The following is a 56,824-nucleotide window of genomic DNA, read 5'->3' as shown; positions in this document are numbered from 1 at the left end:
AGCGCCTACGCCTGGGTGATCACCGCGATCACCCTCCTGATCTCGGTCGGCTACATCGGCCTGCTCTACCGGAAGGGGAACTTCGAGGTATGAGCACCATGGTGAAGGTGCCCCTGCGCTACCGAATCCCCTGGAAGAAGATCGTCCTGTACGTGCTGGCGGTCGCGTTCGCGCTGTATCTGGTGTTGCCGTTCTACTGGATCGTCGCGATGAGCTTCATGCACGAGGTGGATGCGATCTCCGTTCCGCCGCACTGGATTCCGGTCCACCCGACATTGGAGAACTATCTCGGTTTCCTGCATCCGAGTGAGGCCCAGCAACTCGTCGGCGGCCGGGCGATCGACGAGACGCCGTACTCCTTGCGGAACAGTCTGATCGTCTCCACCTCGACGGCGATCCTGAATCTCGTGCTGGCCACGTTCGCGGCGTACTCGTTCTCGCGGCTGAAGTTCCGCGGCAGTCAGGTGCTGCTGGTGCTCTACCTGCTCACCCGGATGGTGCCGGGGATCGCGATCATCATCCCGTTCTACCTGCTGATGCGGACGTTCGGGCTGCTGGACACCTACCTGGCGCTGATCCTTTCGTACACGACGTTCGCGCTGCCGATCACGATCTGGATCCTGAAGGACTTCTTCCGCTCGGTGCCGCGCGAGCTCGAGGAGGCGGCCCGGGTGGATCGGTGCGGCTGGTTCCGGACCATGTGGTCGGTGTTCCTGCCGGTCGCGGCGCCGGGGCTGGTCGCGGCCGCGGTGTTCGCGTTCATGACCGCGTGGAACGAGTTCATGTTCGCGTTGTTCCTGACCAGCACGAAGGCGGCCAAGACGATCCCGGTGGTGGCGGCGAACTTCGCCACCGACTTCAACACCCAGTTCACCGTGATGGCCTCGGCCGGCGTGCTCGCGGTCGTCCCACCCCTGGTACTGGCCCTGCTCTTCCAGCGCAAGCTGGTCCAGGGCATGGCCGCCGGATCCGTGAAGGGCTGACAGATGGCAGAGGTTCGGCTCGAAGGCATCACCAAGTCGTTCGGCGGCAAGACCGTGGTGAACGACCTGAATCTGACCATCGAGGATCAGGAGTTCCTCACCCTGGTCGGCCCGTCCGGTTGTGGAAAGTCGACGACCCTGCGAATGATCTGCGGCCTGGAACGGGCCTCCGAGGGCGACATCTTTTTCGACGGCAAGCCGGTCAGCTGGCTGCCGGCCAACAAGCGCGACGTCGCGATGGTGTTCCAGAGCTACGCGCTCTACCCGCACAAGACGGTCCGGCAGAACATCGGGTTCGCGCTGAAGATGATGCGGGTGCCCAAGGCGACGATCGCCGAGCAGGTGCTGCAGGCGGCCCGGACGCTGGACATCGAGGACCTGCTGGATCGCAAGCCGCGCGAGCTGTCCGGTGGCCAACGGCAACGAGTCGCGCTCGGTCGCGCGATCGTGCGGGACGCCGGTGCGTATCTGCTCGACGAGCCGTTGTCCAACCTGGACGCGCAGCTCCGGGTGCTGATGCGTGCGGAGATCAAGCGGCTGCACGTGGATGTCGCCCGGACGTTCATCTACGTCACCCACGACCAGGTCGAGGCGATGACGATGTCGGACCGGATCGCGGTGATGCGCGACGGCGTGGTCCAGCAGTGCGCGACGCCGGAGGAGATCTACGAACGCCCGGCGAACCGTTTCGTCGCGTCGTTCATGGGCTCGCCGCCGATGAACTTCGTCACCGGTGAGCTGGCCGACGTCGACGGCGTCCGGACCTTCCGCAGCGGCGCGTTGAGCCAGGAGCTGGGCCGGTACGACGTTTCGCCCGACGACCCGGCCGTCGTCCTGGGCGTCCGGCCGGAGGACGTGACGTTGTCGCCGACCCCGGTCGCGGGCTACCAGCCCGGGAAGGTGTTCGTGTCCGAGCCGCTCGGTCCGGATGTGCTGGTCACGGTCCGGATCGACGGCGAGCTACTGAAGGCCCGCGTCCCCGTGCCGTTCCGGCTGGGTCATGACAGCACGGTGTACGTCGGCTTCAACCAGAACCGCCTGCATGTGTTCAAGGCCTCCGACGGCACCGCGCTGCACGCACCGCAGCGGGTATAGGCGCCGCCCCCCGAGCCCCCCATCGAGAGGAACGCTTTTGAGAGACCCCGAGAACGCGATCGTCGAGGTCGAGCTGCCGGACGACTTCGACGAGTTCTGGGCGGCCGGCCTGGCGGACTGCGCGTCGTACCCGCTGGACCCGGTCCTCACCGAAATGCCGTCGCTGTCCACGGACAAGGTGATTGTCTACGATCTGCGCTACACCAGCTATGGCGGTCTGCGGATCGCAGGCTGGTACACCGTCCCGCGCGATCGGCCGGCTCCGTACCCGGCGTTGGTGACGATCCCCGGCTACATGTCCGAGCCGACGATCCCGAAGGAATGGTCCGAGCTCGGGTACGCCGCGCTCGCGGTGGCGCCGCGCGGAAAGCTGCGGTCGAACGACGTGTTCAACCCGGGCTACCCGGGATTGCTGACGCACAACATCGTCGACCACAACACGTACGGGTATCGCGGGTTCTACCTCGACGTGGTGCGGGCGGTCGAGGTATTGCTCGATCGTCCGGAGGTCGACGATCTGCGGATCGGGCTGCAGGGGTCGAGTCAGGGCGGTGGCCTCGGGATCTCGACGGCCGCGCTCATGCCGGATGTGATCAGGTGCGTCGCGGCGGGAGCGCCGTACCTGTGCGGGATCATGACCGCGCCGGCACTGACCCGGTCGTATCCGTACGAGGAGATCAACGAGTACTTGCGGATGCACCCGAAGGACGTCGACCGGGTGCGGGAGACGGTCGCGTACTACGACGGGCTCAACTTCGCACCGAAGGTGCGGGCGCCGACGCTGCTGTATCTCGGGCTCGAGGACGACGTGTGCCCGCCGGAGACCGGGTTCGCGCTGCGGCGGGTGCTGACGTGTGAGACCACCCTGCACGCCTACCCGCACTGCGCGCACCACGCCGGGCTGCCGGGCGTGATGCGGATCGTGGAGGACTTCCTTGCCGAACACCTCACCCCGGGACGGTGAACCGATGACCTTCGACAGCTACTGGTCCGCCGTCGACGAAGAGTTGGCCGCGATCCCCGCTCGGCCCGTGCTCGACCTGGTGCCGGCGCGGACGACGGACGAGGCGACCAGCTACACCGTGCGGCTCACCAGCACCGGGCCGTACCGCGTCTTCGGTCATCTCAGCATCCCGGCCGGTGACGGGCCGTTCCCCGCGCTCCTGCAGACGCCGCGCCACGGGAGCGTCAACGACATGCCGCACCCGAACGATCGGAGCCGGTACGTCGTGTTCGGCCTGATGCACCGTGGTCAGCGGCTGGCCGACGAAGGGTTCTCGGCGGCGTACCCGGGATTGTTGACGATGGGCATCGACGACCCGGCGTCGTACATCTATCGCGGGATCGCGGCGGACTGCCTGCGGGCCGCGGAGTTCCTGATGAGCCTGGACGAGGTCGATCCGGCGCGGGTGGCCGTGCGGGGGAACGACCTGGCGGTGCTGACGGCCGCACGGCGGCCCGGGTTCAGCGCGGTCCGGGTCTCGGAGTTGCTGTTCTACCGGGCGGCAGAGGCACGGCCGAAGTCGAGCCGCTATCCGCTCGAGGAGCTCAACGATCACCTCCGGGCCGGCTCGTCGGCGGAGATTGTTGCCCATGCTCTCGCCTACTTCGATCCGGTCCGGCATGCGTCCGCGGTGACCGCTCGGACGTTGCTCGCCGTCGACGATCCCGACTGGTGTGCGGCACTGATCGAGGCCTTGCCTGCCGCGAGTGTCTACAAGCTGACCCACCTCGATGGCACCGACAACGACTTCCTGGATGCCTGGCTGGCCGAACTCTCCGGCGTACCGCCGATGTCGAAGTTCCTCGTATGACCAATCCCTTCGGGGTCCGGCCCGTCATCAACGCCTCCGCGACACTCACCGCGCTGGGCGGCTCGCTGATGCCGCCTTCGGTGCTGAAGGCGATGACGGAGGGGGCGGCCCACTTCGTCGACCTGCCCGAACTCCACGACCACGTCGGTGAGCGCCTGGCCGCGCTCACTCGCAACGAGGCGGCCTGCGTGACGTCCGGTGCCGCGGCGGCGATCACCCTCACGGTCGCGTCGTGTGTCGGTGAGCCCGCGCAGGCGTTCCCGGCCGATGCCGAGGTCGTCATGTTCGCCGGCCAACGCAACGGCTATGACTACGCGGCCCGCCTGACCGGCGCCCGCATCGTAGAAGTCGGCCCGTCGATCGAGGAGCTCCGAGCCGTCCTGGTACGACGCCCCGCCTGCGTACTGTGGTTCGCCGGCGCCCGCTACGCGGCGGATGCTCTGCCGATCGAGGACGTGATCCGAGTCGCCCGGGAGCTCGCCTCGGCCGGCACCCCGGGCCGCATCGGAGCCCCTGGCCCCGCCGGTCCACCGGCTGTGCCGGTGATCGTGGATGCGGCGGCCCAGATTCCACCCCTCTCCTCGCTGTGGCGATTCACCACGGAGCTCGGTGCGGATGCCGTGATCTTCAGCGGTGGGAAAGGGTTGCGCGGACCGCAGTCCAGTGGGCTGGTGCTGGGAAAGCGGTGGATCGTCGACAGGTGCCGGGCGCATGCGTCGCCGAATCAGCAGATCGGGCGTGGGATGAAGGTCGGGAAGGAAGAGCTGCTCGGGCTGTACGCCGCGGTCGAGTGGACGCTGGAGCAGGACGAGGAGGCGCTGCTCGCGAGCTACGAGCAGATGGTCGACCGGTGGATCGTCGGCTTGCGCGGAGTGCCGGGTGTCGTTGCCGAGCGCGGGTACCCGAGTGAGGCGGGCCAGCCGCACGGGCGAGCGGTCGTCCGATTGCTGACCACCAGCGGCTGGACCCGGGACGGGTTGGTGCGGGCTTTGTGGGACGGGGACCCGCGGATCGCGGTCGGTGTGTTCGGCGTACCCGATGACGCGATCGCGCTGAACCCGCAGACGATCGAGCCGGGGGAAGACCTGGTGGTTCTCGATGCGCTGGTTCGGCACCTGAGCTCTGGGGATGCCCAGGGGCTTGGCTGACCTGGACCGAAACTCGGAGTCGGGCGCCGCAGCCGTCACCCGCTGTCCGCCACCCGGCGAGTGCCGTCCACCTCTTACGGCGGCGCGGAAAAGATGGAACCGGGGCGCCTGCTCACGCCAATTACCTCTGTCAATGAAGGACACCGAGAGGTAAGAGATGCAACATGAGAGCTGGACGGATGCGCCGCCCCGGCCACCCGCCGCCGGCCCGCGATCCCGGCTCGAGCCCGACCGGTTCGCCGCGTTGTTCACCCGGCACGGGCCCGAACTCAAGCGGTACGCCATCCGGCGACTGGGCGTGGAGCCCGCCGACGACATCGTGGCCGAGACGTTCGCCCAGGCCCTCCAGCATCTGGACTCGTACGACCTGGCCAGGGGCGACGAGCGGTCCTGGCTGTACGGCATCGCCACCAACCTCATCGGCCAGCACCGTCGGCGGGAGGTCGCGCTCTACCGCGCACTGAGCCGCACGGGGGCGGACTCGGTGATGGAGCCGTTCACCGACGAGGTGGAGCAGCGGGTGGTCGCGGACGCTGCTCGGCGGCGGCTGGCCGGCGCGCTGGCGGGGTTGTCCCGCAAACACCGCGACACGCTGACGCCGAGAAGGGGCCCACGCACCCGGGGAAGACGTTGGAGGAGCTCCAGGCGCTGCCTGCTGACCCTGACGCCCTGCTCGAGCACTTCCGCACCATGGATCGGAAGCTGACGCCGCTGTCGATCTGCGAGCCCGACTGCCCTGCGGGGACCGAGCAGGACGTCAAGGCATGGGGGGCCATCGGCTGGTACATGAGCCACGGCGCGCTGGTGCCGCCGGACAAGGCGGCGGCGATGTACCGGGCGCTGGCCAAGATCCCGAACGTCAAGATCGAGGAGGGCACCGCGGACGGCGACGGGCGCGCCGGCATCGGCGTGGTGCTCGACCTGGGCGAAGCCGGTCGCGGTATCTACATCCTCGACGCCGGCGACTACCACTACCTCGGCTTGAAGGTGGTCGACGGCGAAGGGACATCGGCGATGTCCGTCCTGAACTCCGGCATCGTGGACGAGCCCGGTCAAGTGCCCTGATCTCCCGAAGGGGCGGCGGCCCGACAGGGCCCTCGCGGTGCGGTAGCGTCCGGCGTCATGGTCGTGGATGTCTGGAACCGATTACGCAGGGCCGCCCCGCGCGGCGCCACGGCACTGATCGCCGACAGCGCTCTGGGCGCGCTCTTCCTGGCCCTGTACCTGGCCGAACGGCTCGTGGTGGCCCCCCTGCCGAACGCGAGCCTCCCGGCCGCCCTGGCCTGCGGGCTCGGCATCGCGGCCGGCCTGGCTCTGCGGCGCCGCACACCCCTCCCGGCCTTCGTCCTCGGCGCGACGGCCCTCGTCGCCGGCGTCATCGTCGCCGCCCCCAGCGTGCTCGCGCCGTACGCGAACCAGATCGGCGTGTACTCCGTCGGGCTGCACGCGACGCGGCGACGGGCTCGCTGGGGGCTGGTCCTCACGATCATCTACATAGCCGCCTACTTCGTGGTCGTCCGGCCCACGCCCCGGCCCGCGTCCATCGGCGGTGTGGTGTTCGTGTGGCTGCTGACCTGGCTGGTCGGGTACGGCACGGCGCGGCGGCGCGAGGAGCAACTCGCCGCCCGGCGGCTGATGCGGCGCCAGGCCGTCACCGAGGAGCGGGCGCGCATCGCCCGCGAACTGCACGACCTGGTCGGGCACACGGTCAGCCTCATGCTGGTGCAGGCCGGGGCAGGGCGGAGGGTGCTCGACCGCGACCCCGCCAAGGCCCGCGAACTCCTCCTCGGCCTCGAGCAGACCGGTCGCGCCGCACTCGCCGAACTCGACCGCGTCCTCGGCGTGCTGCGCCGCGACAGCCCGGGAGACGACGGCGAGACCGGCCAGCCCGGGCTCGCGGGCCTGCCCGAGCTGGCCGGGCGCATGACGGAGGCCGGGATCGAGGTCCGGGTCCAGATCGACCCCACACCGCCGGAACTGCCCCATAGCCTGGACCTCTCGGCGTACCGGATCGTCCAGGAGGCCCTCACGAACGCGCTCAAGCACGGCGACGCGACCTCCGCGACCGTCACCGTCCGCCACGACGGCGGTTCGCTCGACATCGACGTGCGTGACGACGGACGCGGGTCGCCTCCCGGCTACCAGCCGGGACGCGGCCTGCTCGGCATCGGCGAGCGGGTCGCCCTGTTCGGCGGCACCCTGTGGCACGGCCCGGCCGGCGCGGGCGGCTTCCGGCTGCGCGCCGTGCTCCCGTTGCCCACGAGCTCCGCTCTTTCACCCGGGGGCGCCGCCGCCTCACCCGAGGGAGGCGGCCCGTCGTCCGGTGACGGCCCCTCCGCCGAGCAGGAAGGACCGGTGACATGACCGTCCGTGTGCTGCTCGCCGACGACGACGCGCTGCTCCGGGCGGGGGTGGCGGTCGTGCTCGCCACCGCCGACGGGATCGAGGTGGTCGGCGAGGCCGCCGACGGCCTGCGGGCCGTGGCCCTGTGCCGGTCCCTCGCGCCGGACGTCGTCGTGATGGACGTGCGGATGCCCGGCCTGGACGGCATCGAGGCGACCCGGCGCATCGTCGCGGCGGGGCTGCCGGCCCGCGTGCTCGTGCTCACCACGTTCCAGTACGACGAGTACGTATGGGGCGCGCTGCGCGCGGGTGCCAGCGGCTTCCTGCTCAAACGCGCCTCGCCCGAGCGACTGATCGACGCCGTGCGCACCCTGGCCGCGGGCGACGCGCTGCTGGACCCCGCGGTCACCCGTGACCTCATCGGCCGGTTCGTGGCGAGATCGCCGGACGCGCCCGCCGCGCCGGCGCCCCACTGGTCACGGCTCGCCCAGCTCACCGAGCGCGAACGGCAGGTGCTGCGCCTCATCGCGGAGGGCTACTCCAACGAGGAGATCGCAGACCTGCTCGCGATCGCCGAGTCGACGGCCAAGACCCACGTGAAGCGCATCCTCGCCAAGATCGGCGCCCGTGATCGCGCGCAGGCGGTCGTCATCGCCTACCAGAGCGGTCACATGGGCGAGGGCCGTTCCTGAGCGTGGGCACGTGTCCCCGACGCGCGTCCGGGGTCGCCTACCCCCTCGGGGGTACGGGTGCTCACCCCGGCGGGGGGACGCTGCGCGGGCGGCCCGTCCGTAGCGTCAGCGGCCATGAAGAAATCCCTCAACGCTCCCGCCGGGTCGCCGGCCCGCCGCGTCGGTTGGGCGGCGATGACCGTCCTGGCCGCCGCCGTCGTCCTCCTGACGTCCCCGTATCTCACGCTCGATCCGGACGTCTTCCTGGAGCCGCAGAAGGCGGTGTACCTCACCCGCCAAGGCTCCCTCTTCCTCCACGTGGCCGGCGGAGTGGTGGCGCTGGCGCTGGGGCCGGCGCAGTTCGTGAGCCGGCTGAGACGGCGTTTCCCCGCCGTGCACCGCTTCACCGGCCGCGTCTATCTCACGGGCGCGCTGGCGGCCGGGATCGGCGGGCTGCTGCTGGCGCCGACCACCTACACCGGGCCGGTGGCCGCCCTGGGGTTCGGCACGCTGGCGGTGCTCATGCTGCTGACAGCCGTGGCCGCCTTCGTCGCCATCCGGCGTCGCCAGGTGGACCGGCACCGGATCTGGATCACCAGGTCGTACGCGCTCATCTTCGCCGCGGTCACCTTCCGGCTCTGGCTCATCGTGCTGCGCATGTCCGGGGTCCCGTTCGAGGACGCGTACGTGTGGGGCGCATGGCTGTCATGGATGATCAACCTGCTGGTGGCCGAGCGGGTGATCAGGACGACCTGGCCCGCCGGTGGACGGCCCGTACGAACGGCGGGATGACCCCCTCTTGGGCCAGGTCTGGACCTGATGGTGGGAACCGGTCGGCTGCGGGCGGGCAAGTAGGGGTGTTCCATCCGTGAGCCGAGAGGCCAGAGCATGTCAGAAACGAGCCCCGCCGATTCCGCGGTCATCGCGCGGTCCCGGCAGGAGCCCGAGGTGTTCGGGGAGATCTTCCGCAGGCACGCGGCCGAGATCAAGAGATTCGTCATTCGCCGCCTCGGACTCGACGTCGCCGAGGACGTGGTGGCGGAGACCTTTCTCGCCGCCTTCCACCAGCGCGGCCGGTACGACCTGGCCAGGCACAACGCCCTGCCCTGGTTGTACGGCATCGCCACCAACCTCATCGGTCGCCACAGGCGCACCGAGGCCAGGCAGCTGAACCTCCTGGCCCGCACCGGTGTGGACCCGGTCACCGAACCCTTCACCCCGCGCAGCGACGAGCGGCTGAGTGCCCAGGCCGTACAGCAGCGCCTGGCCGCCGCGCTTGTCGCGCTGCCCGCCGGGCACCGCGACGTGCTGCTCCTGGTGACCTGGGGCGGCCTGAGTTACGCCGAGGCCGCCGAGGCGCTCGGCATCCGCGTCGGTACGGTCCGCTCACGCATCAACCGGGCCCGTACCAAGATCCGCGAGGAACTGGGCGGGACCGACCCCACAGCACTCGTCATCGAGGAGGTCCGCCATGGATGACCTGGCCCAGCTCAACAACTTCCGCTCCGAGGTCCCCGTGCAGGAGGACCTGCGGGCCGAGGCGGAGCGCCTGATGGCCGGCATGTCGGCGCCGGCGCGCCCCAATTTTCGCCGCCTCGGACTGCGCGCCGCATTGGCAGGAGGTCTGGCGGCCGCGGTGGGAGTGGCGGTGTTCCTTGTCCAGAACCAGCCCGCCCCGACGCCACCCCCTCCGCTGATCCGCACGGTCGCGGCCGTGGAGGTGCTGACGCGGGCGGCCGAGCACGCCGGCAGCCGTCCGGAGCTGCATCCCAGGCCCGGCCAGTTCCTCGTCTACCAGTCGGAGACCATGAACTCGGCCGAAGGGGAAGGGCAGATCTGGCTGTCGCGTGCCAGGCGCACGTTCTGGCAGCCGGTCGAGGGCAGTTCGGTCAAGGCGTTCCTGCAGAATGAGATCTTGGCGCCTCTGCCGTATCCGGGGCACACGCTCCCGCCGCTGGCACAGTGGGAGCAGGAGCAGGTGGGCAAGCCCAGTCGTCCTGAACGGGCCGCTGACTTCGACGACCGCCCCGAGTTCATGCGTAACGACTACGCCTACGTCAGCAAGCTGCCGGCCGATACCGAGGGCATGCGCAGGCACCTCTACACGCAGGTGCCCTTCGACGGGTCGCAGGACTACGAGGCGTGGGGCAGGGTCGGCGGGTTGCTCGAGGAGTCCTATCTGCCCGCCGCGCAGCGGGCCGCGCTCTTCGGCGCGGCGGCCACGATTCCCGGGGTGGTGACGGTGAAGGAGGCGCAGGACGCCGCAGGGCGTACGGGCATCGCGGCGGCGATGGTGTCGCCTATGGGGGTCAGGGAGGAGTACATCTTCGACCGGAAGACGTACGACTATCTCGGCCACCGGGGGGTGGTCGTGGACGCGAAGCCGGCCAATGCTCCGGTGGGGAGCGTGGTGTCGTCGAGCGCGCAGTTGAAGGTGAGCGTCGCCGACAGCGCGCCGATCGTGGAGTAGACGGCACCCGATATCGACCGGCCGACGTGCCGCGCTTCAACCCGGATGATCTCCATCTGCCACTCCTTCAAGGTCCAGACCCTGTGCCGTGGCGAGCGGAGGCATCGGATATATTGCAAATAAAGCATATCTATTGCGATATTTGCAACGAGAAGTGTTCCATGCGGGTGGTCACATGGGCGGGGGTTCGGCTCGCCCAGCAGGAAGCCCCGATCCCGGAGATCTCGGACGGGGAGGTGCTGGTCAGGGTCTTCGGAGTCGGAGCTCGTCGTCACACCCGTCCGGAACCGCATGTACACCGACTCCAGCGCCGACGGAGGATGAGCAGCCGATGAGACCAGTAGACGTGCTCGCGATCGGGGAGACCATGGTGATGGTCACCCCGGTGGGCGGGCGGCTCGACGCGGACAGCACGTACATCCTGCGGCCGGGCGGCGCGGAGTCGAACGTGGCGGCGCTGCTCGCCCAGCTCGGCCACCGCACGGCGTGGGCCGGCGCGGTGGGCGGCGACCCGCTGGGCGACATCATCGTCGACGCGCTGCGCGCGCACGGGGTGAACGTCGATCTCGTACGCCGCGACGCCGAGCGGCCCACCGCCGTGTACTTCAAGGATCCGACCTCGTCGGGCACCGCGGTCTACTACTACCGGCGGGGTTCGGCGGCCTCGGCCATGACCGTCGCCGAGGTCGCCGGCTGGGCGGCGCGGCCGTCCCGGGTGACGCACATCTCCGGCATCACCGCGGCGCTCTCCGAGCCGTGCCTGGACCTGACCCGGCACATCGTGTTCGACCGCCCGTTGGGGCCGTCCGTGGTCAGCTTCGACGTCAACCACCGTCCCGGCCTGTGGTCGGGCGACGGGCCCGACGTGCTCCTGGAGCTCGCGCGGCGCGCCGACGTGGTCTTCGTCGGGCGGGACGAGGCGGCGGCGCTGTGGGGGACGTCGGACGCGGAGAGCGTGCGCGACCTGCTCGACGGACCGGCGTACCTGATCGTGAAGGACGCAGCTATCGAGGCGGTCAGCTTCACCCCCACGGGCGTGCACCGCGAGCCGTCGATGCCGGTCGAGGTCCTGGACGCGGTCGGCGCGGGCGACGCCTTCGCCGCCGGTTGGCTGAGCGGGTTCCTGGACGGCCGCGACGAGGCGACCCGGCTGCGGCTGGGGCACTACGCGGCTTCCCGTGTTCTGATGTCTCCGGCCGACCTGGCCGATCTTCCCCCCGCTGACGAGATCGTCACGCTGCTCACCGAAGGGGCGCACACCCTTGTCGCAGACCGTCGCCCGTGCCATTGACATCATCGGTTTCGTCTCCGTAGGGCACCGCACGCTCGGTCAGATCGCCGAGCACCTGGGCGTGCACAAGTCGACCGCGCTGCGCCTGCTGCAGACGCTGGAGGAGGGCGGGTTCGTCCGGCGGGTGCCGGGCGGCGCGTACGGCATGGGCTTCCAGCTCATCGCGCTCGGCCAGCTGGCCCTCGACCAGGTCGAGGCCCGCTCCCTGGCGCACCCGATCCTGCACGAGCTGAGCGAGAAGTCCGGGCACACGGTCCACCTCGGCGAGCTGGCCGGAGACCAGGTCGTCTACGTCGACAAGATCGACGGCCGGGGCACCGTGGCCATGGGCTCCCGCATCGGGCTGCCCGCCCAGGCGCACACCGCGGCCGTCGCGAAGGTCATCCTCGCCTACCAGGACGAGAAGACCCGGGCGCGGTTCCTGGAGCGCGCCGCCTTCACCCGCTTCACGCCCACGACCATCACCGACGCCGACGCGTTCGAGGCGGACCTCGCGCTCACCCGGGAACGGGGATGGGCCGAGGACGACGGCGAGCACGAGGACTACATCAACTGCCTGGCGCTGCCGGTGTTCGACGCCCGCGGCCGGGTCACCCACGGGATCTCCATCACCGCTCTGCGAGCGGTCGCGCCGCTGGCGGAGCTGCGCGCGCACCTTGACGAATTCCGCGAAGCGGCCCACCAGATCTCGAAGAACCTGGGCTGGGGAGGAGACGCATATGGACGCCGCTGAGTTCTTCGGCCGGCACCTCGACCGTAACCCGATTCTCGGCATCTTCCGCAACCTCGATCCCGAGGCGACCGTGGAGAGGTGCGAGCGCGCCTGGGCGTTCGGCGTCGAGCTCATCGAGGTGCCCGTACAGACGCCCGACGCCCTGCCGTCCCTGCGCGCGGCGCTCGGCGCGGCGCGGCGGCACGGCAAGAGCGTCGGCGCGGGGACGGTGACCACCACCGAACAGCTCGCGGAGGTCAGCCGTCTGGGCGCGGCGTTCACGGTCGCGCCCGGCCTGCACCCCGAAGTCGTCGCGGAGTCGCGCCGGCTCGGGCTCCCCCACCTGCCCGGCGTGGCCACCTCCACGGAGATCGCCACAGCTCTGTCGCATGGCTTCACCTGGCTCAAGGCGTTTCCGGCCGAGCAGCTCGGCCCCGGCTGGATCACCGCTCAGCTCGCGCCGTTCCCCGCCGTCCGTTTCGTCGCGACCGGCGGGATCGACGCCGCCAACGCGGCCGCCTTCCTCGCCGCCGGGTGCCGGGGGGTCGCGGTCGGATCCGCGTTGAACGACCCGGACGCGCTGGTACGGCTGCGGGACGCGGTTTCCCGGTAACCGTTCACCCGCTGTCGATGATCGACCCCGGCCCGTTGGCCGCGTGCCGGGCGATCCCCTCCCACCGTTGCATCAGGCCCGCGTACCAATCCTGCCTGCCCCTGGCCGCGAAGAGCGACTCCAGTTCGCGCAGCCGCGCCCCGATCCGCGCCACATCAGCGGCACTGAGATCGTTGTTCTTCCACTCGAACGCGAACCGCGCCCCCTCAGAGGTTTCCACGATCTCGAACCGGTCGAAGAACGGCTTGGCCCACTTAGACAGCCCTCGCATCATGGGCAGATCAGCCGGATCGATGAAACAGAACTCGTGATCGATGCCCGCCGTCCGGCCATCCTCGGCGACCATGAAGTTGGTCCGCCACCTGTCCGTGTTGAGCGTCAGCGCATCACCGAGCCCGATCAAGAGGACGTCTCCAGCGTTGCCCAGCGCCTTTTTCGGCAGCCCGAACCCGTGGAGAAACTCGATCAGCAGCCGATTCGGCCCCGTCCGGTAAACCCGCGGAACCCGCGCCCCGATCGCCTCGTAGACGTGCGACCCCAGTTCCTCGGAATCGGCGCGACGTCTCGGAAGTTGCGCCTCGACTTCGACGACCTTAACCATCTGTATTACCTTCTCGACCGCGCTGCTACCGTCGTGGAAGATCAGCTTTGCGACATGTCCTGCGTTGAGCATCCCGCCACTGAGCGGGATGCGGTCCTTGGTCCCTGACAGCAGCCCGCGCACCAGTTCGCCGGGGAAGGTCCAGTGACCGATGCGCGACGGCTCGCGGAAACCCTCCTGCGCGTACCACGGTTGCCTGACCTGTGCCACAGGCGTCTCCGGTGCCCGCGCCGCCGAGGCGTCCGCCACCTGGCTCGCCTCTGTCGTCCTGCTCCGGTCCGGCACTCTGCCCGCGTCCACGGGTTGCCCCGCGTCCCGCGTCCCGTTCGCGTCGGCCGTCCTGCCCGGCTCGGGCGTGCCTTCCCGCATCCGTACGGTCGGCGCGTCCTCAATGCGGCCCGTCACCGCCTCGCCCGGTCGCGGCCCGGCCGAATCGGCGGGCTTCCCGCCGTCGTCCTGCCGCAACCTGATCGTCGGCGTATCCTCGATCCGCCCACCAGGACTGTTCTCGCCCCGTCCCGCTCCGCTCTCCCTCAGCCGCACCGTCGGCGCATCTTCAATCCGTCCGGCAACGGCGTCACGGGCGCGCACACCAGACGCATCACCATTGTTCTGCCGCATCCCGGCCGTCTGCACATCCTCCCGCCCCAACCGCAGGGTTGGGGGGTCCACGTCCGCGTGCGGGTCCCGGTTGATCAGTTGGTCGATGCGTCCGGTATGCGACGCCCGGGGCGGGTGGTGATCCGCACCAGGCTCCTCCCGTACGCCGCTCAGGTCCGTACGCCTCCCAGCGACCGCCGCCCCCGACTCATCTCCGTTCTGTACACCCCGTACCGACCCGTCCGCCTCAGCCGGGGAGGACACTCCACGCTCCTGCCCTCTCGACGAGGGCATGGGCCCGCCACCATCGGACGCCCCTCGCGGCGAACGCCCCTCTGCCCCTCCGAGCGCAGGCCCGGCATCCCCGGCCTCCGAATGGACCGGCACCGCGTCGCCACCATGTCCCGTGGCCCGGCCCGGCGTCCAACTGGCCCAGTGGGCGTCCACTCCGCCCACCATCCCCGAGGTGAACGCCTTAGCCATCACCGTCCAATCGAGCGGCTGCCCGCTCATCAGCGAACTCGCCACCGTCGCCCCCGCCGACGCCACCCCCGAATGCCCCATCAACATCCACAGCGACCGCGTGGGCAACGCCCAAGCCAATCCCGTCAGCAGCCCGCCCGTCATCATGCCCATCCCCGCGGAGGTCGCCACCTGCTCGAGGTCGATGTCGTCGCGCCGCGTCTGGGTGGCCTGTACGTACAGGTCCATCCCGCCCATCAGCGCGCCGAAGAGTGCGACGTTCACCAGCAGCCGCTGCCTGAACTGCCTGATCGTCCACCGCGCGGCCTCAGCCCGCACCTTGAACAGCCCCTGCGCCGTCAACCGCCCGGCCGGGTGCAACAGCGCCCACGTCAGCCACAGCATCTGAACCACGAACAGCAACACGGCCAGCTTGATCATCCGCTTGGTGTACTGGACCTGCACCCCAAGCTCGTTCAGCTCGATCGCGAACGAGACCAGCTGCTTCACCAACCGGGCTTTCCGCCCTCCGACGGTCTTATCGACCCGCTTCACGAACGCCTTGAGCGCGTCCCCATCCCACTCCCCCTGCGTCCGGCCGGCCAGCCACTCCGCCACGCCGTCAACCCCGGCCACCACCTTCCGCGCAGCCGCCACGAGCGCATCGGCCAGCCGGAACAGACTCCGCTCGTCTCCCTGCGGCCAATCCGTCCCCACGACCCAGCCGACCCACGGCCGCAGCCACGCGGGAACTGGAAGCCCGTCAAGCCACATGGCACTCAGCTCTCAGCGCTCTCGCCCGCCACTTCGCCCGACACCCTCTCCGACCTCACCGACACCACCAGAAACTCCTGTCCACTATGCCCACCTTTTGGCGTTTTGGCACGTCATTGCACACAAAGCCCGGCCACTAGGCGCCCCTGGTGGTCTTTCGAGGGGAACGGCGCCGCCAACGCGGCCACCTTCCTCGCCACCGGGTGCCGGGGTCGCGGTCGGATCCGCGTCGAACGATCCGGACTCGCTGGTACGGTCGCGGGACGCAGCTTCTCGGTGACATGAGATGGTAGTTCGTCCTACGAATTTGTTACTCTGGCCCAGTGAGTGAACATGTTGACGGCCAGATCGGGACGGTGGCGGCGCTGGTGCGGTCCACTTTCCTGGTGAATGCCGTGTACGCAGAATCCGCCCGCGAATACGGCCTCACCCAGCAGCAGGGCCAGTTGCTGTGCGTTTTGATGCCGCAGCCGTACGGCATGAGCGAGCTGGGCGCGGTGCTCGGCCTGGCCAAGTCGAGCCTGACCGGCCTGGTTGATCGCACCGAGCGCAACGGCCTGGTCCAGCGCAAACCCGATCCCCAGGACTCCCGCGCGGTAAGGGTGGCGCTCACCGGGCAGGGCGCCAAGCTCGCCGACGAGTTCTACACCGCGACCTGCCGCCGCATCGAGGAACTGACCTCGGGGTTCGCCCCAGCGGAACGCGACACGCTCGCCGCTTTGCTCGGCCGCGTCGTGATGGACAACAAGGTGCCCACCGTCTTCATGGAACCAGATTCCCTGCGCTGAACCCGAGAAGAGGTTGCAGTTCGCTCTACGAACTAATATTGTTCGTGACACGAACTCAACCTCTTTTTGTGTGATGGTACGGAAAGGCAGAACATTGTCCGCACACGACGTCGTCTTCGGTTTTGGCACGCATCCCGGCATCGACGACATACCCGAACTGCTGCGCATGGCCCAGCAGGCCGACCAGGACGGGCTCGACATCTTCACCTTGTCCGACCATCCCTACGCCGGCGAGCGCCTGGACGCCTACGCCGCGCTCGGCTTCATCCTCGGGCGTACGCAGCACATCGCCGGTTTCGCCAACGTCACCAACCTGCCGACCAGGCCCGCTCCCATGCTGGCCAGGACGGTGACATCGCTGTCGGCACTGTCGGGCGGCCGGATCGTGCTCGGCATGGGCGCGGGCGGGCTGTGGGATCGCATCGCCGACATGGGAGTGCCGCGGCTGACGCCCGGCGACGCCGTGGACGCCTTCGAAGAGGCGATCGTCCTGGTCAAGCTGCTGTCAGGCGGCGGTCCTCCGGTCACCTACCAGGGTGACCACTACCAGGTGAACCAGATCGAGCCCGCTCCCGTCGCCGCGCCGCCCGTGTGGACCGGGTCGGTCGGCCCGAAATCCCTGGCCGCCACCGGCCGGGTGGCCGACGGTTGGATCCCCGGCCACGCGGCCGACTGGCTCAGCGAGCGCTACCGGACCTCACGGCCCATCATCGACGAGGCGGCCACGTCCGCCGGCCGCGATCCGAGCGAGATCCGCACGGTCTTCAACTTCCCCGGCCGCATCACCGACCAGCCACTGCCCGCCACCCGTGACCACGACGGCCGCTGGCTCGGCGGCTCCGTCGGCCAGTGGGTCGAGGAACTGACCGCAGCCGTGCTGGAGCACGGTGCGTCGGGCTTCACGCTCTTCTCCGCCGGCCACAGCGCCCCGGGCCTCACCATCCTGGCCCGCTGGGCCCAGGAGATCGTCCCGGCCGTCCGCGAGGCGATCGCGAAGTAAAAATCGGATCGAGTACGAAATTGGAGTAGTTGTATATTCGAAGTCACTATGGTTTTCTGGGGTCGTGAGCCGGACTCCCCCGGCATCCAGCGACACCAACAAGAGGAACCTGCCATGAGCTCTCCCCGTGACCTCCGCATCGCGATCGTGGGCGCCGGCCGCCCTTCGGCATCGGCGCCAACCTCGCCCTGATCGACGGCAGCGACCTGGCCACGGCCATCGCCACCCATGCCGACCTCGACCGGGCCACCGCCGCCTACGAAGAGGCCATGCTGCCCCGGTCGGCGGCCGCCGCTCAGGCCTGCGCGGAGCTGATGGACAACCTGTCGGAGAACTTCACCGGTGACGTCGACAGCGTGCGGCGCACCCTCAACGACCGCATCCGCCGAGCCCAGCCCGGACTGGTCAGCGGGTAGGAGTGCGGTCCACATCGGCCCAGCCGTTGCGCAGCCGGGCGAACAGGATGCGCAGCGTGTGGGCGGGATCGGGGCTCTCCTCGGCGAGGGCGCCGACGTCCAGGGCGAAGCGGGCCAGCGCGCGAGCCTGGAGGTCGTCGTCGGACAGGCCGGCTTCCTCGGCGATGGCCTGGGCGAGAGTGGTCTCCCAGTTGCGTTGCATGCGCATGAAGTGGTCGCGCAGCGCGGGGGTGGCGTGGACCAGGTTCAGGAACTCCTCGCGGGAGGGTTCGCCGGTCTGGCGCGGCTCGGGCGCGGCGAGATAGGTCTCCAGCGCGTCCAGGATCGTCGCTTCTGCCGGACGGTCGCGCACCACGGAGCCCAGTCGCTGTTCGTGCGCGGCCTCCTGGTCGAAGACCAGCGATTCCTTGCTGGGGAAGTAGGCGAACAGCGTGCTGACCGCGATGTCGCACGCGTCGGCGATCTCGGCCACGGTCACCGCGTCGAAGCCGCGCTCGCGGAACATCGCGAAGGCCGTGTCGGCCAGCCGCTTGCGTGTCTGGGCCTTCTTGCGTTCCCGCAGTCCTCCGCGTGTCATGCCGCCACTGTAGTCCAGATATCGAAGCTGCAATGAATCAATAGTCACTTGCTTTTCATAGTTACTTCAGAAATCCGGCGATCACCCAAGGACGAGCGGGAGTTTTGCGGCCAGCTCGCCCAGTTCGGCCTTCTCCGCGTCGGTCGGGGCACGCCGTCCGGTGCCGACCAGCAGCGCGTCCTTGTCGGCGAACGTCGCGGGGAACGCGGTCCCGGCGATCTTCTCCAGCATCTCGCGGGACCGGGCGAGCCCCTCGGCGGGCGGTTCCGCCGCGTCCGGGAGGTGCGCGATCAGGTCGAGGTGGTGCAGCGTCCATTCCAGGACGTACGCGGAGAGGTAGTCGCCCGCGGTGAGGACCTCGTCGCGGGTGCCGACCCGGAGGCCCGGGTCGGCGAGTTCGGCGGCGCGGCCGGCGGCCGAGCCGACGTCGTCGAGGTGGAACTTGAGCAGCCGAGGCTCCTCGTACGCGGCGGCCAGCCGGACGATCAGCGCGTCGAGCGGGTCGTCGCCGGTCGGTGGCGTCGTGGCGATATCCCAGTAGGTCACCGCGTCGCGGGTCGGCTCCGTTCCGGCGGGGGTCACGAGGGTGATCAGGACGTCCTGAGCGTCGATGACCAGATGGCACACCAGGTCCCGCACGAGCCAGCCGGCACAGCCGGACGGCCGGGCGAAGTCCTCGTCCGGGAGCTCGGCGACCGCCGTGCGCAACGCCGTCCAAGCGCGAGCGAAAAGATCCACATCGGCACGGTAGTGCGGTGCCGTGATGGCGAACAAGCGCATTTGGACGGTCGGTGCGCGCAGGCTCGGGTCAGGTGCTCCCAGACGGGTGGCCCGTGTGCTGCCGCTCCTGGCCGTCGACTGTCAGCTCGGCATGGAGAAGCGCACCGGCATGTGCTTGATCCCGTTGATGAAATCTGACCGCATCCGCTTGACCGGCCCCGCGTGCTCCGCCTCAGGGAAACGACGCAGCAGCTCCCTGATCATGCAGGTGATCTGCAGCCGCGCCAGGTTGGCGCCCAGGCAGAAGTGCGGGCCGCCGCCGCCGAACGTCATGTGGTCGTTGGGATTGCGGCGGATGTCGAAGGTGTACGGGTCGGTGAAGATGTCCTCGTCGTGGTTGGCGGACATGTAGAACGTGACCACCTTCTCCCCCTCGGCGATCTTCTGGCCGCGGAGTTCGGTGTCGCGCGTGGCCGTACGCCGGAAGTTGTGGATCGAGGAGCCCCAGCGCAGGAACTCCTCGGTGGCGCTGCGCCACAGATCCTCGTCGTCGAGGCCGGCGGCCAGGGCGCGATAGCTGTCCGGGTGGGTGATGAGGGCGTTCATGGCGTGGGCGATGAGGTTGCGGGTGGTCTCGTTCCCGGCGACGCACAGGATCACGAAGAAGGAGTCGATCTCGTCCCTGGTCAGCCGGTCGCCCTCGACCTCCGCCTGGACGAGGGCGGTGAGGATGTCGTCACGCGGGTTGCGCCGGCGGTCGTCGACCAGGCCGTCGCAGTAGGCGAAGATCTCGGCCGCGGCGTTCTCGCCGTCCTCGGGCGTGGTGCGGAAGTCGGGATCCTGGAAGCCGACCATGCGGTTCGACCACTCGAAGATCAGGTGGTGGTCCTCCTCGGGGACGCCGAGGAGGTCGCAGATCATCTGCAGCGGCAGGTACTCGGCCACGTCGGTGACGAACTCGACCTCGCCGTTCCGGTCCCGCGCGTCGTTCGCGATCTTCTCGGCGCGCCGCTGTACGGTCCCGCGCAGCCGGCCGATCGTCCTGGGCGTGAACCCCGCGCTCACCAGCCGGCGGTAGCGGGTCTGCTTGGGCGGGTCCATGTTCAGGAGCGTCATGCTGGCGATCTCGATGAACTCCGGTGTCTGCGTACGGATGAACGCGGTCCCGATCTCGGTCGACCAGGTATGCACATCCCTGCTGATCGCCCTCACATCATGATATTTCGTGACAGCCCAGAAGCCGGTGTCGTCGGGGACGTCGTGCCAGTGGACGGGCGCGTTCTGGCGCAGGTAGGCGAACTGGTCGTGCGGGACTTCGCGTTCCCACGTGTCTTCGAGCAGGTTGATCCGCATGGGCTCCCTTTCGGCGCGATGATCTAGGAGTCGAGCAGTCCGAGCGGCTCCGGGTGGTCCGGGCCACCCGAGGGATTCAGGGGTCGGGCAGGCCGAGCAGGTCGCGCAGGCTTTCGACGACGGCCCGCTCCTCGACCGCCGAGGGATCGAGCCGGTGCTGCACCGCGCAGCCGATCAGCACCCCGAGCACGGCTGTCGCCGTCCGTTCCGGTGATCGGCGAAGCGGCACCCCCGCCGTCTCGGCCCAGTCGGACAGCCCTCCGGCGAGCCGGGCCCGGATGTCGGCGTAGCGCCGCGCCAGCGGCTCGGCGATGGCGGGATCACGCGCGCCGTGCAGCCACAGCTCCAGTTCGAGCAGGAGCCATGACGCACCGCGATCCTCGTCCGTACGGGTCAGCGCTTCGAACAGCGCGGCCAGCCGGTCGTCGAGCTCGGTGATCTCCTCGAACCCGGCGAGCAACTCGGCCGCGGTCTGGTCCTTCCACACCTCCAGCAGCGCGAGCAGCAGCCCTTCCTTGCCACCGAAGTGGTTGTACAGCGCGCCGGTGGTGCGATCGGCCACATCGGCCACCGCCTCGGCGGACACCGCGTGGAACCCCTTGCGGGCGAACAGGTCCGCCGCCGCGTCGATCAGCCGGGCCCGGGTCTCGGCTCGCCGCTGATCCTGGGTACGCGCCACCTGGGGCTCCGATCGGATATCGGGACGGCTACATATGTTTGCCTTTCGATATATATGCTTGAACGAGCGCTAGGTCAAGTCCTTCGCTTTGCCATCCCTTTGCCCGGTGCGAACGCGACCTTGACCCTTGTTGAAACAGGCGTTGCCGCACGCCTTCCTAGGCTGTCGCGCATGCGACTGCCGCGGATGATGAGCATGCTGGTTGCGACCGCCATCACCGTGGTCTCCTGCGGTCCGCCGCCCGCGCCCATGGTGGCGACCATCGAGTCCGCGCCGCCGCTGAAGTCCGCTCCACGAAAGCACGCGCAGGCTCTCGCCCGCAGAATCAACGTGTACGCCCATGACAAGCCAGGAATGCTGAGCCCGCGGGTGGAGAACCTGACCCCTCGCGTGTACGTCCCCAACAGCGAGTCGAACACGGTGGACGTCATCAACCCGCGGACCTTCCGCGTCGTGCACCGCTACCAGGTCGGCGCCCTGCCCCAGCACGTCGTGCCCTCCTGGGACCTGAAGACGCTGTGGGTCAACGAGAACCAGGGCAACCGGCTCACCCCCATCAACCCGGTGACGGGCCGCCCCGGCAAACCGGTGCCCGTGGACGATCCGTACAACCTGTACTTCACCCCCGACGGCTCGTACGCGCTGGTCATGGCCGAACGCAACAACCGCCTCGACTTCCGCGACCCGCACACGATGCGCCTGATCCGCTCCCTCGACCTGCCGTGCAGAGGCGTCAACCACGGCGACTTCACCGCCGACGGCTCCGTCTTCCTGGCCAGCTGCGAGTTCTCCGGCCAGCTCGTGGCGATCGACTGGAAGCGCCCCCGCGTTAAGAAGGTGATCGGTGTGGGGTCGGGGAACATGCCGCAGGACGTCAAGCTCTCGCCCGACGGCCGCCGCTTCTACGTGGCCGACATGATGGCGGGCGGCGTGTGGATCATCGACGCCGCCACCGTCCGGCGAGTGGGCTTCCTGCGCACCGGCAAGGGCGCGCACGGCCTGTACGTCAGTAGGAACGCGCGAGTGCTCTACGTCTCCAACCGGGGCGAGGGGACAGTGTCCGTCGTCTCGTTCGCCCGCCGCGAGGTGGTCGATCGGTGGCGGATCCCGGGCGGCGGCTCACCCGACATGGGCGGGGTGTCGGCGGACGGCAAACAGCTCTGGCTCTCCGGGAGGTATCACGGGGTCGTCTACGTCTTCTCCACCGAAACCGGCAGACTACTCCACAAGATCAAAGTCGGCCAGGGGCCGCACGGCCTGTGCTTCTTCCCGCAGCCCGGACGCTACTCCCTCGGTCACACCGGCGTGTTCCGATGACCTGCCGCCGTCAGCAGTCACGCTCGCCCGCCAGACCGCTGGCGGTTACGCCAGCAAACCCGTGCCCGTCGATGCCGCTACCGGCGGCGACGCCTCCGAGATCACTGAATGCGGCCGTGCTAGGCGCGCGGACTGCCTGGGTGCTGGTCGATTGCCGGCGGTGTGGGCCAGTCCAGCCCTGTGGCGAGTGTGGCGATGGCCTGGTCGATGTCGGCGCGGAGACCGTCGACGACCTGTGTGGCGGGGGTTCTTGGGGTGGTGCGGTCGAGCCAGTGATCGATGGCGACACGCAGGGTCGCGAGGGCTGCTGCGGCGCACACGGCCGGATACACAGGGCTCGGCTTCGCAGGCTCGTCGCTGGGCTCTGGTGTCGGGGTGCCAGGCGGCGGGACGCCGAGGCCGACGCGTTCGGTGATGGCTTCGGCGAGCGCCTTCTCTTGGGCGGCAAGTACAGCCAGTTGCTGAGGCAATAGCGACGGTGTCCCTCGGACGAGCCGCAGTGCTTCGATGTGCTCGTGGCTGGTCGCGTGGCTCTGGTCCATGACGACGAGTACCGCTTCACGCAGGGCTTGGAGTACCGATTCGGTGTGTGGTCGGTTGCGGTATTCCTCGACCAGCGCCTCGGCTCCGATGGCCGCTGTGGCCATCATGGCTTCCTCTTTGCTGGAGAAGTGGTTGAAGAAGGTGCGCAGATGGATGTCGGCTTCGTCGGCGATCTGCTCGATGGTGACGTTGTCGACGCCGTCGCGGAGGGCCAGGGTCAGTGCCGCGTTGCGGATGGCGGCGGTGGTCGCCAGTTTCTTGCGCTCGCGCCGCCCGATGCGTCGTGGCGGCGGCGCGGTGCAGCCGCTGCCTCTACTCAACGGTGCTCAGGCGTTCCTGGTGACCGGGTTCGAGGAGGCCCGGGAGGTGTTGGGGGATGTGCGGTTCAGCTCCGACCGATTCCGCCACAAGGTGGCCACCCAGCTCCAACCGGACGGGGTCGCCGAGCTGGCCACTGCGGCCGGTCGCGGCGAGGCGTCGGTCTCGGCGGCCCCGGCCGGGAGCCGATCTGATGGGATATTCGTGTTCATGGACCCGCCGGAGCACACCCGGCTGCGGCGACTGCTGACCGGCCAGTTCTCCGTGAAACGGATGAAGGCCCTGGAGTCGCGGCTGACCGAGGTCGCGGTCGAGCACATCGAGGCCATGAAGGCGGCCGGTACCGAGGCCGACCTCGTACCCGCCTACGCGCTGCCCATCCCGTCACTGATGATCAGCGAACTGCTCGGAGTGGACTACGCCGACCGCGCCGAGTTCCAAGTGAACACCGAGATTTCGCTCAACGTCACCGCCAGCGCCGAGGACCGGGCGAAGGCCGGTGCCGCCCTGTACGGGTTCGTGTGCCGACTGGTGGCCGAGAAGCGTGCGAACCCGACCGACGACCTGCTCTCCGGCCTGGTCCACGACGCCGACCCGCCGCTGAGCGACGCCCAGCTCATCGACATGGCCCTGGTCCTGCTCGGCGCTGGCCACGAGACGACCGCGAACATGCTCGCGCTGGGCACCTTCGCGTTGCTCGAGAATCCCCGGCAGCTCGCGGCGCTGCGCGCCGACCCGACGCTGATCGACGGCACCATCGAGGAGTTGCTGCGTTACCTGAGCATCGTCCAGCTCGGAGTCACCCGGGTCGCCACCGAGAACATCACCGTCGGCGGCGTGGACATCCCCGCCGGCGCCACCGTTGTGATCGGCGTCCCCGAGGTCAACCGTGACCCCCGGCTCTTCCCCGAGCCCGACAAGCTCGACGTGCAGCGCCCCCGTGGCCCGCACCTTGCCTTCGGTCACGGCATCCACGGATGCCTGGGCCAGCAGCTGGCCCGCATCGAGATGCGCATCGGGTTCACCGAGCTGATCACCCGGCTGCCGAACCTGCGGCTGGCCGTGCCCGCCGAGGACGTCCCGCTGCGCAACGACATGCTCATCTTCGGTGTCCACTCCCTGCCCATCACCTGGGCCTGAGCTCTCGCTACACCCAACCGAAGGAGAAACCAGTCATGGTGGACACCAATCGCGTGGCCGTGGTCACCGGCGCCGCATCGGGAATGGGACTCGGCATCTCCCACCGGCTGGCCGCCCTCGGGCACCGTGTCGCACTGTTCGACCTCAACGGTGACGGAGCCCAAGAGGCGGCAGCGGAGATCGGCCGATTGGGCGGGAAGGCCACGGCCGCCGCGGTGGACGTCGCCGATCTGCCCCGCAGCCGCGATCATGCTCGAGGAGCAGTCGTGAGCGAGCAGTCGGTCCTCGTGGTGGGCACGTCGGCGGCCGGACCGGCCACGGCCGAGGCGCTGCGACGCTCTGGCCGGAACCGCCGGGATCACGCTGTTGGTCTCTGTCCTGGCGCAGAGCTCCGAGTAGGGCTGAACCTCTCGCGGAGACCCAGCGGGTTCAAGCCGGACTGCCCAAGCGGAGGGCGAATCGCTCGGCGAACGCGGACATCTCATCGCGCTGCTGGTCCGGTTCGGGGGCGCTGGGGTTCACGACGATGCGGGTCACGCCTTGTGCGGCGAGTGTCTCGACCTGTTCGACGGGCATGTCGATCGACCCCCATCGGGTGTACTCCAGCGCCTCCGGGCTGCGGCCGGCCTCGACGGCGGTCGAGCGGGCGAGGTCCAGCTGGATGGCGCGCTCGTTCAGATCGAGCGCGCCGCCGGGGAAGTAGCCGTCGCCGCGGCGTCCGGCGCGGCGGGCGGCCGCCCGGCTCGATCCGCCGACGTGGATCGGCAGGTGGGTGACCCCGTAGGGCTTGGGGAACTGGCACAGGTCGTCGAAGGCGAAGAACTCCCCGGCGAAGCTGACGCCCTCTTCGCCACCGGCCCAGAGCAGTCGCATGATGTCGATCGCCTCATCGGTACGACGGCCGCGGGTGCTGAAGTCGACCCCCACCGCCCGAGCCTCGCCCGGCAGGGAGCCGAGCCCCACGGTCAGCAGCCGCATCCGCCCCTTGGACAGCACGTCGATGGTCGCCAGGCGCTTGGCGAGAACCACCGGATGGTGGTACGGCAGCAGCAGTACCCCCGTTCCGAGCAGGATCCGCTCCGTGGCCGCGGCGACGAAGCTCAGGCAATCGAGCGGATCGCCGTAAGGCAGTGACGGCGGGAGCTCGAAGGGCCCGACCGCGGCGCCGGGATAGAGCGCGATGTGCTCCGGCAGGTAAAGCGAGTCGAAGCCGCAGTCCTCGGCATGCCGGGCATAGGCCGTGATCCTCTCGGGGTCAACGCCGTAGTAGGCCGAGTTATAGCTGATCCCGAACTTCATCGTCATTCCTCCAATTGGCCATGCGCGAGCGGCATGCGACACCCACGTGTCGCAGCCACGCTAGAACGTTGCCACCAGCGTCAAGGCAACTCGGCCGGCGGCGATCTCGTGTCAGCGGCCGTGTCAGCACGGCAACGGCCCGGTATCAGGGCGGTCGGCGATCGTGGCTGCCATGAACGGTTCAGCCATTGCGGCCTCGGGGTTGCGAAAGGCCTACAAAGACAAGATCGTGCTCGACGGCATCGACCTGGACGTCCGGACCGGCACGGTCTTCGCCCTGCTCGGGCCCAACGGCGCCGGGAAGACCACGACGGTGAACGTGTTGACCACGCTGCTGACCCCCGACGCCGGGAAGGCGGTCGTCGCCGGGCACGACGTGGCCACGGAAACCAAGGCGGTACGCGCGGCGATCGGGGTCACCGGGCAGTTCGCTTCGGTGGACGACCTGCTCACCGGCGAGGAGAACCTGCTGCTGATGGCGGATCTCCTGCACCTGCCCAAGGCAGAGGGCAAACGAATCGCCGACCGGCTGCTCGACCGGTTCGAGCTGGTCGAAGCGGCGGGCAAACTGGCGGCGTCCTACTCCGGCGGCATGCGCCGCAAGCTGGACCTTGCCATGACACTGGTCGGCAAGCCGCAGATCATTTTCCTGGACGAGCCCACGACGGGACTCGATCCGCGCAGCCGCCGCACCATGTGGGAGATCATCCGGGAACTGGTCGCCGACGGTACGACCATCTTCCTCACCACCCAGTATCTCGAGGAGGCCGACCAACTCGCCGACCGTATCGCCGTACTCGATCAGGGCCGACTGGTCGCCGAGGGCACCGCCGACGAGCTCAAGCGCCGGATTCCGGCAGCCATGTCCGGCTACGGTTCACCGATCAGTACGCACTCGACGCCGCGGCACGGGTCCTGCACGAGTCCACAAGGGACACCGAAGAGCTGACCTTGCGGGTGCCCGGCGACGGCGGGGTGCGGTCGCTGCGCGCGCTGCTCGATCGGCTCGATGCGCATTCCATCGAAGCCGAGGAACTGTCGGTGCATACACCGGACCTGGATGACGTCTTCCTCGCCCTTACCGGGCATGCGCGCAAGGAGATCAACGCACGATGAACGGCATCTCAGCTTCCCTGGCCGATTCCGCGACCATGCTGCGGCGCAACTTCCGGCACACGATGCGCAATCCGCTGGCACTGTTCAACGGCATCATCATGCCGCTCGTTCTGATGTTCCTGATGGTCTACATACTCGGCGACGCGTTCAACGTCGGCGTCAACTATGCCGATTACGCGACGCCAGGGTTGATCATTACCACCATCTGTTATGGGATCAGCCCCACCGCGATCGCCGTGAATTCCGATATGACAACCGGATTCATCAACCGGCTTCGCGTCATGCAGGTGTCCCGGGGCGCGGTGCTGAACGCGCACGTGATCGCGTCCATGCTCCGGAGCCTGGTGGCCATCGCGCTCATCATCGGGGTCTCGTTCCTGATGGGATTCCGGCCGTCGGCGAGTTTCACGGAGTGGCTAGGCGTGATCGGCATCGTCGCGTTGGCGGTACTGGCGATCGGCTGGCTGACCATCGCGTTCGGCCTCGCGGCGAAGTCGGTGGAAAGCGCGGGCCTCATCGGTGTCCCGCTGATGCTCCTTCCCTTCCTGAGCAGCGCGTTCGTGCCGGCCGACAAGATGGGGGCGGGTGCGCGGCAGTTCGCCGAGTACCAGCCGTTCACCTCGATCATCGAAACCCTGCGCGGGCTGCTGACCGGCGCGCCATCGACGGGCTCGGCCATCACGGCGATCGCCTGGTGTGTGGGGATCACGTTGATCGGCTACCTGTGGGCGCGCTCGACGTTCACGAAGCGAGGGTGATCTCGGCCAGCTCACGCCAATCCCGCTGCTCACCAGCACGGGTCGCCTCGGTGAACACGGTTTCACCGAGGCGATTCCGTGCGTCCGCGGTGATCCTGGAAACGTCCGGCTGCGAATGATCCGGCGTACCGCGTACGCCGTCGCTGGCCGCGAGCAATCGCACGGCCTGTTCGTACTGTCCCTGGCGCAGCGCGAGATCCGCGATCCCGATCAACATCGCGGCGATCAGCGGCGGATACGTCGTCTCCACGGCCGCGCGGAACGCCTCGTTCCGATGCGCGCGGGCCTTCTCGAGATCCTCGGTGAGGTAGGCGTACAGGTCCATGGTCTGGGCGCGGGCCAAGGCACTGAGTTCCTCGTTGCCCAGCATCGACCGCATCATGTCCAGGTGCTGATGCGCCTTGTCCGGCTCGCCGCGCCAGCGCGCCAGATGCGCCTTCGAAAGCTCCAGCTCGGCAAGCGTGTCCGGCCAGGTGATCCCGTCCGCGCACCGCTGCGCTTCGGCCATGGCGGACGTGCTGGATCGTTCATCGCCGAGCAGCCAGTACAGCTGAGCCTGCCGCGCCCGCACGCCGATCACATCCTCGGTCGCGCCGACCTCGGTCAGCGCCACAGCTGCCTCTTCGAAGTGCTCACACGCGCGTACGAACTCGCCGCGCATGGCGAGCCGATCGGCCAGGAAGGTCAGCGACAACGAGATTCCCATCCGGTCACCCAGCGTGCGGAACTCGGCAAGGGCGATCTCGGCGTCGATGTCCACGTCAGTTTCGTCGCCGCCGAGCGTGAGCCGGAATCGGCCGCGAGTGATCCTGGCCTGCGCGCGCACCCAGGGATCGTTGTCGGCGATGAGCGGTTCGAGCGCGGGCATGAAATCCGTCGGCTCCCGCAGCATCCGCTCCCACAGCTCGACGAACGCGAGCATGGGGTGGCGATACCCGCCGTGCTGGGTGAACCGGTGCGCCTCGTGGATCCATTCCTGTGCCTGATACTGATCGCGGCCGGGCCCGGAGGTCAGGAACACCGTCACGATGGTGTACGCCATCGCCCGCACCTCATCGGGCACCTCACCGTGCAGCGAGGCCGCCGCGATGCTCAACTCGGTGCCCTCGGCCCGGTGCCCACTGAGATACCAGTACCAGCCCACGGCCCCGACCAGCCGCATCGCCTCCTGGGCCCATCCCTCGGCGATCGCCCCGCGCAGGGCCGTACCGATGTTGTCGTGCTCGGCCTTGAGCGTGGACAGCCATTCCAGCTGCTCGGCCCGGCGCAGGTGCGGCTCGGCCGTCTCGGCCAGTTCGGTGAAGTAGGCAAGGTGCGCCCGGCGCGTCAGGTCGATTTCCCCGGCTTCGGCGAGCCGCTGCGCCGCGTACTCCCTGATGGTGTTGAGCATCCGGTAGCGCGGCGTGCCCTCGCCGTCGGCGAGCAGCAGCGACTTCTCGATCAACGCGGTCAGCAGGTCGAGCACCTGCTCCCCCGCGAATGCCTCGTCCCCGCACACCCGTTCGGCCGCCTCCAGGCTCACCCCGCCGGAGAACACCGAGAGCCGCCGCAGCACGCCGCGTTCGGCCTCGGACAAAAGATCCCAGCTCCAGTCCACCACCGCGCGCAGCGTCTTGTGCCGGGAGAGCGCCGTACGGCTGCCGCTGGTCAACAGCCGGAATCGGTCATCGAGCCGATGCGCCAGCTGATCGACGGACATGGTGCGCAGCCGTGCCGCGGCCAGTTCGATCGCCAGCGGCACCCCGTCGAGCGCCCGGCAGATCCGCGCCATGGCCGACAAGGTGTGCGCGTCGGAGCCGATGTCCTTGCGCACCAGACCCGCGCGGTCCCGCAGCAGCCGCACCGCGGGCGAGGATCCGATCTCGGAGGGGTCCGCTTCCTTCGCGGGCAGCGCGAGTGGCTCGACCTGCCACAGCACCTCTCCGGTGATGCCGAGCGGTTCTCTGCTCGTGGCCAGAATCCGCAGCCTGCGGCACTCTCCCAGAAGCCGATCCGCGAAAGCGGCGGCCGCCTCGATCACGTGCTCGCAGTTGTCCAGGATCAGCAGGGCCGCGCGCTCCCGGAGCGCGGCGATGAGCCGATCCATCGGTTCCCCACCCCGCGCATCACCGAGCAATGCCTGGTCACGCAGGCCGATCGCGGTAAGGGCGGCCTGCGCCAGCTCACCGCCCGCCTGTACCGAGGCCAGTTCGACCAGCCACGCCCCATCCGGCAGCTCGGCGAGCATCGTCCGGGCGGTCTCCGTGGCCAGCCTTGTCTTGCCGGAGCCACCCGCGCCCGTCATGGTGACCAGCCGGTGCCCGATGGCCACAACGGCGACCGCGGAGATGTCATCGTCCTTGCCGACGAAACTCGTCAGCTCGGCGCGCAGGTTCGTCCTGCGGTTGTCCGCCCGCTCGCCCAGCTCGCCCCGCAGCAACGCGGTGTGCAGCGCGGAGAGCTCGGCCGATGGATCGGCGCCCAGCTCCTCAGCGAGCCGCTCGCGCGTCCGCTGGTAAACGGTCAACGCCTCGTTCCCCCGCCCCGCCTCGGCGAGCGCTCGCATCAACGCCGCCACGAACCCCTCCCGCAGCGGATACGTGGCAACCAGCTCGGTCAGCTCGGAGACCAGCTCCGAGCCGCGACCGAGGCGAATGTCCACATCCACTCGATCCCCGAGCGCGGCGACGTGGAGTTCGTCCAGACGCGCGACCGCGGCGTCGAACAGATCGCTGCCTTGCAGCGCGATGTCCGCCATGGCCGTACCTCGCCACAATGCCAAGGCCGAGCGCAGCAGATCCGCCCGCGCCGCCGGCTCGGCGGCACGGGCCTGACCGACCAGGCGCTCGAACCGGGACACGTCCACGGCATCAGGAGCCACGGCCAGCCGGTACCCGCCGGAATCCGCCTCGATCACACCGTCCGGCAACACCTTGCGCAGCCTGGACACCAACGCCTGCAAGGCATTCGCTTCGTCCGCGGGCGGCTGTTGCCCCCAGATCCAGTCCACCAGCCTCGCACGCGTGACGATCCGGCCAGGTTCGAGGGCGAGTGCTGCCAGCAGCGCGCGCAGCCGAATCCCAGGAACCTCCACCACGGCCCCATCACGGTTCCGGACCTCGAACGGACCAAGCAGTTCAACTCGCACATCAGTCATTGTGCCGAACTGTGGCGACGTCCCGAACCGGTTGCCTGCCTCGTGCGGGCATGTGCCGCACTTCGTGCTTCATGTCCGGGCTCAACACGTCTGCGTGACCAGCGGGATGCGGTGTCGTGTCAGCGGCCGTGTCAGCACGGCAACGGTCCGATATCAGCGCGGTCGGCGATGGTGGCTGCCATGGAACACACCGTCACCACGCTGCCGACCGCGCGTCAGCCCGGCTGTCCCTTCGACCCGCCCAAGGAGCTGATCGACGCCCGCGAACACGGCCCGATCAGCCGCTACCCCTTCCCTGACGGACACCAGGGTTGGCTGGTCACCGGCTACGACCTGGTCCGGTCGATCCTGGCCGACCCACGGTTCAGCTCCCGCAAGGAGCTCATGAGCCACCACCCGACCATCGACTACGGCGACATCGAGGTCCCGCCGGCGCCGCCCGGTGAGTTCCTCCTCATGGACGAGCCACAGCACAGCCGCTACCGCAAACCGCTGGTGGGCAAGTTCACCGTACGCCGGATGCGGCTGCTCACCGAGCGCGTCGAGCAGATCACCGCCGAGCACCTGGACGCGATGGAGAAGGCCGGGCCGTCGGCGGACCTGGTGACCGCGTTCGCCAAGCCCATCCCCGCCATCGTGATCTGCGAGCTGCTGGGCGTGCCGTACGAGGACCGGGGCTCCTTCCAAGGGCATATCGACAAGTTCCTCAGCGGGGAGGTCAGCGACGAGGAACTGATCGCGGCCTACATGGCGACCCAGCAGTACCTCGCGGAGCTGGTGGCCGCCAAGCGCGCCAACCCAACCGACGACGTGCTCAGCGACCTCACCGACAGTGACCTCACCAACGAGGAGCTCAGAGGCGTCGCCCTGATCCTGCTGGCGGCCGGACTCGACACCACCGCGAACATGCTGGCGCTGGGCACCTTCGCCCTGCTGCGCACCCCGGCACAACTGGCCGCGCTGCGCGCCGACCCCACACTCACCGACAACGCCGTCGAAGAGCTGATGCGGTATCTGAGCGTCGCCAAGCAGTTCGTGAGGGTCGCACTGGAGGACGTCGAACTGGGCGGCCACACCATCGAGGCCGGCACGACGGTCATCCTGTCTCTCAACACCGCCAACCGCGACCCCGAGCGCTTCACCGACCCCCACGTGCTCGACCTGCGCAGGCAAGACGGCGGGCACCTGGCCTTCGGCCACGGCATCCACCAATGCCTGGGGCAGCAACTGGCCCGCGTCGAGATGCGGGCCGCCTTCAGCGCGCTGATCAACCGCTTCCCCACGCTGCGCTTGGCCGTACCGGCTGAGGAGATCGCCCTGCGCCCGGAGACCGCCGACATCTACGGCGTCAAAAGCCTCCCCGTCACCTGGGACGTCTGACCGCCGGCCAATGACGCGCTCGCCCGCGGCTGTGGTCACTCGCCTGCGGGCGATGTTCGTTCCCTTGAGTTCCGGATTCGAAGGAGTACGCCACCATGTCCATCACCCTTGTCGACCAGGACAAGCTCACCCTGCGGATCGCCGCGTGGGGCGCCGTCTCGCTGATGTCCGCCGCTGGTGCCGCCGGCTCGGCCCACAAGGTCGCCACTCACGGCTCCATCGCCTTGACCTCCGCGACCGGCCTGGTCGGGCACGTGCTCACCAAGGGCCCCAAGGGCGTGAAGTACGGCAAGTCCGTGGCCGAACTCGCCGACCAGGTGCTGCCGGCCCTGACGGCGGCCATGATCCTGCTCAAGCAGCAGGATCCGGCAGAGGCCGACAACTTCCACAGCACCGTCACCGTCGCCATCGACGCAGCCGCCCGCACCCACCAGGGCGAGCCCAGCCCCGCCATGGCCGAGATGGCCCGCAAGATCACCGAAGCCCTCGACGCCGCTTGATGGGATGTCGACCTGCGCAGGTGTTCTGGCAGGCGGGTGAGTACCGGAGCACGGCGCGGTCAGTGGGAGTCCGGTCTGGGGATATGGATGCCGGCGGCGCGGAGCCTGGTCTCGAAGAGCGCGGCCAGCCGCGCCGCGGCCGGCGTCAGCTCTTCGCCGTGGTGGGCGATCAGCGTGTACCGGGTCGCGGCCTCGGTGCGGGCTTGCAGGCCGGTCACGGTCTTCAGCAGTGCGGGGTTGGCGAGGTAGTGGTCGGCCGCGGCGGTGGCGAGCTCGGCGATGCGGGGGTCGTCCGGTTCCCAGGCGACGGCTTTGGCTGCGCGTTTGGTCAAGGCGACGAGCCGGGTGTCCTCGAGGGCGTGCTCGAAATGGGTGAGGTAGTCGTCGAAGCCTTCTGGGACCAGGGCCTTGGCCAGCACCCAGCCCTCCCTGGTGGCTGCCACCTCGTCCGCGGGGAATCCGCGGCCGAGCATCCGCTCCAGCAGCGCCACAGCGCGGTCGGGCAGCAGAGCCCGGTCACCATCGGCGAGCCGATGCAGCGTGTCACGCCGCGCGATCAACTCCTCGATCCGTTCGTTGAGCTGCCGCTCGACGTCGGCGAGCGCGGCGGCGAACAGCGCGGCATCGGCGTCGAGCAGGGGCCCGATCTCGGCCAGCGGCACCCCGGCGGCGGCCAGCGTCCGGACCTTGACCAGCCGCAACAGCTCGGCCGATCCGTACCGCCGGTAGCCGGAGCTGTCGCGTTCCGGCTCCTTGACCAGGCCGAGCTTGTGGTAGTGCCGCACCGTCTTCACGGTGACGCCGACGAACACCGCCGCCTGCCCGATCGTGACTCCGTTTCTCATCTGCTCAGCCTGCCCTGTGCTCGAGCTCGGCGGCTACGCACACCACAGCCGAGCCCGTTGAGCTCGGCGTGGCCTGACGCACGACCGGAAGGGGTCGCCCCTCGAGGCGTACGGGTCACAGGTGCTCAGTTCGCCGGCTGAGCCGGGTCGGCCTGCCCACCGCGGAACACCTCGTTGACGAGCTTTTGCTGGGCGTTCTGGAATGCCGTTGCGATGGACAGGTCGGCGTCGTCCACGCAGTTCAGCGCGGCGGTCAGGGTCTTACTGCCGTCGGGCGTGCTGTACATCAGCGCCGCGTGGCCCACGGCGGCGCCGTTGTGGGAGATGAGGGTGCCGCCGCCGTCTGTGTTCACCACGAACACTCCCAGGCCGTAGTCCATGTTCGGGATGCCGGTCGGGTGTGGGGTGCACATCTCGGTCAGCAGCGGGGCCGGTAGGAGCTTGCCGCCGACCAGCGCGGAGATGAAGGTGTGGAGGTCCTGGGTGGTCGAGATCATGTCGCCGCCGGTGGAGATCCAGGAGGGGTTCTGGCGGGTGACGTCGACCGTTGTCTGCTCGTAGCGGTAATAGGCGTGGGCGTGCGGCTCGGGGATCTCCGGTGAGGCGTCCGGGACGACGGTGTCCGACAGTCCGAGCGGGCCCAGGATCAGCCGCTGCATCTCCTCGCCGAGCGAGCGGCCGGTGACCTTCTCGATCAGCAGCCTGGCCAGCACGTAGTTGGTGTTGGAGTAGCTCCAGCCCGTCCCCGGCTCGAACCGCGCCGGCTTGGACAACGCCAGCTCCACCAGCTCCTGCGGCCGGTAGATCTTGAACCGGTTGTCCAGCCACTCTTTGCCCGTGGTGCTGTAGGGGATGGGAATCCCCCGCACGACCGTCCCGTCGTCGTAGACCTCGCCGCTGAAGTTGAACACCCCGCTGGTGTGCTGCAACAGCATCCGCACCGTGATCCGCCGGTCCAGCCCGAACTCGGGCAGGTAGTCCGCCGCCGGGGTGTCCAGCTCGATCTTGCCCTCGGCCACCAGTTGCAGCACCACGGTCGCGGTGAAGGTCTTGGTGTTGCTGCCGATCCGGACATACCCATTCGTCGGCGGCTTCGCGGCCCCGCCCAGCTCCGCCGCCCCGGCGCTGCCGGCCCACTCGCCCCGCTCATCGTGCACGCGCAGCGACACCCCGGTGAAACCGGAATCGACGATCTCCTGGATGGCCTTCTGCAGCTCCGGGCGATCCTGCCCGGCAGCAGCCGCCCCGGCGGCGTCGAGGGCGGCGGTGATCTTGCGGGCCATCTCGGCCGCGGTGGTGCTGGGCTTGTCCGGGTGGACCTGGGCGGCGTCGATGGCGAGGAGGATGGTCCTGCGGAAGTTGTCGGCTTCTGCCGGAGCCTGCTCGCCGAGCAGCTTCATGGCTGTGGCCAGGGCCGGCAGCACCCGGTCGGCGAGTTCGGCGACGGTCTTGCCCTTCAGATCGATGTCCTTGGCCTTCGCGGCGAGCACGTGCCCGACCAGACCGGTCGCCGACGTCAGGGCGATGGCGGCATTCGTGGCGGCCTTGTGGGGCGAGCCGGTGGCGGCGGCCATCAGCGACACGGCGCCGTACGCGGCGGTCCGCAGGGTGCTCTTGTCCTGGTCGGAAAGGGTGATGGACATGGTTGTCTGCTCCGTTAAATCTGTTATGTCCGGTCGGCGTCGTGCCGCTGCGACGAGCTTCCACCCTGACCCAAGGTCAACCTCAACCGTGATCTGGCTCACACGCGGTCAATCGCACCGGGAATGATCGCGTCGGCTTTGTGGTTGCGCGGAACGAAGATTCGTCGACAGCATGGAGACGGGCAACATGCCACTCAAAGGCGAGTACGAGCCGAGCACGGCGCAGTTGGTACGTGACCAGGTGGAGCTGTACGAAAGCTCCGGTGGTACGGAAGGAACGACGCTGAGGAGCCTGGTCGGTTCGGAGGACGTGAGGCGGCGGGACATGCCTGTCGTCATCCTGACCACCCTGGGCGCGAAGAGCGGCAAGATCCGCAAGTCTCCGCTCATGCGGGTGGAGCACGACGGCTCCTACGTCGTGGTCGCCTCCTTGGGAGGGGCCCCCAAGCACCCGGTCTGGTACTACAACGTGGTGGCCGACCCTCGGGTGGAGCTTCAGGACGGCCCGGTGCGTCAGGACATGCTGGCCCGCGAGGTGACCGGGGACGAGAAGACGGCGTGGTGGGCTCGAGCCGTCGAGGCGTACCCGGACTATGCCGACTACCAGAAGAAGACGGACCGGGAGATCCCGGTCTTCGTTCTGGAGCCGGCGGCCGAGGAGCACTGACCGTCGTTCGAGGGCTGGGGCGTGGAGGTCGTGGTTGATGGCCCGGATGGGGTTGATTGCGCGTGACGTCGGCCGACGATGCGGTCCTTACCGCCATACGCCGCGCTGATACGGAGCGGCTGTCAGCCAGTCTTGATCCGTTGGGGTGTCCGCCGGCCATCCTGCGGCTTCTTGTCCGGCATGAGGATCCACGACTTCGGGGACTGGGCCTCGTATGCCTGGCCGAACGCCTTGAAGCGAGACGGGATGAAGACCGTTCCGAGCTGGCCGGATTCGCGGCGTCGTTGCCGGGCTCGCCGGCTGGTCCGCCGGAGGCGGCGCTGGTCTTGGCGCACCTCTACCGTCGGCTGCGGGCCTACGTCCGGCCCCGGCCCTGGCCGGAGTGGCGCGCGGCGGATCTGCCGGCCCGGGTCCAAATCGCCTGGCTGAGCGCCGAGATCGCTGACCGGCCCGAGACCCTGCGGGACGAGCCTGTGGGCGAACTGCTCTACCAGGCCGTCCGTGGGATCGGCGCGGCTGACGTGGACGAGCCGGAGAGTCTTGCCCGGGAGTTGTCGGACCGGCTCGATCCGGTGTTGCGGGCGGAGGCTCTGCGGGTTACTCGCGAGGCCGTGCACGCCGGCTTGCTGGCACCGGCACGAGCCCGGACGCTCGTGGTGGGGCTCGCCGGATCGATCGCCGGCGAACCCGTCATGGACGCTGCCGCGGCCGACCTCGCCGCGGCAGCGCTGCGTGAGCTGTCAGAGCCCTGGGCCGCGTTGGATCCGCTGCCACCAGAGCACCTGTACCGGCTCCTCGAGACCGGGCCCGACGTCATCGTCTCCGCAGTGGCCGACGCGGCGATCGAAGCCGCAGCCCACCACGGGCATCAGGACGTGCTCCGCGACGTGGCCGCCGATCGAAACCGGCCCCCGGTGCTGCGACGGCGCGCGCTGGAACTGCTCGGAGACCTTGCGAGCCGCGACGACATCCGCGACCTCGTGGGCTTGGCCGCCACCGACCCGCTCTTGCTCGCCGGCCCGGTCGTCCGGTGCCTGCGCGGCCTGCACCGGCGTGGGCACTTCCCAGCAGGCGACGACGCGCCGGCGATCGTGAGTCTGGGCATCGCCGACCACTCGGTCCCTGCGGGAGAGGTCGCCACCATCTTGTTCACGTGCCGGCGCGAGACGCTCCAAGAGCTGACGACGGCGGCCGTGGACGATCCGCACTGGCCGCGGCGGCTGGAACTCCTGGTCGCCTTGGCCGCTCAGGGCACCGGGGATCTACCGGTGGGTGAGAAGGTCACTGATCTGCTGCGCACCGCGCCGGATCCGCGACCGTTCCTGCTAGCGATCCGCGCGTTGCGCCATACGGTCGCCGAGGAGGCCGTCATCGCCGCGCTCCCCCGGTCACCGGCGGCGGCGCTGGAGGCTCTTGAAGCCGTGGGCGGAGCCCGGACGGTCAAAGCGCTGCGAGACGGGCTGGGCCTGGACGGACCACACGGCGGAAACGGTGTCGGCACGGTGGTGTCCTACCTGCGACCGGTTCGCCACCGGGCCCTGGAAGTGCTGTGGCATCTCACCGAGGACCCCGACCGGCGGCAGTCGATCCTGGTGCGGCTCGACCCGCAGGATCTGCCTGGTCGAATCGCCGCCGATCTCGGCGGCCCGGACGAACGGGAACTGGCGTTGCTCCGCGCAGGCCTGGACCCCGACGAGCCCGTGGCCGCCCTGTGCACGCTGGCCCGCAACGGCAGCTCCAGCATGGTGCCCGCCATCGCCGACCTGCTGCTGCGGGTCGTGTCCGACCTCGCGGCCTCCTGGGCGCCGGGCGCGTCCGGCGGCAGCGGCGAACCGGCGGTGCCGCCGGAAGTCGTTACGGCCATCGGTGACCTAGGTGGTCGCCTCTACGCAAGGGGGAAGATCCGGCCGCGCTGTCTTGTGGACGCCGCGGACGCGCGGGAGGCCGGCGACGCGCTCGTCGCGAGCATCGCGCTCGATCTACTGGACCGCCCCGCGCTCATCGCGGCTGAGCAGATGATCCTGCTCAGCCTGCTTCTCCAGACCTCTCACCGCGCGATCCGGTCACGCGTACATCCGCTGCTACGCCACCGTGACCGCCACGTCCGCAAGCACGTCATCGCGTTGCTCGCCCGCGACGCCGACGGCGAGGACGCACAGGCATTGTCGGCAAGTCTGATCCCGCTCACCACCGCCCCCGACGTACAGACCGTACGGCAGACGCTGCTCGCGCTCGGGCACGCGCGCGCGTGCTGGGCCGCAGCGGCGATCGCGGCCTGTCTCGACCATCCCAACATGAACGTCAAGAAGACCGCCGCGACCGCGCTGATCCACGCCGGAGCCCCGGTGGCCGTGCCGAAGCTGCTGTTCTGGCTCGGCCGGCACGACAACCCGGGCCTGCGTGCCGCGCTCATCGAGGCGTTGCGGACAATCCTCGGCGACGCCTACACCGCCACCGTCGTCGCCGCGACCGACCACGCCGGCGACAACCGTGCCCGTGACCTGCTACTGGCCGGACTCGACGGCTCACTGACCGCCCGTACCGTCGGCGCGCTGGCCGACCAGGGGTCACCGGCCGGGGCGACCTTGCTCTCGCTCGTCGCCGCAGGCCGGCTCACCCTTGGCTCGGGTACAGCTACGGAACTGGCGGACCGGATGGCAGCCCACGGCATCACACCGCCGGCCGCCCCGCCGGCAGCCCGGCCGGACGCCGAGCTCGACGCTTTGGTGAGCCGCGGCTGGAACACCGAGACCGCACGGCGCCTTGCGGAAAGGTACGAGCGCGACCCCGACCAGCCATCCACCGAACGGCTGACCCGGCTCCGGCCGATGCTGGCACGTTGGCTGGAACTGGCCGCCGAAAGGCCAGAAGATCGCGGCCGAGTCCTGCGGTTCACCCTGCGGCTGTGCCCCCGGCCGTGGACAGCCGGCGAGAGGGAGACCTTCGCCCGGTCGGTACGGACGCTGGTCGCCGGGCTGGCCGACATCGGCGATGCTCACCGCGACCGTCTCCTCACCCTGCTTGAAGACACGGTCGTGCGGCTGTCTTCCACAGATGCGTTCGACATCGCCGCGCGGATTCGCGCGCTGCCGCCGGAGGCCGCGGGGAGCCGGTCCGCGCTGATGCTGCTGCGCCGATGCGGCGCGGTGCTGACCCGCACCGATCTCGGGCGGGCACTGGCCGCCGCCCGCGCGGGCGCGAACCCGTGGCTGGCTGAGCAGGAGGTGTTGCGGGAGGCCTTCGGGCTGCCGCGACCGATCACCGCCGCCTCATCGAGCGGCTCCGCTGAGGCGCACGAGCGCCCCGCCGTACGCCGATGGCGGGAGGCCCTCGCCGCGGCCGCCCGCACACCCGGCACCCTCCGGCGATTCCGCGTCGCCGACCGGCCCGTAGACGGTCTCGACCCCCAAGACTCGGACGAGGCCTCCCACGGACACGGCGCCCGTGCTGGTCGCGACGGACGCCCAGCCGATTCACGCGACCGGCTCAACGCTCTGATCGGCGTCTTCCCGACCGCCGACACGGAAGTGCGCGACGTCCTGCTGGACTGGATGATCGAGCTGCAGCCATTCGACGCGCCATCGTGGACCATCACGGAGGACGCCCACCGGTCCACGTCAACCGCCGATGTAGATCGGGACCGGCCCCGCTCAGAGGTCCTGTACGAACGCCTGCTGGAGATGCTGGACGATCCCGTGCAGGATAAACGCGAAGCCGCGGCCGGTGCCTTGCTGAGCTGGCCCGAACCCCGGTTCCGGCTCACGGTGCTGCGTGCCTACCTCCACGGCCGGGTCGACCTCACCGTCACCGCGGATCTCGCGCAGGCCCTGACCCTCATGGGCGAGACCGAAATACGCGAGGTGGGCGACCATGACTCCGGCGCCGGCGAACGGATCGCCCGCGTCGCCGCCCATCTGGCCCCGCCGGACGTGGAACGACTCATCCCCCTGTTGTTGTCATGGTGGGAACATGGCGGACCCGCCCTTCATGCCTCAGCCGAGCGGGCGTTGCGGAAGGTGGCCCCCGACGTCTTGGCCGAGACCCTGTCCGGCCGTCTCGAAGCCGGAGCCTGGGGCCTGTTCGATCTCATCTCCGGCGTCGCGCTGCTGGCCACCCCCTCGTTGGTGCGGGCGCGCCGGCGGCTACGCGAAGAAGGACACGACGACCTGGCCGACAGGATCCTGCTGGCGGAAGGGCCGCTACGCCCTCCCCATGCGGCCCAGCAGGACGTCGCCGCTCTCTCGGCACTTCGCAGCCGAACCCGTGTCCCGCGAGCGGCCGCTCGGGAACAACAGCCGCCCCGGGCGGAACTGCTCCGCCTGGCCCGTACCGGCGGCCCCGAGCAGATCCGCCGGGCGCTGACCCTGCTCGCCGAGCGTTACGACGACGCCCCCGCTCCCCTGCGCCGACACGACGCGGACCAGTCGGCGGATCGCGATCCCGAGCTCAAGGAACTACTCACCGAGTCGCTCGGCCATCCCGAGGCGAGAGTCCGGCTGCACGCCCACCGGATCTCCCGCAAGGTGATGAACCACGTGGACTACCTGGAACAGACCTCGCTGCTGCTGGCCGACCGGCAACCCGACATCGTGCGCTCGGCGGTCAAGACCTTGTGCCACGCGGCGTGGCAGCCGGCCATCCCCGCACTGGTCGACCTGCTCACGCACGCCCACCCCGCCGTCCAAAAAGCCACCTCCAACGGGCTCGTGCTCCTCGGCGCGCCGACGATCCCCGCCCTCAGGCACGCCGCCGGCAAGGCACGCCCGGACAAACGGCACCTCTACACCACCGTGCTAGAGAAGATCACGACCACGATCACCGCTGACCTGGAACCCGACGGCCCTCAGGGTGACCGAGTCCACGCCGTCCACCCTGAGGGCCGCAAAAACTACCAGTAACCCGAGGTCGCCCACGATCTGCCGACATTGGGCCCGAATCCGAAGCCCACCGATGGCCCTGGAGCCCTTGACCGACACGTTGGCGTTCGCGCCCACGCCGAGCCCGACGCCGACCTTGACCCCGGCGGAGAAGCCGATCCCGCTGTTGTCGATGGCCACGCACGCCTCGCCGCCCACTTCGGCGAAGACCTGAAGCGCCGCGCCCAGGCAGATACCAGGCCCTTACCGCGAGCTCCGGGTCGATGCGTCGGACATGCGCCGCATGATCGCGGCGATGGTGGAGGGGTGAGTGAGGTGCGGATGGTGCCCGGCGGCGGGGACGGTCGTGACGGTGGCCGGGCCGGGCTCGCCGACCAGCGGATCCAGTTGTCCGGCAACGATGTGGACCGGGACGGAGACGGTTCCGCCCAGCAGGGCTTGGAGGGCGGCGCGCTCGGCGGGGTGGTACGCGGCCCGCAGCCACTGGGCCGTACGGCGGGCGACGCCGGGCCGGTGCAGTTGGGCGGCGGCGCTCGCGATGGCCCGACGGGCTTCGTCCGAGGAAACGCCGCCCGCGCCGAGGAGTGAGGTCGCGAGCCGGTCGGCGGAGATCCTCTTGAGGAGTGGCGCGGCGAGCGTCGGTGTGCGGAGCAACCTGGGGGCCACCTCCTGGAGGAAATAAGGCGAGACGAGGAGCAGGGCCGAGATGCGATCAGGATGAGCGGCGGCGTAGCGGAGCGCCGGTGCGGCGGCCGCCGAGTGGGCGACGATGACCGGCCGGGTTCGTACGGGCGCCAGTAGATCGGTGAGCCAGTCCAGCGGGGTGGCCGTCGTGGGCGCCGAACGGCCGAGTCCCGGCAGGTCGGCGACGAGGGCGGGTGCTTCGTCCAGTTCGCCGAGCACGCCCTGCCAGGACTCGCCATCGAGGGGAAGCCCGTGCAGGAGTACGAAGCCGGGCGAGGTCCTGTCCCCGGCGACATAGGTCCGGGATCCGCCGACGTCGTGGAAGCCGCCAGGAAGCCCGGCCGGATTCGTCCCGAACCTGTCGGCCACCAGCCGATCGGCCCAGCGGCGCAGCGCGGTCTCGACGGGCGGCTGCCGGAGCCGCGCGGCCTCGGCGACCTTCTCGGCCGAGACCGTGTCGTAACGGTCCTCGGTCAGGAAGGCCAAGGTCTCGGGGTTGGCTCCGGTCAGGGCGGCGGGGAGGCGGCGGATCAGGGCCACCGGTACGAGGGCCTTCGGCGCGGGTACGCCCAGGTGGCGCCCGAGCAGGCGCACCAGGTCGGGCAGGTCCGGGGTGTTCTCGTCGAGCACCCAGTGCAGGCCGCCGGGCTCCGGGTCGTGTTCGGGGATGGCGGCCATGAACTTCGCGAAATGATCCACGGGCACCACGGGCACGAACGTACGGGCGGTGCCCGGCAGCGCCGGAAGCCGGCCCGTCCACAGGTCGCGGACCAGTTCGGCCAGGCCGATGTACTGGCCGGCCTCGCCCGTGGTGGAGTGGCCGATCACGGTGCTCGGATTCACCACGGTCAGCGGGACCCCCAACTGCGCCGCGACGACCCGTACGGCCGCGTCCCCCTCGGTCTTGGAGCCCTCATAAGCCCCCTTGCCTCGGTAGAGCTTCACCAGTTCGGCCTCCGGAAGCGGATACCGCGCCTGCGGGTCCAGCCCGACCCGGTAGCCCGACACGTGGATCAGCCTGCGCAGGCCGGCCCGGGTCGCGGCCCAGCGCAGCACGTTGAGGGCGCCTTCGACGTTGACCGTCCTGGCCTCCTCGCGCCGCAGCCCGAACCGGTAGACGGCGGCGGTGTTGAAGACATCCCGTACGCCGGCGAGCCGCTCGTCGTCGGCCGCGCTCAGCCCCAGGCCCGCACCGGCCGTGAGATCACCGGCCACGACCGCGAGCCGCCCGGCTCCCACGCCGTGATCTTGTAGCCAGGCGCGCAGTTCGCCCGCGCGGCCCTGAGCCGGTTCGCGAAGAACGGCCGCGATCGTCCGGCCCTGCTTCAGCAGGTGCAGCACCGTCCACCTGCCGATGAAGCCGTTCGCGCCGAATACCACGGCGTCCGGCGAAGTCTCTTCCATTCGCTTCCCTCTCTAGACCGATCTACATAATCCGTGGGCCAAAAAAGGCGCCCGGCACCCCGGCTACGGTCAGCCGGTGCCGAGCAGCTTGGCGATGCGGCGGCCGGTCCGCTCGATGGGGACCCGGCTGCGGCCGGCGCGAGCCAGCACCAGCGCCCCTTCGATCAGGGCGAGCACCGTCGCCGCGAGCTCATCCGACTCCTCCGCGTCGTGACCGTCGGCCCGGAGGGCATCGGCCAGCGCCCGCTGCCAGCCCGCGTAGATGCCGCCGCAGATCGGCTGGAGGTCGTCGTTGGTCGCGGCGACCTCCAGGGCGACGGTCGCCACCGGGCAGCCCTTGGCGTAGCCGGCCGCCACCATCCGGTCGGCCAGCCCGTCCAGCAGGGCCAGTACGAGATCGCCAGAGGTGGACGCCGTCGCGGCCAGCTCCCCGACCATGCCGTCGACCTCCCGGCCCGCGGCGGCGAGTGCCTCGCCGACGAGCTGGTCCTTGCCGCCGGGGAAGTGGTGATAAAGCGAGCCCCGAGGAGCACCGGCGACCGCGAGCACCTCGTTGAGCCCGGTGCCGTGATAGCCCTTCGCCTCCACGAGCGTCCGAGCCGCCTCGATCAGCCGCGCCCGCGTCTCATCACCTTTGATCGCCACACCCAGAAAATAGACCGGTCTGCATATACTTGTCCAATCCGATGGCAGGTCACTTCTCGGCGGCCAGCCGTACTCCCAGCCCGATGAAGATGCTCCCCGTCGCGATATCGAGCCGGCGGCGCGCGGCGTGCCGACGACGCAGCCATCCTCCGATCCGCCCCGCCAGCACCCCGACCAGCCCGTCGACCAGGAACTCCAACACGATCAGAATGGCGCCGAGGATGGCGAACTGCAGCCAGACCTGACCCAGCCGCGGGTCGATGAACTGGGGAAGGAAGGCGATCGTGAAGGTGACCATCTTCGGGTTCAGCAGGTTGGTCAGCAAGCCGTTGAGGTACGCCCGCCGGCCCGGCATCCCTTCGCCGAGGACCGGCAGCTCATCGTGGCCGGCCTTGCTGCGGCGAAGAGTCTGCACGCCGAGGTAGATCAGGTAGGCGGCACCGGCGATCCGTACCACCGTGAAGGCGACCGGCACCGCCGCGAAGAGCGCGGCCAGTCCCGCGGCCGCCACGGCGATGTGCACGGCCTCGCTCGTCGCCACCCCGGCCGTGGCCAGCAGGCCGGCGCGCGGACCGCCGCGCATCCCACAGCCCAGGATGAACAGCATGTCGGGCCCCGGAGTGATCATGGCGACGATGGTGGTCACGGTGAAGGCGAGAAGCAGGTGCTGGTCGATCGGCATACCGCGATCGTGCCATAGCCGGACATGTCGGACGGGTGGTGCCCCACGCAGCCTGTGGGGCGTGAGATAATGACTCCTACGACGCCCTCTCGGCCTCGGGTCCAGCGACCCAGACGAGAGGGTTTTTTCATGCCCGCAGTGACCCGTCACTCTGCGGCGGCATGCCACCCGATCAAGGAGAATTCGATGAAGCTCGGTCTGACCTGCCCACGTTTCACCTGGCCCGGCGGTGATGCCGCCATCTCCGGGCGGTTCGCGGCCGTCGCCCGCGGCGCCGACGAAGCGGGCCTGCACAGTCTGTGGGTGATGGACCATTTCTTCCAGATCCCCAACTTCGGCGCCGTGGAGGATCCGATGCTGGAGGCGTACGGTGCGCTGTCCTACGCCGCCGCTCTCACCAGCCGGGTCACGCTGGGCACTCTCGTCACCGGCGCCGTCTACCGTGCACCGGGACTGTTGGTGAAGCAGGTCAGCACCCTGGACGCACTCTCCGGCGGTCGCGCCGTCCTCGGCATCGGCGCCGGCTGGTACGAGCCGGAGGCCCGCGGGCTCGGCCTGCGTTTCCCTCCGCTGGCCGAGCGGTTCGAGCAGCTGGAGGAGACGCTCCAGATCGCCCGGCAGATGTGGAGCGAGGAGGACAAGCCTTACGAGGGCCGGCATTACCGGCTGGAACGTACGCTCAACGCCCCGCAGGCGCGCCCGCCGATCCTGATCGGCGGCAGCGGGGAGAAGAAGACCCTCCGGCTGGTCGCCGAGTACGCCGACGCCTGCAACTTCCTGGACGGCGCCGACGTACGGCACAAGCTCGGCGTGCTGCGCGCTCACTGCGAGCGGCTGGGCCGGCCCTACGAGGAGATCGAAAAGACCCTCCACCTGCGGGTGCCTGACGGGCAGAGCATCGAGGAGAGCGTCCAGCGCTGCGGCGACCTCGCCGCTCTGGGCATCGACCACGTCATCGTCGCCGTCCCCGATGCCGCCGCCGACTCCTCACTCGCCCACCTGGCCGACCTCGCCGCACAGATCGCCGCCATCACCCCAGCCGGGCGCTAAGGGCTTGAACCTCCCGTGGCGGGAGGTCTTACCGTCGTGTCCGTGACCGAAAACGACGGCGACGAGCGTCGATGGAGCATCGGGGAACTGGCCAAGGCCACCGGCGTCACCATCCGCACGCTCTACCACTATGACGAGATCGGCCTGGTCCAGGCCGGCGAGCGGACCGCGTCCGGCCATCGCCGCTACACCGGGGCCGACCTGCGGCAGTTGTATCGGGTACGCGCCCTGCGCGGGCTGGGACTGTCGCTGGAGGAGATCGCGAACGTCCTCGCGCGGCCGGTGGACGACCTGACGGCCATGCGCGGCCTGCTCGGCGCCCAGCTCGCCGAACTGGACCTGCGGCTCGCCCGGATGGGGCAGCTGAAGGAGCGGATCGGCGGGCTGCTGGGGGTGATTGACCAGTCGGTCATGCCCGACCCCGAGCAGTTCATGACCACCCTCGAAGTGATCTCGATGTACGAGAGCTACTTCGGCCAGGAAGTACGCGACGACCTGGCCAAACGCCGGATGCGGCTCGGTGGGGACGCGATGGAGGGCTTCCGGGCCGAGTGGCTCGTCCTCCTCCGGGAGGCCCGGGAGCACATGCTGGCGGACACCCCCGTCGACGACCCGCAGGTACGGGAAGTGACCGCGCGCTGGGAGGCGTTGGCGAGCGCGCTTCAGAGTGGCGACCAACAGGTCGACGCGCGGGCCCAGGCCGCCGGAATGGCGTTCTGGCGCGACAACAGCGCCAAGATCAGCGAGGAGATCAGCCGCCAGGTCGACTGGCTGGACGCGGGCGACCTGCCCGCCATCATGAGCTACTTCGAGCGCGTCCGGAAGGCGCGCGACGATCACCGAACAGGAGCGTGACGCGAGGATGCGCTATCCCGAGGCGCCGGTACGACCGGAGCACAACGAGGTCGGTGGGCTGGTCTTCGACGACCCCTACCAATGGCTGGAGGAGGACGACGGGGAGGGCGTGGCGGCCTGGCAGCAGGCCCAGGACGAGCTGGCCCGGTCCTCCGTGCACGGCTGGCCGCATCATGAGGCGCTCGCGGCCCGCGTCGGGGACCTGGTCGAGCAGATGGACGCCCGCAACCTGGTGGTCCCGGTGCGGTACGGGCCGCGGTGGTTCCGCAGCCGCATCCCCGACGGCCAGGAGCTGATGGTCTTCGAGACGGCCGACGCCCCCACCGGTCCGTGGCGCATGGTGATCGACCTCAACGAGATGTCCGCCGGTACGCCGCTGCGGATGAGCCCGTACCCCTCACCCGACGGCCGTCTGCTGGCGTACTCCCTGGACGCGGGGGGCCAGGAGCTGCCGGCGCTCAAGGTGATCGAGATCGACACCGGGAAGGTGCTGCTGGACGGCGTACCGCAGCAGCGACCGGGCCTGGTGGCCTGGCTCCCGGACGGCAGCGGCTTCTTCTACATGGCCAACGAGGCTGGGGCGGCGGCGTTACGGTGGCGGCTGTTCTTCCACCGGCTGGGGCAGCCGGCGCCCACCGAGCCAGAGCCGCTGGACATCCCGCACCTGTTCGCCATCCCCAAGATCTCCCGGGATGGGCGCTGGGCGATGCTCCAGGTCGACCATCTGCGGCCCCGGCCGCACTTCATCGCCCGCCTGGACGAACCTTGGGAGTGGCGCGAGTTCATCACCGACGCCGAGCACCTGTACAAGGGCGTCCTCGTCGACGGCTCCTTCGTGGCCGTCACCACGGCGGGCGCCCCGCGAGGCCGCCTGGTCCGCATCCCGCTGGACAGCCCCGGCGACCCCGCCACCTGGACCGAGCTGGTGCCCGGCGGCGACGCCGTACTCACCGGCGTGACCCTGGTCGGCGACCGGCTGGTACTCGGCGAACTGGTCGACACCGTCTCCCGCATCCGGATCCTCACCCTGGACGGCGCGGACCTCGGGGAGGTCCCGCTGCCCGGCCAGGGCTCGGTCAGCTCCATCGCCCAGGGAGTCGTCGCTCTGGGCGTGATGGACCAGGTGGTGGGCTGCCAGGACGCGATCACCTTCGGCTACACCTCCTACACCCAGTCCCCCACGGTCTACCACTATGAGCTGGAGTCGGGGACGCTGACCGCGCTGCAGGGGTCAAGCCACACCCTGACCGGCCTGGTCACCACCCGCGTGTGGGCCGCCTCGGCCGACGGCACCCGCGTGCCCTGCACCCTGGTCCACCGCGCCGACCTGGACCGTTCGCGTCCGCAGCCGACCCTGATCCAGGGGTACGGCGGCTTCAACGTCGCCGTACTGGCGTCCTACCTCGGCCCTTTAGCGGCGTTCGTGGAGGCGGGCGGGATCTACGCGCACGCCCACGTACGCGGCGGCGGGGAGTTCGGCCTCCCATGGTGGGAGGGCGGGCGGCTGCACGCCAAGCAGAACACCTTCGACGACCTGTACGCCATCGCCGAGCAGTTGATCGCCGACGGGGTCACCACGCCTGACCGGCTGGCGATCCAGGGCGCTTCGAACGGCGGCCTGCTCACCGCCGCGGCCGTGACCCAACGGCCGGAACTGTGGCGGGCAGTGGTCTGCGGCGCCCCCAAACTGGACCTGATGCGCGTCGCCCGCGACCCGGTGGGCACCGCCGCCACCCTCTCCGAGTACGGCAATCCCCACGACCCGGCCGACGCGCCCGTGCTCATGGCCTACTCCCCGTACCACAACGTGAAACCGGGCACGGCCTACCCGGCGATCCTGCTGGACGCGGGCGCCAACGACCCCCGTTGCCCCGCCTGGCACTCCCGTAAGTTCGCCGCCAGAACGCAGGCCGCCACCACCTCCTCCCATCCCATCCTGCTGCGCGTCTGGTCCGACGCGGGACACGGTGGGACGAACTGGAGCACGATCGTGCAGCAGCTGAGCTTCTGGCTGGCGTTCGTCATGCGGGAACTGGGTCTCGAGGTCACCGTCCGTCGTTCGACGGCATGAGCCACCTCATGGCCTCGTGCCATCGGGGAACCCGGTCCAGCGCAGGTCGGTCGGGAGGTGGCTCATGTCGTTGAACATCACGATCGTGGGCGGCAGGCCGTTTCGATACTCGATGACGGTCAGTGCGGTGTTGGCGCTGTTCAGGCCGAGCCACCGGGACGGCGGCGCGTCCAGCGCGTGCCGTACCAGCCACGCGATCTGATAGGCGTGCGTCACCAGGACCTCGTGGGTGTCGGGCTTGGTGTCGGGGACCTTCGCGAACCGGGCGACCAGCGCCTCGGCCAGCTTCTGGCCCGAGGCCGCCTCGGTGGCGTCGTAGCCGTCGAAGAAGCCGGCCCAGGACGGAGGTGTTTCGGCCGCGCGGGGAACGTAGGGCACGTGGTCGACGAGTTCGGCGGCCTCGGTCACGGGCACGTTCGGTAGATGCCGGGCGAGTTCGTGCGCGCTCGCCGCGGCGCGTGGTAGCGGAGAGTGCCACACGGCGTCGACCGGCAGGCCGGCCAGCCGTTCGCCCAGCAGGCCCGCCTGCCGGCGCCCGATGCCGGTGAGCTCCCCGAACGCGTCGGCGGCGCCGTGGCGCGCAAGGTAGAGGTGTCGCGTTGTCATAGGTGGTCAGGGGCGGGTGTCCGTGCGGGCCCGCTTCCCGTCTCCTTTCGATCCGTAGGTGTGGGTCCGGCAGACAACGAGGAGGCCGTGACGGTGCCGGTGGTGCCGTCGATGGTGATGACGGTGTCGTCGTGGAGCCTGCTCGTCGCGTTCGGGACACCGAGGACGGCGGGGATGGCGTGCTCGCGGGCGACGATCGCGGCGTGGGAGAGCACTCCCCCGGTCTCGGTGACGACGCCGGCGGCGATGCGCAGCAGCGGCGTCCACGCGGGGTCGGTGAAGGGGCAGACGAGGATGTCGCCCGGGTGCACCCGCGCGAAGTCGCCGGGACCGCGGACGATCCTCGCGGTGCCGGTCACGGTCCCGCGGCTGCCTGGTGTTCCGGTGAGTGCGGCCGCCGAGGCGCTGGACGGCGCTGGTGGCGGTGGGGGTGCGGCGGTGACCGGTCGTGCCTGCAGAACCCAGGTGCGGCCGTCGACGATCGCCCACTCGATGTCCTGCGGTCCACCGAGTACGGCGGCGATCTCCTTGCCCAGCTCGGCGAGCCGCGTGGCGGTCGCGTCGTCGATCGTCGGTTGGTCCCGGGCGCCGGTGGGCACGTCGCGGATGACGAGCCGCGTGCCGTGCCGGTCAAGGCGGGTCCGTTTGTCCGCGACGGTGCGGGTGACCGTCCCGTCCCCGGCGACTCGGTAGGCGTCAGGGGTGACCGTGCCCCCGACGATGCTGGGGCCGAGGCCCCAGGACGCCTCGATCTCGGTCGCGTCGTCCGGGTCCGCGGGGGTGAACATGACCCCGGATACCTCGGCGTCGACATGGCGTTGGACGATGACGGCCATCACAAGATCGTCGGAAGGCCGGTCCTGCCGGTAGCCGATGGCACGTGGAGAGAACAACGAGGCCCAGCAGGCACGTACGGCGTCGGTGACCTCGCCGGCTCCGTGCACCGCGAGAAAGCTCTCGTACTGGCCGGCCGCCGATGCCTGACCGGTGTCCTCATCCGCCGCCGATGATCTTACCGCCACGGGCGGATCGCCGAGCTCGTCGAGTGCGCGCCCCAGCGCACCGGCGTGGATCGGGCCGACCTCGATCGCCCGTCGTACCGCGTCAAGATCGTGCAGGTCCAGGTCCCGTACGGCGGCGAGGTAGGCGGCGAACGAGACGACGAAGCCGTCAGGAACCGGCAGGCCCGCGCGCAGCAACGTGCCGAGTGTGCCGGCCTTGCCCCCGCAGGTATCGGCGGCAGCCTCCATGAGAGGTACGATCATCCACCCTGCCTTTCAACAGAATATTGACAACAATTCGTTGAGTGTGCACCATGAGTTACATGCCACGCAAGCAGGACATCGCTCACACCGCGCACGCTGAACGCGTCCAAGCCCGCCGTGAGCGGGACGCGTCCGAGCATCTTCTGAGCCTGGGCGCGGATGCGCTCGACGCCCGCCCGTGGCGGCCCTCGCCCGTCCCGCCGACGGCGGTCGACCTCCTGCAGTTCGCCGTCTGGCGCTGCGCCGACCTGGACCCGGAGGACATCCTGAGCGCGCTCGCCCTCCTGCCCGCCGCCCGCGCCGAGGTCGAAGGACTCGAATCGGGCCTGCTGTTCATGGCCCGGAGCGCCGGACTGACCTGGGCGCAGATGGCGCAGGTGATGGGGTTCAACTCCCCGCAGGCGTGCCAGCAGCACTACACCCGCCTGACCGCACGGCAGGACGCCGACTCGTGACGCGGGACTCGACGCCCGACCTGCTGGTCCTGCACGCCGTACGCATCACCGGGTTCGCGGACACTCCGGTGATCGCTCATCGCTACGGGCTCGACGCGGCCGAGACGAAAGAGCTGCTGCACGACGCCGAGGCCTATGGGTGGGTGGAGCACACCGCCTTCGCCGGCGCCGGAGGCTGGTCGTTGACCGAACGGGGCCGAGCCGAGAACGAGCGTCAGCTCGCGGCCGAGCTCGCCCACGTCGGCGGTGCCGACGAGGTCCGTGACGTCTACCGCCGGTTCCTCCCGCTGAACGCCCTCCTGCTACGAGCCTGCACCGACTGGCAGCTCCGGCCCACCGACGGCGATCGGCTCGCCGTCAACGACCACTCCGATCCCACCTGGGACGCCGGAGTCCTCCTCGAGCTCGCCGGCATCGATCGCGCGCTCACGCCACTCGCGGGCCGGCTCGGGAGCGTCCTGGCACGGTTCCGCGGATACGACACACGCTTCACCACGGCCCTGGCGCGCGTCCAAGCCGGGGAGGGCACCTGGGTCGACCGCACCGACGTCGACTCCTGCCATCGGGTCTGGTTCGAACTCCACGAAGACCTCATCGCCACGCTCGGCCTCAACCGGCACGCGGAACCCTGACCGGTCACCCGCCGGCTGCCCGCTCCAGACTGGCCTCCGCCCGACGGGAATCGGCCCGGCTGATCAGCCGCCTGCCCAGCCGCTGCGCCGGCATCTCCACCCACCGCCAGGTCAGCGCACACAGGCCGAGCAGCGCCGCGCACACCGCCACCAGCAGCGTCAGGCGCACCGCCACCGGCACGGCCGGCGGGTCCGGCAGGAAGAACTCCACGCTCTCCAGCAGCAGCGGGTGCAGCAGGTAGATCGAGTAGGACACCAGGCCCAGCCAGGTCAGCCACGACGGCATCGTGCGGTGGCGCAGTGCCATCCCGGCGGCGAACGTCAGCCAGGCCGCTGCGATCGCCACCTGCAACCCGAACTCGGCGCGCGCCAGCCACAACCCGGCCAGCGGTATCAGCGCCACCCAGGCGATGTGCCGGTGACCGAGTTGGCCAGTTTCGACACGATACAGCGCGGTGCCGGCGAACATGGTGGCCAAGATGAACAGCCCCTGCCACGGTCCGGGGTAACTCTGGTTGACGGCCAGCAGCAGGAGGACCGTGCCCGCGATGACCACGGCGCCCACCTGCCGTACCCGCCTGCCGCCGCGCAGCACCGCGACCAGCCCCGCGGCCAGTACGGCGGTCACCACGACCACGACCGTGAGCATGCGGCCCGCCCCGCCGGCCGACAGGAGCGTCACCGGCAGCAGCCCGGCACCCAGCACGGCGGCCGCCGCGAACACGAGCGCGGCCGCGGTGCTGCGCCGGTGCAAGCCGAGGCTGAACATCGCCGTCAGCAGGAGGTAGAAGGCCATCTCGTAGGACAGTGTCCACAGCACGTTGGCCAGGTTCGGCACGTACAGCAGGTTCTGCAGCATGCTGGCGTGCGCCAGGGCCAGCGCCACCGGCCGACTGCTCCACCAGGTGTGCAGGCCGTCCCAGCCGACCGCCGCCAGCAGCGCCACGCCGGCCGCGCACACGAAGAACAGCGGCCACAGCCGGAAGAACCGCGAGATCCAAAAGGCCCGCACGCTGCCCCGGCGCTCCAGCGATGCCGGCACGATGTAGCCACTGACCAAGAAGAACACCAACACGCCGTACCAGCCGGGTTCGAAGACGGCCTTGATCGGCAGCCGCGCCTCCGGCCACAGCGGTTTGAGCGCGTGCTCGAAGACCACCACTATCGCGGCCAGCCCGCGCAGCGCGTCTAACCAGGCCAGACGCCGCCGCGTATGCGGCGAAGCCGAATCGGCGGCAGTGCGGTGAGCTGAAAGCATCCGGACATCGTAATGAGAAATATCCTTTACGTCCGTCGATCTCCGCCCTGCTGACACCACATCTCAGTCACGAAGCGTGGATGTGGCGCCTGGCCGGTGGTCCGAACCGTCACCGTCCCCTGCGCTTGTAGGAACGGACCGACAGCGGGACGAACACCACCAGCAGCGCGGCCGACCAGAGCAGGACGGCGGCCACCGGATGCGCGAGCGGCCAGGCCACGTCTCCGGACGTCACACCCGGATTGCCGAACAGCTCGCGGGAGGCGGCGGTGAGCGCGCTCACCGGATTCCAGTCGGCCAGGAACCGCAGCCACCCCGGCATGCCGCCGGTCGGGACGAAGGAGTTGGACAGCATCGTGAACGGCAGGAACAGCGGCACCATCGCGTCGGCGACCTGCTCGTTCTTCACCGCCAGGCCCACGTAGACGCCCACCCAGCTCAGCGCGTACCGCAGCACCAGCATCAGCAGGAACGCCTCAGCCGTGGGGATCAGGCCGCGGTGCGGCTGCCAGCCCACCAGCAGGCCCGCCCCCACCATGATGGTCAGCATCAGCAGGCCGACCAGGGAGTCGGCGCCGGTCTGCCCGAACGGCACCGCCAACCGCGCCATCGGCATGGAGCGGAACCGGTCCATCACACCGCGGGAGGCGTCGGTGGCCATCCGCGTCATGACCCCCATCACCGCCGAGAAGGTCACCATCGCGAACAGGCCTGGCATGAGGTACTCGCGGTAGTCGCCGCCGCCCGGCACCTGGATCGCGCTGCCGAAGACGTACCCGAACAGCACCACCATGATGGCCGGGAAGATCAGCGCGGCGACGAGTTCCCCGGGATCCTGTCGCAGCCGTCCCAGCTCGCGGCCGACCAGGGTCAGCCCGTCGGCGAACGTCCAGCGCAGGCGGTGGCCCAGCGGCAGGGTGAGGTCGGTCATCGGACGGTCTCCTTCCGGTCGGTGAGGCGCAGGAACACCTCGTCAAGGGTGGGGCGGCGCAGCCTCACGTCGGCCGCGGCGACCCCGGCGCGGTCGAGCTCGCGCACGATGCCCGCGAGCCGGAAACCGCCGCCGGGCAGGGCGAGGCTGAGCTGGTCGGCGCCCGTGATCGTGGGATCGGTCCCGGCCAGGGCCTTCAGCGCGGTGGCCGCCGGACCCAGCGCGGCGGGGTCGTCGAGAACGACGTCGAGACGGTCCCCGATCGTGGCCTTCAGCTCGTCGGGTGTGCCCGTGGCGATCACCCGGCCGTGGTCGATGACGGCGATGTCGTCGGCCAGCTGGTCGGCCTCGTCCAGATACTGCGTGGTGAGCAGCACCGTGGTGCCGTCCGCCACCAGCTCGCGGACGCTGTCCCAGATCTCGCCGCGGCTGCGCGGGTCCAGGCCGGTGGTCGGCTCGTCCAGGAAGAGCACCTCGGGGCGCAGGATGAGGCTGGTGATCAGGTCGAGGCGACGCCGCATGCCGCCGGAGTAGCCGGTGACCTGCCGATCGGCGGCGTCCATCAGGCCGAAGCGGTCGAGCAGCTCGTCGGCCCGCCGGTGCGCCTCGCGCCGGGACAGGTGGGACAGGCGCCCGAACATGCGCAGGTTGCCACGGCCGGTGAGCTTCTCGTCCACGGCGGCGTACTGGCCCGCGAGCCCGATCCTGGCCCGCACCTCGCCGGCCTCGCGGACGACGTCGTATCCGGCGATGCGGGCGTGCCCGGCATCGGGATCGGACAAGGTCGCCAGAATGCGCACCGCTGTCGTCTTCCCAGCGCCGTTCGGCCCGAGCACGCCGCAGACCGTTCCTTTCGGCACGCTCAGGTCCAGACCTCGCAGCGCATGGGTGTCGCCGAAGGACTTGTGCAGCCCCTCGGCGACCACGATCGGATCCGCCATGAATCCCTCCACTGGGTACGTTGTACGCGGTTGTGGCGTCAGGCTAAACTACTGGGTACTACGTACGCAACTTGAGGGAGGAGCCGGTGACCGACGCCGAGTACGTGAACATCTGGATGCGACCCGAGCGCCCGGCCCGCGGGCCGAAGCCGGCCTACAGCCGCGCGCAGATCACCGAGGCGGCCGTCCGGATCGCCGACGCCGAGGGGCTGGAGGCCGCCACCATGCGGCGGATCGCCGCCGAGATCGGCGCCGGCGCGATGTCCCTCTACCGGTACGTCCCGAGCCGCGACAACCTGGTCGAGCTCATGGCCGACCGGCTGCAGGGCGAGATCGACGTCACGGGCATGCCCTCCGGCGACTGGCGCGCCGACCTGACCCGCTACGCCGACGGGCTGCGGGCCATGTGGCTGAGGCACCCGTGGATCGGCACCGTGCAGCGGTCACTCCCCAGCTTCGGCCCCAACCAGCTGCTCTTGATCGAAGGGCTGATGGGAGTGCTCGACGCCTTCGTCTCCATCGACGAGAACCTCGGCCTCATGGCCATTCTGACCGGCTACGTCGAGGGCACCGTCCGCGAGGAGGTCAGCTCGGCCGAGGAGGTCCGCCGCAGCGGGCTCAGCGAGTCGGAGTGGATGGCGCGGAGCTACCCGTACGTCGACCAGCTGGTGAAGAGCGGGGAGTACCCGATCTTCACCAAGATCGTGATGGAGGCGCGCCAGCCGCACCTGAGCCGCGACGACCAGTTCCGGCACGGGCTCCAGCGCGTCCTCGACTGCATCGCCGCGGCCCTCCCGTCAACGGCCGGGCCTCCGGTGGCGGCGCACGGAGAGGGACAGGAAGACCGCGCCAATTAGCCTCGGCGTATCTCGGTCCCGCGATGTACACTTCGTAAAGTACGTACTTGACGATAATTGCGGAGTTGACGCCAGTGGAGCCTCCGGAGAGTGAGTTCGTCGATCGGATGGGGCTGGTCATGGAGCGTCTGGGCGGGACGCGCACGATGGGCCGCCTGTACGCGTGGCTCATGATCTGCGATCCGCCCGCCCGTTCACTCACCGATCTGGCGGCCGAGCTCGAGGTGAGCAAGACCGCGGTCAGCACGGTCGCCAGGCAACTGGAGGTGGGCGGGATGATCGAGCGCGTGCCCACGGCCAGTCGCGAGCACCGCTACCGGATGACCGGCGGCGGATGGGCGCAGGTCATGCAGGTCCAGCTCGCCGGCGTGCGGATGAGCCTGGACACGCTGGACTTCGGGCTGTCCATCCTCAGCGAGGACCTGCCCGAGCGGCGTGCCCGGGTGGAGGACACCCGCGAGTTCTTCGCCTTCATTCTGCGGGACTCCGAGGAGATGCTCCAGCGCTGGGCCGAATACCGCAAGGAGTCGTCCTGACGTACATCTCGACAGAGAGATCCTCAACCAAGGAGAGGCGATGGCCGACTTCGTCGAGCGGTACGACATCCCGAAGCAACACTTCTGGCTGCACGGGCCCCGATCGGGCCCGCCCGTCGAATTCGACGCCCAGGCCGGGATGTGGAACGTCTACGGTTACCCGGAGCTGCAGGAGGTCATCGGCGACCCCGCGACCTTCTCCTCCGACACGATGCGCATAGTCCCCAAAGGCATGCTGCCGGACGAGGGCTTTTCGCTGGACGGCTTCATCACCCAGATCGACCCGCCGGAGCACGGCAAGCTGCGCAAGCTGGTCAGCAGCGCGTTCACCCGCAAGGTGGTCGCGGATCTCGAACCGCGCATCGCCGCGATCACCCACGAACTGCTCGACGCGGCGCGGGAGCGCGAGCGGTTCGAGCTGGTACGCGATCTGGCCTATCCGCTGCCGGTCATCGTCATCGCCGAGTTGCTGGGGGTGCCCAGCGGTGATCGCGAGCTGTTCAAGCGGTGGGCGGATGCGCTGTTCCAGCGTGACGCCAAGGTCTCGCTCAACCAGTCCGCCGAAGAGCGGAGCGCGGACCTCGAAGCCACGATGAAGCCGTGGCGGGAGATGAGCGACTATCTCGCCGGCCACGCCGCCGAGCGCCGCCGCCAGCCGCGCGCCGACCTGCTCAGCAGGCTGGTCGAGGCCGAGGTGGACGGCGAGCGCCTGCCCGACGCTCAGGTGGTCAACTTCGCGATCGTGCTCCTGCTGGCCGGGCACATCACCACGACGATGCTGCTCGGCAACACGGTGTTGTGCCTGGACGCCTTCCCTGCCCAGCAGGACAGGGTACGCGCCGACCGCGCCTCGGTCCCGGCCGTCATCGAGGAGTCACTGCGGCTCTTCACCCCGTTCGCCGCCCTCGGCCGCGCCACCATGCGCGAGGTCGAGCTCGGCGGGGTGACGATCCCGGCCGATCAGATGGTCATGTGCTGGCTCGCGATGGCCAACCGGGACCCCCGGCAGTTCCCGGATCCCGAGGTGTTCGATCCCGATCGCGATCCCAACCCGCATCTCGCGTTCGGCCGCGGCATCCACTTCTGCATCGGCGCCCCCTTGGCCCGGCTGGAGGGGCGGGTCGCGCTGAACATCCTGCTCGACCGGTTCGATCCCCTGCGCACCGATCCGGAGGACCCCGTGCAGTTCATCCCCACGCCGACCATGACCGGGGTGCGCCGCCTTCCGCTCCTCTAGAAACCGCTGGCCGCGCGGACGGCGGGCGTGAGCACTTGCCCCGCGCGCTCGACCAGAATCGTCATC

The 56,824-nt window shown here is 69.6% G+C and carries 53 protein-coding genes and 2 pseudogenes (1 of these 55 cut by a window edge); 37 read left to right on the top strand and 18 right to left on the bottom strand.

Annotation, left to right across the window (positions count from 1 at the left end):
* The 16 genes from AB0F17_RS57795 to AB0F17_RS57720 all read left to right on the top strand — a co-directional run.
* Positions 1-93, top strand: the 3' end of a protein-coding gene (locus AB0F17_RS57795) for a sugar ABC transporter permease (RefSeq protein WP_358043205.1). 813 nt of this gene lie to the left of the window's left edge; only the last 93 of its 906 coding nucleotides appear in the window; the start codon falls outside the window, past its left edge; its stop codon occupies positions 91-93.
* On the top strand, positions 90-983 hold the full coding sequence (locus AB0F17_RS57790) for a carbohydrate ABC transporter permease (protein WP_358043203.1): 894 nt from the start codon (positions 90-92) through the stop codon (positions 981-983). Before AB0F17_RS57795 ends, AB0F17_RS57790 begins: the two co-directional genes overlap by 4 nt.
* Before the next feature lie 3 nt (positions 984-986).
* Positions 987-2,078: an ABC transporter ATP-binding protein gene (locus tag AB0F17_RS57785; RefSeq protein ID WP_358043200.1), complete on the top strand. Its 1,092-nt coding sequence runs from the start codon at positions 987-989 to the stop codon at positions 2,076-2,078.
* 37 nt (positions 2,079-2,115) lie between these two features.
* Positions 2,116-3,042, top strand: coding sequence for an acetylxylan esterase (locus tag AB0F17_RS57780; protein WP_358043197.1), 927 nt, complete (start codon positions 2,116-2,118; stop codon positions 3,040-3,042).
* Between the two features lie 4 nt (positions 3,043-3,046).
* Positions 3,047-3,892, top strand: a complete 846-nt coding sequence (locus tag AB0F17_RS57775; RefSeq protein WP_358043194.1) for an acetylxylan esterase — start codon at positions 3,047-3,049, stop codon at positions 3,890-3,892.
* Positions 3,889-5,040: a hypothetical protein gene (locus AB0F17_RS57770; RefSeq protein ID WP_358043191.1), complete on the top strand. Its 1,152-nt coding sequence runs from the start codon at positions 3,889-3,891 to the stop codon at positions 5,038-5,040. Before AB0F17_RS57775 ends, AB0F17_RS57770 begins: the two co-directional genes overlap by 4 nt.
* A gap of 157 nt (positions 5,041-5,197) precedes the next feature.
* Positions 5,198-5,746 (top strand): RNA polymerase sigma factor, encoded by a 549-nt coding sequence (locus AB0F17_RS57765; protein WP_358043188.1) that lies wholly within the window; start codon positions 5,198-5,200, stop codon positions 5,744-5,746.
* The gene (locus AB0F17_RS57760) at positions 5,731-6,105 is read left to right on the top strand and encodes a hypothetical protein (RefSeq protein ID WP_358043186.1); all 375 of its coding nucleotides are present in this window, start codon (positions 5,731-5,733) and stop codon (positions 6,103-6,105) included. Before AB0F17_RS57765 ends, AB0F17_RS57760 begins: the two co-directional genes overlap by 16 nt.
* Positions 6,106-6,162: 57 nt before the next feature.
* Complete coding sequence (locus AB0F17_RS57755; protein WP_358043183.1) at positions 6,163-7,404, top strand: sensor histidine kinase; 1,242 nt, start codon at positions 6,163-6,165, stop codon at positions 7,402-7,404.
* Complete coding sequence (locus AB0F17_RS57750; RefSeq protein WP_355382691.1) at positions 7,401-8,075, top strand: response regulator transcription factor; 675 nt, start codon at positions 7,401-7,403, stop codon at positions 8,073-8,075. The genes AB0F17_RS57755 and AB0F17_RS57750 overlap by 4 nt, the downstream gene beginning before the upstream one ends.
* Positions 8,076-8,189: 114 nt before the next feature.
* Entirely contained in the window at positions 8,190-8,846 is a 657-nt protein-coding gene (locus AB0F17_RS57745; protein ID WP_358043178.1) for a DUF2306 domain-containing protein, read from the top strand.
* 96 nt (positions 8,847-8,942) lie between these two features.
* Positions 8,943-9,533, top strand: coding sequence for an RNA polymerase sigma factor (locus AB0F17_RS57740; RefSeq protein ID WP_358043175.1), 591 nt, complete (start codon positions 8,943-8,945; stop codon positions 9,531-9,533).
* Positions 9,526-10,524, top strand: a complete 999-nt coding sequence (locus AB0F17_RS57735) for a CU044_5270 family protein (RefSeq protein ID WP_358043172.1) — start codon at positions 9,526-9,528, stop codon at positions 10,522-10,524. Before AB0F17_RS57740 ends, AB0F17_RS57735 begins: the two co-directional genes overlap by 8 nt.
* Positions 10,525-10,855: 331 nt before the next feature.
* Positions 10,856-11,815, top strand: coding sequence for a sugar kinase (locus AB0F17_RS57730; RefSeq protein WP_358043169.1), 960 nt, complete (start codon positions 10,856-10,858; stop codon positions 11,813-11,815).
* Positions 11,787-12,548 carry an IclR family transcriptional regulator gene (locus AB0F17_RS57725; RefSeq protein WP_358043166.1) on the top strand — a complete coding sequence of 254 codons (762 nt, stop codon included), beginning with the start codon at positions 11,787-11,789 and terminating at the stop codon, positions 12,546-12,548. Before AB0F17_RS57730 ends, AB0F17_RS57725 begins: the two co-directional genes overlap by 29 nt.
* Positions 12,535-13,140 (top strand): bifunctional 4-hydroxy-2-oxoglutarate aldolase/2-dehydro-3-deoxy-phosphogluconate aldolase, encoded by a 606-nt coding sequence (locus AB0F17_RS57720; RefSeq protein ID WP_358043163.1) that lies wholly within the window; start codon positions 12,535-12,537, stop codon positions 13,138-13,140. Before AB0F17_RS57725 ends, AB0F17_RS57720 begins: the two co-directional genes overlap by 14 nt.
* A 4-nt stretch (positions 13,141-13,144) precedes the next feature.
* Here the strand turns inward: AB0F17_RS57720 and AB0F17_RS57715 are convergent, their stop codons facing one another.
* Positions 13,145-15,577, bottom strand: a complete 2,433-nt coding sequence (locus AB0F17_RS57715) for a hypothetical protein (protein WP_358043160.1) — start codon at positions 15,575-15,577, stop codon at positions 13,145-13,147.
* Positions 15,578-15,900: 323 nt separating this feature from the next.
* Here AB0F17_RS57715 and AB0F17_RS57710 point away from each other — a divergent pair, with 323 nt between their 5' ends.
* The 3 genes from AB0F17_RS57710 (at position 15,901) to AB0F17_RS57700 (ending at position 17,781) form a co-directional block, all read left to right on the top strand.
* A complete protein-coding gene (locus AB0F17_RS57710; RefSeq protein ID WP_358043157.1) occupies positions 15,901-16,365 on the top strand; it encodes a MarR family transcriptional regulator in 465 nt (154 codons plus the stop codon).
* Between the two features lie 94 nt (positions 16,366-16,459).
* A complete protein-coding gene (locus tag AB0F17_RS57705) occupies positions 16,460-17,365 on the top strand; it encodes an LLM class flavin-dependent oxidoreductase (protein WP_358043154.1) in 906 nt (301 codons plus the stop codon).
* Positions 17,366-17,634: 269 nt separating this feature from the next.
* On the top strand, positions 17,635-17,781 hold the full coding sequence (locus tag AB0F17_RS57700) for a hypothetical protein (RefSeq protein WP_358043151.1): 147 nt from the start codon (positions 17,635-17,637) through the stop codon (positions 17,779-17,781).
* On the opposite strand, the gene AB0F17_RS57695 is transcribed toward AB0F17_RS57700, so the two are convergent.
* The 4 genes from AB0F17_RS57695 to AB0F17_RS57680 all read right to left on the bottom strand — a co-directional run bounded on the left by AB0F17_RS57695 (position 17,771) and on the right by AB0F17_RS57680 (position 21,110).
* Entirely contained in the window at positions 17,771-18,358 is a 588-nt protein-coding gene (locus tag AB0F17_RS57695; RefSeq protein ID WP_358043148.1) for a TetR family transcriptional regulator, read from the bottom strand. The two genes, AB0F17_RS57700 and AB0F17_RS57695, sit on opposite strands and share 11 nt — an antisense overlap.
* An 81-nt stretch (positions 18,359-18,439) precedes the next feature.
* Entirely contained in the window at positions 18,440-19,096 is a 657-nt protein-coding gene (locus AB0F17_RS57690; RefSeq protein ID WP_358043145.1) for a maleylpyruvate isomerase N-terminal domain-containing protein, read from the bottom strand.
* Positions 19,097-19,219: 123 nt separating this feature from the next.
* On the bottom strand, positions 19,220-20,431 hold the full coding sequence (locus tag AB0F17_RS57685) for a cytochrome P450 (protein ID WP_358043142.1): 1,212 nt from the start codon (positions 20,429-20,431) through the stop codon (positions 19,220-19,222).
* Positions 20,432-20,507: 76 nt separating this feature from the next.
* Positions 20,508-21,110, bottom strand: a complete 603-nt coding sequence (locus AB0F17_RS57680; protein ID WP_358043138.1) for a TetR/AcrR family transcriptional regulator — start codon at positions 21,108-21,110, stop codon at positions 20,508-20,510.
* A 171-nt stretch (positions 21,111-21,281) separates the two neighbouring features.
* On the opposite strand from AB0F17_RS57680, the gene AB0F17_RS57675 reads away from it, so the two are divergent.
* Positions 21,282-22,427 (top strand): YncE family protein, encoded by a 1,146-nt coding sequence (locus AB0F17_RS57675; protein WP_358043135.1) that lies wholly within the window; start codon positions 21,282-21,284, stop codon positions 22,425-22,427.
* Positions 22,428-22,546: 119 nt separating this feature from the next.
* Here AB0F17_RS57675 and AB0F17_RS57670 read toward each other — a convergent pair whose 3' ends face one another.
* Positions 22,547-23,290 (bottom strand): TetR/AcrR family transcriptional regulator, encoded by a 744-nt coding sequence (locus tag AB0F17_RS57670; protein WP_358043132.1) that lies wholly within the window; start codon positions 23,288-23,290, stop codon positions 22,547-22,549.
* 19 nt (positions 23,291-23,309) lie between these two features.
* On the opposite strand from AB0F17_RS57670, the gene AB0F17_RS57665 reads away from it, so the two are divergent.
* Positions 23,310-24,428, top strand: a complete 1,119-nt coding sequence (locus AB0F17_RS57665) for a cytochrome P450 (protein WP_358043130.1) — start codon at positions 23,310-23,312, stop codon at positions 24,426-24,428.
* Between the two features lie 35 nt (positions 24,429-24,463).
* Positions 24,464-24,694 (top strand): annotated as a pseudogene (locus AB0F17_RS57660) (SDR family NAD(P)-dependent oxidoreductase); the annotation flags it as partial.
* A gap of 163 nt (positions 24,695-24,857) precedes the next feature.
* On the opposite strand, the gene AB0F17_RS57655 reads toward AB0F17_RS57660, so the two are convergent.
* Positions 24,858-25,727 carry a TIGR03619 family F420-dependent LLM class oxidoreductase gene (locus AB0F17_RS57655; RefSeq protein ID WP_358043127.1) on the bottom strand — a complete coding sequence of 290 codons (870 nt, stop codon included), beginning with the start codon at positions 25,725-25,727 and terminating at the stop codon, positions 24,858-24,860.
* Positions 25,728-25,899: 172 nt separating this feature from the next.
* On the opposite strand from AB0F17_RS57655, the pseudogene AB0F17_RS57650 reads away from it, so the two are divergent.
* Positions 25,900-26,843: pseudogene (locus tag AB0F17_RS57650) on the top strand (ATP-binding cassette domain-containing protein).
* On the top strand, positions 26,840-27,601 hold the full coding sequence (locus AB0F17_RS57645; RefSeq protein ID WP_358043124.1) for an ABC transporter permease: 762 nt from the start codon (positions 26,840-26,842) through the stop codon (positions 27,599-27,601). Before AB0F17_RS57650 ends, AB0F17_RS57645 begins: the two are co-directional and overlap by 4 nt.
* On the opposite strand, the gene AB0F17_RS57640 is transcribed toward AB0F17_RS57645, so the two are convergent.
* Positions 27,585-30,737, bottom strand: a complete 3,153-nt coding sequence (locus AB0F17_RS57640; RefSeq protein WP_358043121.1) for a BTAD domain-containing putative transcriptional regulator — start codon at positions 30,735-30,737, stop codon at positions 27,585-27,587. The genes AB0F17_RS57645 and AB0F17_RS57640 overlap by 17 nt on opposite strands.
* 180 nt (positions 30,738-30,917) lie before the next feature.
* Here AB0F17_RS57640 and AB0F17_RS57635 point away from each other — a divergent pair, with 180 nt between their 5' ends.
* A complete protein-coding gene (locus AB0F17_RS57635) occupies positions 30,918-32,117 on the top strand; it encodes a cytochrome P450 (RefSeq protein WP_358043118.1) in 1,200 nt (399 codons plus the stop codon).
* A gap of 95 nt (positions 32,118-32,212) precedes the next feature.
* A complete protein-coding gene (locus AB0F17_RS57630; RefSeq protein WP_358043115.1) occupies positions 32,213-32,617 on the top strand; it encodes a hypothetical protein in 405 nt (134 codons plus the stop codon).
* A gap of 59 nt (positions 32,618-32,676) precedes the next feature.
* Here AB0F17_RS57630 and AB0F17_RS57625 read toward each other — a convergent pair whose 3' ends face one another.
* Positions 32,677-33,462, bottom strand: coding sequence for a MerR family transcriptional regulator (locus AB0F17_RS57625; protein WP_358043112.1), 786 nt, complete (start codon positions 33,460-33,462; stop codon positions 32,677-32,679).
* Between the two features lie 125 nt (positions 33,463-33,587).
* Entirely contained in the window at positions 33,588-35,105 is a 1,518-nt protein-coding gene (locus AB0F17_RS57620; protein WP_358043109.1) for a serine hydrolase domain-containing protein, read from the bottom strand.
* A gap of 187 nt (positions 35,106-35,292) precedes the next feature.
* Here AB0F17_RS57620 and AB0F17_RS57615 point away from each other — a divergent pair, with 187 nt between their 5' ends.
* From AB0F17_RS57615 to AB0F17_RS57605, 3 genes are all read left to right on the top strand, one after another.
* Complete coding sequence (locus AB0F17_RS57615; protein ID WP_358043106.1) at positions 35,293-35,772, top strand: nitroreductase family deazaflavin-dependent oxidoreductase; 480 nt, start codon at positions 35,293-35,295, stop codon at positions 35,770-35,772.
* A 326-nt stretch (positions 35,773-36,098) separates the two neighbouring features.
* A complete protein-coding gene (locus tag AB0F17_RS57610; RefSeq protein ID WP_358043104.1) occupies positions 36,099-40,670 on the top strand; it encodes a HEAT repeat domain-containing protein in 4,572 nt (1,523 codons plus the stop codon).
* Between the two features lie 67 nt (positions 40,671-40,737).
* Positions 40,738-40,863 (top strand): hypothetical protein, encoded by a 126-nt coding sequence (locus tag AB0F17_RS57605; RefSeq protein ID WP_358043102.1) that lies wholly within the window; start codon positions 40,738-40,740, stop codon positions 40,861-40,863.
* Between the two features lie 29 nt (positions 40,864-40,892).
* Here AB0F17_RS57605 and AB0F17_RS57600 read toward each other — a convergent pair whose 3' ends face one another.
* The 3 genes from AB0F17_RS57600 to AB0F17_RS57590 all read right to left on the bottom strand — a co-directional run bounded on the left by AB0F17_RS57600 (position 40,893) and on the right by AB0F17_RS57590 (position 44,064).
* A complete protein-coding gene (locus tag AB0F17_RS57600) occupies positions 40,893-42,737 on the bottom strand; it encodes an alpha/beta fold hydrolase (protein WP_358043099.1) in 1,845 nt (614 codons plus the stop codon).
* Between the two features lie 69 nt (positions 42,738-42,806).
* Complete coding sequence (locus AB0F17_RS57595; protein ID WP_358043096.1) at positions 42,807-43,382, bottom strand: TetR/AcrR family transcriptional regulator; 576 nt, start codon at positions 43,380-43,382, stop codon at positions 42,807-42,809.
* A gap of 49 nt (positions 43,383-43,431) precedes the next feature.
* Positions 43,432-44,064 (bottom strand): LysE family translocator, encoded by a 633-nt coding sequence (locus AB0F17_RS57590; protein ID WP_358043093.1) that lies wholly within the window; start codon positions 44,062-44,064, stop codon positions 43,432-43,434.
* A gap of 186 nt (positions 44,065-44,250) precedes the next feature.
* Between AB0F17_RS57590 and AB0F17_RS57585 the strand changes: the two genes are divergently transcribed.
* The 3 genes from AB0F17_RS57585 to AB0F17_RS57575 are packed head-to-tail and all read left to right on the top strand — an operon-like array spanning position 44,251 to position 48,040.
* Positions 44,251-45,114, top strand: coding sequence for an LLM class F420-dependent oxidoreductase (locus tag AB0F17_RS57585; protein ID WP_358043090.1), 864 nt, complete (start codon positions 44,251-44,253; stop codon positions 45,112-45,114).
* Positions 45,115-45,156: 42 nt separating this feature from the next.
* Positions 45,157-45,969: a MerR family transcriptional regulator gene (locus tag AB0F17_RS57580; RefSeq protein WP_358043087.1), complete on the top strand. Its 813-nt coding sequence runs from the start codon at positions 45,157-45,159 to the stop codon at positions 45,967-45,969.
* A gap of 7 nt (positions 45,970-45,976) precedes the next feature.
* Positions 45,977-48,040 carry a prolyl oligopeptidase family serine peptidase gene (locus AB0F17_RS57575; protein ID WP_358043084.1) on the top strand — a complete coding sequence of 688 codons (2,064 nt, stop codon included), beginning with the start codon at positions 45,977-45,979 and terminating at the stop codon, positions 48,038-48,040.
* 6 nt (positions 48,041-48,046) lie between these two features.
* On the opposite strand, the gene AB0F17_RS57570 is transcribed toward AB0F17_RS57575, so the two are convergent.
* Together AB0F17_RS57570 and AB0F17_RS57565 are read right to left on the bottom strand one after the other, a co-directional pair.
* On the bottom strand, positions 48,047-48,646 hold the full coding sequence (locus AB0F17_RS57570; protein ID WP_358043081.1) for a histidine phosphatase family protein: 600 nt from the start codon (positions 48,644-48,646) through the stop codon (positions 48,047-48,049).
* Entirely contained in the window at positions 48,643-49,911 is a 1,269-nt protein-coding gene (locus tag AB0F17_RS57565) for a PEP/pyruvate-binding domain-containing protein (protein ID WP_358043078.1), read from the bottom strand. Before AB0F17_RS57565 ends, AB0F17_RS57570 begins: the two co-directional genes overlap by 4 nt.
* A gap of 59 nt (positions 49,912-49,970) precedes the next feature.
* On the opposite strand from AB0F17_RS57565, the gene AB0F17_RS57560 reads away from it, so the two are divergent.
* Together AB0F17_RS57560 and AB0F17_RS57555 are read left to right on the top strand one after the other, a co-directional pair.
* Positions 49,971-50,366 carry a DNA-binding protein gene (locus AB0F17_RS57560; protein WP_358043076.1) on the top strand — a complete coding sequence of 132 codons (396 nt, stop codon included), beginning with the start codon at positions 49,971-49,973 and terminating at the stop codon, positions 50,364-50,366.
* Entirely contained in the window at positions 50,363-50,998 is a 636-nt protein-coding gene (locus AB0F17_RS57555) for a transcriptional regulator (RefSeq protein WP_358043073.1), read from the top strand. Before AB0F17_RS57560 ends, AB0F17_RS57555 begins: the two co-directional genes overlap by 4 nt.
* Before the next feature lie 4 nt (positions 50,999-51,002).
* On the opposite strand, the gene AB0F17_RS57550 is transcribed toward AB0F17_RS57555, so the two are convergent.
* The 3 genes from AB0F17_RS57550 to AB0F17_RS57540 form a co-directional block, all read right to left on the bottom strand.
* The gene (locus tag AB0F17_RS57550) at positions 51,003-52,256 is read right to left on the bottom strand and encodes an acyltransferase (protein ID WP_358043070.1); all 1,254 of its coding nucleotides are present in this window, start codon (positions 52,254-52,256) and stop codon (positions 51,003-51,005) included.
* Positions 52,257-52,365: 109 nt separating this feature from the next.
* Positions 52,366-53,187 carry an ABC transporter permease gene (locus AB0F17_RS57545; RefSeq protein ID WP_358043067.1) on the bottom strand — a complete coding sequence of 274 codons (822 nt, stop codon included), beginning with the start codon at positions 53,185-53,187 and terminating at the stop codon, positions 52,366-52,368.
* Complete coding sequence (locus tag AB0F17_RS57540) at positions 53,184-54,128, bottom strand: ATP-binding cassette domain-containing protein (protein WP_358043064.1); 945 nt, start codon at positions 54,126-54,128, stop codon at positions 53,184-53,186. Before AB0F17_RS57540 ends, AB0F17_RS57545 begins: the two co-directional genes overlap by 4 nt.
* A gap of 86 nt (positions 54,129-54,214) precedes the next feature.
* Here AB0F17_RS57540 and AB0F17_RS57535 point away from each other — a divergent pair, with 86 nt between their 5' ends.
* The 3 genes from AB0F17_RS57535 (at position 54,215) to AB0F17_RS57525 (ending at position 56,758) form a co-directional block, all read left to right on the top strand.
* Complete coding sequence (locus AB0F17_RS57535; RefSeq protein ID WP_358043061.1) at positions 54,215-54,985, top strand: TetR/AcrR family transcriptional regulator; 771 nt, start codon at positions 54,215-54,217, stop codon at positions 54,983-54,985.
* A gap of 65 nt (positions 54,986-55,050) precedes the next feature.
* Positions 55,051-55,521, top strand: coding sequence for a hypothetical protein (locus tag AB0F17_RS57530; RefSeq protein ID WP_358043058.1), 471 nt, complete (start codon positions 55,051-55,053; stop codon positions 55,519-55,521).
* A 40-nt stretch (positions 55,522-55,561) separates the two neighbouring features.
* Entirely contained in the window at positions 55,562-56,758 is a 1,197-nt protein-coding gene (locus AB0F17_RS57525) for a cytochrome P450 (protein WP_358043055.1), read from the top strand.
* Positions 56,759-56,824 lie beyond the last annotated feature (66 nt).

Origin of the sequence: Nonomuraea sp. NPDC026600, from assembly GCF_040638335.1 — a bacterium.
Taxonomy (GTDB): Bacteria; Actinomycetota; Actinomycetes; order Streptosporangiales; family Streptosporangiaceae; genus Nonomuraea.
The sequence above is the reverse complement of the archived record's forward strand: the minus strand, read 5'-3'. Positions and strand labels throughout refer to the sequence as shown.

Bases quoted from the DNA above. Each gene is read 5' to 3' on its own strand.
- AB0F17_RS57790 (WP_358043203.1), top strand. From the start codon at position 90: ATGAGCACCATGGTGAAGGTGCCCCTGCGCTACCGAATCCCCTGGAAG.
- AB0F17_RS57785 (WP_358043200.1), top strand. From the start codon at position 987: ATGGCAGAGGTTCGGCTCGAAGGCATCACCAAGTCGTTCGGCGGCAAG.
- AB0F17_RS57775 (WP_358043194.1), top strand. From the start codon at position 3,047: ATGACCTTCGACAGCTACTGGTCCGCCGTCGACGAAGAGTTGGCCGCG.
- AB0F17_RS57770 (WP_358043191.1), top strand. From the start codon at position 3,889: ATGACCAATCCCTTCGGGGTCCGGCCCGTCATCAACGCCTCCGCGACA.
- AB0F17_RS57765 (WP_358043188.1), top strand. From the start codon at position 5,198: ATGCAACATGAGAGCTGGACGGATGCGCCGCCCCGGCCACCCGCCGCC.
- AB0F17_RS57760 (WP_358043186.1), top strand. From the start codon at position 5,731: ATGGATCGGAAGCTGACGCCGCTGTCGATCTGCGAGCCCGACTGCCCT.
- AB0F17_RS57755 (WP_358043183.1), top strand. From the start codon at position 6,163: ATGGTCGTGGATGTCTGGAACCGATTACGCAGGGCCGCCCCGCGCGGC.
- AB0F17_RS57750 (WP_355382691.1), top strand. From the start codon at position 7,401: ATGACCGTCCGTGTGCTGCTCGCCGACGACGACGCGCTGCTCCGGGCG.
- AB0F17_RS57745 (WP_358043178.1), top strand. From the start codon at position 8,190: ATGAAGAAATCCCTCAACGCTCCCGCCGGGTCGCCGGCCCGCCGCGTC.
- AB0F17_RS57740 (WP_358043175.1), top strand. From the start codon at position 8,943: ATGTCAGAAACGAGCCCCGCCGATTCCGCGGTCATCGCGCGGTCCCGG.
- AB0F17_RS57735 (WP_358043172.1), top strand. From the start codon at position 9,526: ATGGATGACCTGGCCCAGCTCAACAACTTCCGCTCCGAGGTCCCCGTG.
- AB0F17_RS57730 (WP_358043169.1), top strand. From the start codon at position 10,856: ATGAGACCAGTAGACGTGCTCGCGATCGGGGAGACCATGGTGATGGTC.
- AB0F17_RS57720 (WP_358043163.1), top strand. From the start codon at position 12,535: ATGGACGCCGCTGAGTTCTTCGGCCGGCACCTCGACCGTAACCCGATT.
- AB0F17_RS57715 (WP_358043160.1), bottom strand. From the start codon at position 15,577: ATGTGGCTTGACGGGCTTCCAGTTCCCGCGTGGCTGCGGCCGTGGGTC.
- AB0F17_RS57700 (WP_358043151.1), top strand. From the start codon at position 17,635: ATGCTGCCCCGGTCGGCGGCCGCCGCTCAGGCCTGCGCGGAGCTGATG.
- AB0F17_RS57695 (WP_358043148.1), bottom strand. From the start codon at position 18,358: ATGACACGCGGAGGACTGCGGGAACGCAAGAAGGCCCAGACACGCAAG.
- AB0F17_RS57685 (WP_358043142.1), bottom strand. From the start codon at position 20,431: ATGCGGATCAACCTGCTCGAAGACACGTGGGAACGCGAAGTCCCGCAC.
- AB0F17_RS57675 (WP_358043135.1), top strand. From the start codon at position 21,282: ATGCGACTGCCGCGGATGATGAGCATGCTGGTTGCGACCGCCATCACC.
- AB0F17_RS57655 (WP_358043127.1), bottom strand. From the start codon at position 25,727: ATGAAGTTCGGGATCAGCTATAACTCGGCCTACTACGGCGTTGACCCC.
- AB0F17_RS57645 (WP_358043124.1), top strand. From the start codon at position 26,840: ATGAACGGCATCTCAGCTTCCCTGGCCGATTCCGCGACCATGCTGCGG.
- AB0F17_RS57640 (WP_358043121.1), bottom strand. From the start codon at position 30,737: ATGACTGATGTGCGAGTTGAACTGCTTGGTCCGTTCGAGGTCCGGAAC.
- AB0F17_RS57635 (WP_358043118.1), top strand. From the start codon at position 30,918: ATGGAACACACCGTCACCACGCTGCCGACCGCGCGTCAGCCCGGCTGT.
- AB0F17_RS57630 (WP_358043115.1), top strand. From the start codon at position 32,213: ATGTCCATCACCCTTGTCGACCAGGACAAGCTCACCCTGCGGATCGCC.
- AB0F17_RS57625 (WP_358043112.1), bottom strand. From the start codon at position 33,462: ATGAGAAACGGAGTCACGATCGGGCAGGCGGCGGTGTTCGTCGGCGTC.
- AB0F17_RS57620 (WP_358043109.1), bottom strand. From the start codon at position 35,105: ATGTCCATCACCCTTTCCGACCAGGACAAGAGCACCCTGCGGACCGCC.
- AB0F17_RS57615 (WP_358043106.1), top strand. From the start codon at position 35,293: ATGCCACTCAAAGGCGAGTACGAGCCGAGCACGGCGCAGTTGGTACGT.
- AB0F17_RS57600 (WP_358043099.1), bottom strand. From the start codon at position 42,737: ATGGAAGAGACTTCGCCGGACGCCGTGGTATTCGGCGCGAACGGCTTC.
- AB0F17_RS57590 (WP_358043093.1), bottom strand. From the start codon at position 44,064: ATGCCGATCGACCAGCACCTGCTTCTCGCCTTCACCGTGACCACCATC.
- AB0F17_RS57585 (WP_358043090.1), top strand. From the start codon at position 44,251: ATGAAGCTCGGTCTGACCTGCCCACGTTTCACCTGGCCCGGCGGTGAT.
- AB0F17_RS57575 (WP_358043084.1), top strand. From the start codon at position 45,977: ATGCGCTATCCCGAGGCGCCGGTACGACCGGAGCACAACGAGGTCGGT.
- AB0F17_RS57570 (WP_358043081.1), bottom strand. From the start codon at position 48,646: ATGACAACGCGACACCTCTACCTTGCGCGCCACGGCGCCGCCGACGCG.
- AB0F17_RS57565 (WP_358043078.1), bottom strand. From the start codon at position 49,911: ATGATCGTACCTCTCATGGAGGCTGCCGCCGATACCTGCGGGGGCAAG.
- AB0F17_RS57560 (WP_358043076.1), top strand. From the start codon at position 49,971: ATGCCACGCAAGCAGGACATCGCTCACACCGCGCACGCTGAACGCGTC.
- AB0F17_RS57550 (WP_358043070.1), bottom strand. From the start codon at position 52,256: ATGCTTTCAGCTCACCGCACTGCCGCCGATTCGGCTTCGCCGCATACG.
- AB0F17_RS57545 (WP_358043067.1), bottom strand. From the start codon at position 53,187: ATGACCGACCTCACCCTGCCGCTGGGCCACCGCCTGCGCTGGACGTTC.
- AB0F17_RS57540 (WP_358043064.1), bottom strand. From the start codon at position 54,128: ATGGCGGATCCGATCGTGGTCGCCGAGGGGCTGCACAAGTCCTTCGGC.
- AB0F17_RS57525 (WP_358043055.1), top strand. From the start codon at position 55,562: ATGGCCGACTTCGTCGAGCGGTACGACATCCCGAAGCAACACTTCTGG.